56 protein-coding genes, 2 pseudogenes and 1 riboswitch (1 of these 59 cut by a window edge) are annotated in these 54,733 nt (G+C 65.5%); of the genes and pseudogenes, 23 read left to right on the top strand and 35 right to left on the bottom strand.

What is annotated here, in order from left to right; translation table 11 throughout:
- The 9 genes from ribB to F9K20_RS10590 form a co-directional block, all read right to left on the bottom strand.
- Nucleotides 1–843, bottom strand: the 5' portion of a protein-coding gene (gene ribB, locus F9K20_RS10630) for a 3,4-dihydroxy-2-butanone-4-phosphate synthase (protein ID WP_291001049.1). 309 nt of this gene lie to the left of the window's left edge; only the first 843 of its 1,152 coding nucleotides appear in the window; the start codon lies at nucleotides 841–843; its stop codon lies beyond the left edge, outside the window.
- Entirely contained in the window at nucleotides 840–1,433 is a 594-nt protein-coding gene (locus F9K20_RS10625; protein WP_291001047.1) for a riboflavin synthase, read from the bottom strand. The genes ribB and F9K20_RS10625 overlap by 4 nt, the downstream gene beginning before the upstream one ends.
- A gap of 21 nt (nucleotides 1,434–1,454) precedes the next feature.
- Nucleotides 1,455–2,603: a bifunctional diaminohydroxyphosphoribosylaminopyrimidine deaminase/5-amino-6-(5-phosphoribosylamino)uracil reductase RibD gene (ribD, locus tag F9K20_RS10620; protein WP_291001044.1), complete on the bottom strand. Its 1,149-nt coding sequence runs from the start codon at nucleotides 2,601–2,603 to the stop codon at nucleotides 1,455–1,457.
- 5 nt (nucleotides 2,604–2,608) lie between these two features.
- Nucleotides 2,609–3,136, bottom strand: a complete 528-nt coding sequence (gene nrdR, locus F9K20_RS10615) for a transcriptional regulator NrdR (RefSeq protein WP_291001042.1) — start codon at nucleotides 3,134–3,136, stop codon at nucleotides 2,609–2,611.
- Nucleotides 3,137–3,268: 132 nt separating this feature from the next.
- On the bottom strand, nucleotides 3,269–4,570 hold the full coding sequence (gene glyA, locus F9K20_RS10610; protein ID WP_291001040.1) for a serine hydroxymethyltransferase: 1,302 nt from the start codon (nucleotides 4,568–4,570) through the stop codon (nucleotides 3,269–3,271).
- A gap of 169 nt (nucleotides 4,571–4,739) precedes the next feature.
- Nucleotides 4,740–5,975 (bottom strand): 5-aminolevulinate synthase, encoded by a 1,236-nt coding sequence (gene hemA / locus F9K20_RS10605; protein WP_291001039.1) that lies wholly within the window; start codon nucleotides 5,973–5,975, stop codon nucleotides 4,740–4,742.
- Nucleotides 5,976–6,148: 173 nt separating this feature from the next.
- The gene (locus F9K20_RS10600) at nucleotides 6,149–7,399 is read right to left on the bottom strand and encodes a L,D-transpeptidase family protein (protein WP_291001191.1); all 1,251 of its coding nucleotides are present in this window, start codon (nucleotides 7,397–7,399) and stop codon (nucleotides 6,149–6,151) included.
- Nucleotides 7,400–7,640: 241 nt separating this feature from the next.
- On the bottom strand, nucleotides 7,641–8,150 hold the full coding sequence (locus tag F9K20_RS10595) for a winged helix DNA-binding protein (RefSeq protein ID WP_291001036.1): 510 nt from the start codon (nucleotides 8,148–8,150) through the stop codon (nucleotides 7,641–7,643).
- A 170-nt stretch (nucleotides 8,151–8,320) separates the two neighbouring features.
- Nucleotides 8,321–9,448: an enoyl-CoA hydratase/isomerase family protein gene (locus F9K20_RS10590; protein WP_291001032.1), complete on the bottom strand. Its 1,128-nt coding sequence runs from the start codon at nucleotides 9,446–9,448 to the stop codon at nucleotides 8,321–8,323.
- A gap of 160 nt (nucleotides 9,449–9,608) precedes the next feature.
- On the opposite strand from F9K20_RS10590, the gene F9K20_RS10585 reads away from it, so the two are divergent.
- Nucleotides 9,609–10,766 (top strand): extensin family protein, encoded by a 1,158-nt coding sequence (locus F9K20_RS10585; RefSeq protein WP_291001029.1) that lies wholly within the window; start codon nucleotides 9,609–9,611, stop codon nucleotides 10,764–10,766.
- Nucleotides 10,767–10,853: 87 nt separating this feature from the next.
- A complete protein-coding gene (gene hemB / locus F9K20_RS10580; RefSeq protein ID WP_291001027.1) occupies nucleotides 10,854–11,945 on the top strand; it encodes a porphobilinogen synthase in 1,092 nt (363 codons plus the stop codon).
- A gap of 93 nt (nucleotides 11,946–12,038) precedes the next feature.
- Here hemB and F9K20_RS10575 read toward each other — a convergent pair whose 3' ends face one another.
- From F9K20_RS10575 to F9K20_RS10560, 4 genes are all read right to left on the bottom strand, one after another.
- Entirely contained in the window at nucleotides 12,039–12,410 is a 372-nt protein-coding gene (locus tag F9K20_RS10575; protein ID WP_291001024.1) for a hypothetical protein, read from the bottom strand.
- 194 nt (nucleotides 12,411–12,604) lie between these two features.
- Nucleotides 12,605–12,916: an EF-hand domain-containing protein gene (locus F9K20_RS10570; protein WP_291001189.1), complete on the bottom strand. Its 312-nt coding sequence runs from the start codon at nucleotides 12,914–12,916 to the stop codon at nucleotides 12,605–12,607.
- Between the two features lie 274 nt (nucleotides 12,917–13,190).
- Nucleotides 13,191–13,697 (bottom strand): DUF2155 domain-containing protein, encoded by a 507-nt coding sequence (locus F9K20_RS10565; RefSeq protein WP_291001022.1) that lies wholly within the window; start codon nucleotides 13,695–13,697, stop codon nucleotides 13,191–13,193.
- 101 nt (nucleotides 13,698–13,798) lie between these two features.
- Nucleotides 13,799–14,200, bottom strand: a complete 402-nt coding sequence (locus F9K20_RS10560; RefSeq protein WP_291001020.1) for an NADH:ubiquinone oxidoreductase subunit NDUFA12 — start codon at nucleotides 14,198–14,200, stop codon at nucleotides 13,799–13,801.
- A 574-nt stretch (nucleotides 14,201–14,774) separates the two neighbouring features.
- Between F9K20_RS10560 and F9K20_RS10555 the strand changes: the two genes are divergently transcribed.
- Both F9K20_RS10555 and F9K20_RS10550 read left to right on the top strand, forming a co-directional pair.
- Nucleotides 14,775–18,509, top strand: coding sequence for a vitamin B12-dependent ribonucleotide reductase (locus F9K20_RS10555; protein ID WP_291001017.1), 3,735 nt, complete (start codon nucleotides 14,775–14,777; stop codon nucleotides 18,507–18,509).
- Between the two features lie 651 nt (nucleotides 18,510–19,160).
- Nucleotides 19,161–19,775: a hypothetical protein gene (locus F9K20_RS10550; protein ID WP_291001014.1), complete on the top strand. Its 615-nt coding sequence runs from the start codon at nucleotides 19,161–19,163 to the stop codon at nucleotides 19,773–19,775.
- Nucleotides 19,776–19,964: 189 nt separating this feature from the next.
- On the opposite strand, the gene F9K20_RS10545 is transcribed toward F9K20_RS10550, so the two are convergent.
- Complete coding sequence (locus F9K20_RS10545; protein ID WP_291001010.1) at nucleotides 19,965–21,272, bottom strand: RlpA-like double-psi beta-barrel domain-containing protein; 1,308 nt, start codon at nucleotides 21,270–21,272, stop codon at nucleotides 19,965–19,967.
- Between the two features lie 164 nt (nucleotides 21,273–21,436).
- Nucleotides 21,437–22,180 (bottom strand): molybdopterin-binding protein, encoded by a 744-nt coding sequence (locus F9K20_RS10540; RefSeq protein ID WP_291001008.1) that lies wholly within the window; start codon nucleotides 22,178–22,180, stop codon nucleotides 21,437–21,439.
- A 150-nt stretch (nucleotides 22,181–22,330) separates the two neighbouring features.
- On the opposite strand from F9K20_RS10540, the gene sfsA reads away from it, so the two are divergent.
- The 4 genes from sfsA (at nucleotide 22,331) to msrA (ending at nucleotide 24,802) form a co-directional block, all read left to right on the top strand.
- Nucleotides 22,331–23,044, top strand: a complete 714-nt coding sequence (gene sfsA, locus F9K20_RS10535; RefSeq protein WP_291001005.1) for a DNA/RNA nuclease SfsA — start codon at nucleotides 22,331–22,333, stop codon at nucleotides 23,042–23,044.
- A gap of 228 nt (nucleotides 23,045–23,272) precedes the next feature.
- Nucleotides 23,273–23,695 carry a peptide-methionine (R)-S-oxide reductase MsrB gene (msrB, locus tag F9K20_RS10530; protein WP_291001002.1) on the top strand — a complete coding sequence of 141 codons (423 nt, stop codon included), beginning with the start codon at nucleotides 23,273–23,275 and terminating at the stop codon, nucleotides 23,693–23,695.
- A gap of 31 nt (nucleotides 23,696–23,726) precedes the next feature.
- Nucleotides 23,727–24,140: a YkvA family protein gene (locus F9K20_RS10525; RefSeq protein WP_291000999.1), complete on the top strand. Its 414-nt coding sequence runs from the start codon at nucleotides 23,727–23,729 to the stop codon at nucleotides 24,138–24,140.
- A gap of 5 nt (nucleotides 24,141–24,145) precedes the next feature.
- Entirely contained in the window at nucleotides 24,146–24,802 is a 657-nt protein-coding gene (msrA, locus tag F9K20_RS10520; RefSeq protein WP_291000996.1) for a peptide-methionine (S)-S-oxide reductase MsrA, read from the top strand.
- Nucleotides 24,803–24,821: 19 nt separating this feature from the next.
- Here msrA and F9K20_RS10515 read toward each other — a convergent pair whose 3' ends face one another.
- From F9K20_RS10515 to F9K20_RS10495, 5 genes are all read right to left on the bottom strand, one after another.
- Entirely contained in the window at nucleotides 24,822–25,784 is a 963-nt protein-coding gene (locus F9K20_RS10515; RefSeq protein ID WP_291000993.1) for a catalase family peroxidase, read from the bottom strand.
- Between the two features lie 128 nt (nucleotides 25,785–25,912).
- The gene (locus F9K20_RS10510; protein ID WP_291000992.1) at nucleotides 25,913–27,337 is read right to left on the bottom strand and encodes a carotenoid oxygenase family protein; all 1,425 of its coding nucleotides are present in this window, start codon (nucleotides 27,335–27,337) and stop codon (nucleotides 25,913–25,915) included.
- Nucleotides 27,338–27,419: 82 nt separating this feature from the next.
- Nucleotides 27,420–27,767, bottom strand: coding sequence for a DUF190 domain-containing protein (locus F9K20_RS10505; RefSeq protein ID WP_291000989.1), 348 nt, complete (start codon nucleotides 27,765–27,767; stop codon nucleotides 27,420–27,422).
- A gap of 2 nt (nucleotides 27,768–27,769) precedes the next feature.
- Nucleotides 27,770–28,210: a fluoride efflux transporter CrcB gene (gene crcB / locus F9K20_RS10500; RefSeq protein ID WP_291000986.1), complete on the bottom strand. Its 441-nt coding sequence runs from the start codon at nucleotides 28,208–28,210 to the stop codon at nucleotides 27,770–27,772.
- A gap of 48 nt (nucleotides 28,211–28,258) precedes the next feature.
- Nucleotides 28,259–28,334, bottom strand: a riboswitch (Fluoride riboswitch).
- Between the two features lie 76 nt (nucleotides 28,335–28,410).
- The gene (locus F9K20_RS10495; RefSeq protein WP_291000983.1) at nucleotides 28,411–30,477 is read right to left on the bottom strand and encodes an elongation factor G; all 2,067 of its coding nucleotides are present in this window, start codon (nucleotides 30,475–30,477) and stop codon (nucleotides 28,411–28,413) included.
- A gap of 351 nt (nucleotides 30,478–30,828) precedes the next feature.
- Here F9K20_RS10495 and F9K20_RS10490 point away from each other — a divergent pair, with 351 nt between their 5' ends.
- Nucleotides 30,829–31,056 carry a hypothetical protein gene (locus F9K20_RS10490; protein WP_291000981.1) on the top strand — a complete coding sequence of 76 codons (228 nt, stop codon included), beginning with the start codon at nucleotides 30,829–30,831 and terminating at the stop codon, nucleotides 31,054–31,056.
- A gap of 171 nt (nucleotides 31,057–31,227) precedes the next feature.
- Here the strand turns inward: F9K20_RS10490 and F9K20_RS10485 are convergent, their stop codons facing one another.
- Nucleotides 31,228–32,430, bottom strand: a complete 1,203-nt coding sequence (locus F9K20_RS10485; protein WP_291000979.1) for a pyridoxal phosphate-dependent aminotransferase — start codon at nucleotides 32,428–32,430, stop codon at nucleotides 31,228–31,230.
- A gap of 333 nt (nucleotides 32,431–32,763) precedes the next feature.
- On the opposite strand from F9K20_RS10485, the gene F9K20_RS10480 reads away from it, so the two are divergent.
- From F9K20_RS10480 to F9K20_RS10470, 3 genes are all read left to right on the top strand, one after another.
- Entirely contained in the window at nucleotides 32,764–33,114 is a 351-nt protein-coding gene (locus F9K20_RS10480) for a hypothetical protein (protein WP_291000976.1), read from the top strand.
- Between the two features lie 153 nt (nucleotides 33,115–33,267).
- A complete protein-coding gene (locus F9K20_RS10475; RefSeq protein ID WP_291000973.1) occupies nucleotides 33,268–33,753 on the top strand; it encodes a hypothetical protein in 486 nt (161 codons plus the stop codon).
- Nucleotides 33,754–33,928: 175 nt separating this feature from the next.
- Nucleotides 33,929–34,108: a hypothetical protein gene (locus F9K20_RS10470; RefSeq protein ID WP_291000970.1), complete on the top strand. Its 180-nt coding sequence runs from the start codon at nucleotides 33,929–33,931 to the stop codon at nucleotides 34,106–34,108.
- A 17-nt stretch (nucleotides 34,109–34,125) separates the two neighbouring features.
- On the opposite strand, the gene F9K20_RS10465 is transcribed toward F9K20_RS10470, so the two are convergent.
- Together F9K20_RS10465 and F9K20_RS10460 are read right to left on the bottom strand one after the other, a co-directional pair.
- Nucleotides 34,126–34,842: an SDR family oxidoreductase gene (locus F9K20_RS10465; RefSeq protein ID WP_291000968.1), complete on the bottom strand. Its 717-nt coding sequence runs from the start codon at nucleotides 34,840–34,842 to the stop codon at nucleotides 34,126–34,128.
- 60 nt (nucleotides 34,843–34,902) lie between these two features.
- Complete coding sequence (locus tag F9K20_RS10460; RefSeq protein WP_291000966.1) at nucleotides 34,903–35,262, bottom strand: DMT family protein; 360 nt, start codon at nucleotides 35,260–35,262, stop codon at nucleotides 34,903–34,905.
- Nucleotides 35,263–35,552: 290 nt separating this feature from the next.
- Here F9K20_RS10460 and F9K20_RS10455 point away from each other — a divergent pair, with 290 nt between their 5' ends.
- The 4 genes from F9K20_RS10455 (at nucleotide 35,553) to F9K20_RS10440 (ending at nucleotide 38,268) form a co-directional block, all read left to right on the top strand.
- Nucleotides 35,553–35,738: a hypothetical protein gene (locus F9K20_RS10455; protein ID WP_291000964.1), complete on the top strand. Its 186-nt coding sequence runs from the start codon at nucleotides 35,553–35,555 to the stop codon at nucleotides 35,736–35,738.
- 281 nt (nucleotides 35,739–36,019) lie between these two features.
- A complete protein-coding gene (locus F9K20_RS10450; RefSeq protein WP_291000961.1) occupies nucleotides 36,020–36,646 on the top strand; it encodes a TetR/AcrR family transcriptional regulator in 627 nt (208 codons plus the stop codon).
- Nucleotides 36,643–37,182, top strand: a complete 540-nt coding sequence (locus F9K20_RS10445) for a VOC family protein (RefSeq protein ID WP_291000958.1) — start codon at nucleotides 36,643–36,645, stop codon at nucleotides 37,180–37,182. The genes F9K20_RS10450 and F9K20_RS10445 overlap by 4 nt, the downstream gene beginning before the upstream one ends.
- A gap of 198 nt (nucleotides 37,183–37,380) precedes the next feature.
- The gene (locus F9K20_RS10440; protein WP_291000955.1) at nucleotides 37,381–38,268 is read left to right on the top strand and encodes a polysaccharide deacetylase family protein; all 888 of its coding nucleotides are present in this window, start codon (nucleotides 37,381–37,383) and stop codon (nucleotides 38,266–38,268) included.
- A 928-nt stretch (nucleotides 38,269–39,196) separates the two neighbouring features.
- On the opposite strand, the gene F9K20_RS10435 is transcribed toward F9K20_RS10440, so the two are convergent.
- From F9K20_RS10435 to F9K20_RS10430, 3 genes and pseudogenes are all read right to left on the bottom strand, one after another.
- Nucleotides 39,197–40,114 (bottom strand): hypothetical protein, encoded by a 918-nt coding sequence (locus F9K20_RS10435; RefSeq protein ID WP_291000952.1) that lies wholly within the window; start codon nucleotides 40,112–40,114, stop codon nucleotides 39,197–39,199.
- 135 nt (nucleotides 40,115–40,249) lie between these two features.
- Nucleotides 40,250–40,381, bottom strand: a pseudogene (locus F9K20_RS21295) (DUF4339 domain-containing protein); the annotation flags it as partial.
- A 165-nt stretch (nucleotides 40,382–40,546) separates the two neighbouring features.
- Nucleotides 40,547–40,993 carry a nuclear transport factor 2 family protein gene (locus tag F9K20_RS10430; RefSeq protein ID WP_291000950.1) on the bottom strand — a complete coding sequence of 149 codons (447 nt, stop codon included), beginning with the start codon at nucleotides 40,991–40,993 and terminating at the stop codon, nucleotides 40,547–40,549.
- Between the two features lie 317 nt (nucleotides 40,994–41,310).
- Here F9K20_RS10430 and F9K20_RS10425 point away from each other — a divergent pair, with 317 nt between their 5' ends.
- On the top strand, nucleotides 41,311–41,514 hold the full coding sequence (locus F9K20_RS10425; RefSeq protein WP_291000947.1) for a hypothetical protein: 204 nt from the start codon (nucleotides 41,311–41,313) through the stop codon (nucleotides 41,512–41,514).
- On the opposite strand, the gene F9K20_RS10420 is transcribed toward F9K20_RS10425, so the two are convergent.
- Nucleotides 41,507–41,935: a hypothetical protein gene (locus F9K20_RS10420; protein WP_291000944.1), complete on the bottom strand. Its 429-nt coding sequence runs from the start codon at nucleotides 41,933–41,935 to the stop codon at nucleotides 41,507–41,509. The genes F9K20_RS10425 and F9K20_RS10420 overlap by 8 nt on opposite strands.
- A gap of 99 nt (nucleotides 41,936–42,034) precedes the next feature.
- On the opposite strand from F9K20_RS10420, the gene F9K20_RS10415 reads away from it, so the two are divergent.
- The 6 genes from F9K20_RS10415 to F9K20_RS10390 all read left to right on the top strand — a co-directional run bounded on the left by F9K20_RS10415 (nucleotide 42,035) and on the right by F9K20_RS10390 (nucleotide 47,136).
- Complete coding sequence (locus F9K20_RS10415; protein ID WP_291000941.1) at nucleotides 42,035–42,985, top strand: homocysteine S-methyltransferase family protein; 951 nt, start codon at nucleotides 42,035–42,037, stop codon at nucleotides 42,983–42,985.
- 326 nt (nucleotides 42,986–43,311) lie between these two features.
- A complete protein-coding gene (locus F9K20_RS10410; RefSeq protein WP_291000938.1) occupies nucleotides 43,312–44,724 on the top strand; it encodes an ammonium transporter in 1,413 nt (470 codons plus the stop codon).
- Between the two features lie 25 nt (nucleotides 44,725–44,749).
- A complete protein-coding gene (locus tag F9K20_RS10405) occupies nucleotides 44,750–44,977 on the top strand; it encodes a hypothetical protein (RefSeq protein WP_291000936.1) in 228 nt (75 codons plus the stop codon).
- A 373-nt stretch (nucleotides 44,978–45,350) separates the two neighbouring features.
- Nucleotides 45,351–45,893: a DUF6869 domain-containing protein gene (locus F9K20_RS10400; protein WP_291000934.1), complete on the top strand. Its 543-nt coding sequence runs from the start codon at nucleotides 45,351–45,353 to the stop codon at nucleotides 45,891–45,893.
- A gap of 123 nt (nucleotides 45,894–46,016) precedes the next feature.
- Nucleotides 46,017–46,583 (top strand): Spy/CpxP family protein refolding chaperone, encoded by a 567-nt coding sequence (locus F9K20_RS10395; protein WP_291000931.1) that lies wholly within the window; start codon nucleotides 46,017–46,019, stop codon nucleotides 46,581–46,583.
- Between the two features lie 88 nt (nucleotides 46,584–46,671).
- The gene (locus tag F9K20_RS10390) at nucleotides 46,672–47,136 is read left to right on the top strand and encodes a YaiI/YqxD family protein (protein WP_291000928.1); all 465 of its coding nucleotides are present in this window, start codon (nucleotides 46,672–46,674) and stop codon (nucleotides 47,134–47,136) included.
- Here the strand turns inward: F9K20_RS10390 and F9K20_RS10385 are convergent.
- From F9K20_RS10385 to F9K20_RS10350, 8 genes and pseudogenes are all read right to left on the bottom strand, one after another.
- Nucleotides 47,133–48,107, bottom strand: a complete 975-nt coding sequence (locus F9K20_RS10385; RefSeq protein WP_291000926.1) for a hypothetical protein — start codon at nucleotides 48,105–48,107, stop codon at nucleotides 47,133–47,135. The genes F9K20_RS10390 and F9K20_RS10385 overlap by 4 nt on opposite strands.
- 10 nt (nucleotides 48,108–48,117) lie before the next feature.
- On the bottom strand, nucleotides 48,118–48,789 hold the full coding sequence (locus F9K20_RS10380; RefSeq protein WP_291000925.1) for a hypothetical protein: 672 nt from the start codon (nucleotides 48,787–48,789) through the stop codon (nucleotides 48,118–48,120).
- Nucleotides 48,790–48,884: 95 nt separating this feature from the next.
- Nucleotides 48,885–50,035 (bottom strand): annotated as a pseudogene (locus tag F9K20_RS10375) (ABC transporter permease).
- Complete coding sequence (locus F9K20_RS10370; RefSeq protein WP_291000923.1) at nucleotides 50,032–50,961, bottom strand: ABC transporter ATP-binding protein; 930 nt, start codon at nucleotides 50,959–50,961, stop codon at nucleotides 50,032–50,034. Before F9K20_RS10370 ends, F9K20_RS10375 begins: the two are co-directional and overlap by 4 nt.
- The gene (locus F9K20_RS10365) at nucleotides 50,948–51,754 is read right to left on the bottom strand and encodes an HlyD family secretion protein (RefSeq protein ID WP_291000921.1); all 807 of its coding nucleotides are present in this window, start codon (nucleotides 51,752–51,754) and stop codon (nucleotides 50,948–50,950) included. The genes F9K20_RS10370 and F9K20_RS10365 overlap by 14 nt, the downstream gene beginning before the upstream one ends.
- Nucleotides 51,751–52,383 (bottom strand): TetR/AcrR family transcriptional regulator, encoded by a 633-nt coding sequence (locus tag F9K20_RS10360; RefSeq protein WP_291000918.1) that lies wholly within the window; start codon nucleotides 52,381–52,383, stop codon nucleotides 51,751–51,753. Before F9K20_RS10360 ends, F9K20_RS10365 begins: the two co-directional genes overlap by 4 nt.
- Before the next feature lie 190 nt (nucleotides 52,384–52,573).
- Nucleotides 52,574–53,299, bottom strand: a complete 726-nt coding sequence (locus F9K20_RS10355) for a thioredoxin family protein (protein WP_291000915.1) — start codon at nucleotides 53,297–53,299, stop codon at nucleotides 52,574–52,576.
- Between the two features lie 158 nt (nucleotides 53,300–53,457).
- Nucleotides 53,458–54,222: a thioredoxin family protein gene (locus tag F9K20_RS10350; protein WP_291000912.1), complete on the bottom strand. Its 765-nt coding sequence runs from the start codon at nucleotides 54,220–54,222 to the stop codon at nucleotides 53,458–53,460.
- Between the last annotated feature and the right edge of the window lie 511 nt (nucleotides 54,223–54,733).

Genomic DNA, 54,733 nt, shown 5'->3' with positions numbered 1-54,733 from the left:
GCCGACTCCCAGAAGATCACCGAGCAGACTGACCGCGTGCACACGTACCAGCACCGGTCCAGGGGCGGACAGATCGCCCTTGACGAGCGCAAGGTGCTCGCCCGGCTCGACCGTCGTCTCGTAGACGTGCAGATCGAGCTGGCCGGCGGCGGCTGTATTGACGCGCGTCTTGGCGATGGCGCGCACGAGGTGATCGTTGCGCAGCCGGTAGGCAATGAGATCCTCGATGGCGCCAATCTTCAACCCGTGCCGCTGCGCAAAGGCAACGAGATCGGGCATGCGCGCCATGGTGCCGTCGTCGTTCATGATCTCGCAGATCACTGCTGCCGGATAGAGCCCGGCGAGACGCGCCAGATCGACGGAGGCCTCCGTGTGCCCGGCGCGGATCAACACGCCACCCTCGCGCGCCACCAGCGGGAACACGTGCCCGGGCGAGACGATGTCAGAGGCGCCTTTGGTGGCGTCGATAGCCGTGGCGATGGTGCGCGCGCGATCGGCAGCGGAGATGCCGGTAGAGATTCCTTCGCGCGCCTCGATCGACTGCGTGAATGCGGTGCGGTTGCGCGAGCGGTTGCGGCCGACCATCGCCTCGAGCTGCAACTCCTTGGCGCGCGCGCAGGTAAGCGTGAGACAGATGAGCCCGCGCCCATAGCGTGCCATGAAGTTGATGGCATCCGGCGTCGCCATCTGCGCAGGGATGACGAGGTCGCCCTCGTTCTCGCGTTCCTCGGCATCGACGAGCACGACCATGCGGCCGTTGCGCATATCCTCCAAGATCTCGGGGATCGAGGATAGACAGCCGCGGCCTTCCGAGATGGCGTGTTGGCCAACGTCGTGCGTCACGGTCGAAACTCCAGGAGCCGCGCGATGTAGCGCGCAAACAGGTCAACCTCGAGGTTGACGGATTGCCCGGGGGTTTTCGCGCCCCAGGTCGTCACCGTCAAGGTGTGTGGGATGACGTTGACGCCGAAGCGGGTATCGCTCACCTCGTTCACGGTCAGCGACACGCCATCGAGCGCAACCGAGCCTTTGGGAGCGATATAGGGTGCCAGGTGCTCAGGTACCTCGAGGGAGAAGCGGCGGCTTTCCCCGTCCGGCACGATCTCGACGATGCGGGCAAGGCCGTCGACGTGGCCGGTGACAAGATGCCCACCCAACTCCTGGCCCAGGCGCAGCGAGCGCTCAAGGTTGACCTTGCGGCCAGGCTGCCACTCGCCGAGGGTCGTCTTGCCGCGAGTCTCGTTCGAGACGTCGACGGTGAAGATGCTCCCGCTCGCCTCGGCACGCACCGACGTCATCGTCAGGCAGCAGCCGTCGCAGGCCATCGATCCGCCGACCTCCAGCTCCGATGCCGGGTAGCGGGCGCGGATGCTGAAGCGACCATTGTCGTGCGCGATAACCTCGCCGATGTCTGAGACGATGCCGGTGAACATGGCTTGGCTTCCTCGCTGCCTTCACTTGCCTTCGGTTTGTCCGCGGTTGCCGCGGTGCCAGTGCCGGCGCAGTGCCAGCATATCGTCTCCGCCGACGGTTCGCCGATCGTAAATGTCGAAGCCACTCGTCGACACGTAGCGGCCGATCGCCTTGAGCGCCGCGGGCGGTGATAGCTCGGCGCCGTCGCTACCGCGTGCATGGAACAGCACAATCTCGTCGATGAGGCTAGCGCGCGAGAAGGCGGTCCAGGTTGTGGGGCCACCTTCGAGCAGCAGCCGCGTGATCCCGCGGGCAACGAGCCTTTCCATCACCGCCGGCAGCCATAGCTCGCCGCCAACCAGCGGCGCCGACACCACTTCCACGCCTTTGGCGGCGAGTGCAGCGACGTCGATGCCTTCGCCACAGACGACCCACAGCGGGTGTTGGCTCGCCGTCTGCACCAGCCGCGACAGTTCGAGTCCCTCGGGATCGCGCGCCAACACGATCCGCACCGGCGAGCGTGCTGCGAGTCCCGGCAGGCGACAGGTGAGCAGCGGATCATCGTCGAGCACCGTGCGCCTGCCCACCAATATCGCATCCGAGCGGGCACGCATCAGGTGCCCCAGTGCCCGTGACGCCTCGCTCGTGCCCCACGTCGGCTGGCCCCGACGGCCGCGCGGCACCTCGCCCGCGGCGTCGAGCGCCAGCTTGGCGGTCATCAACGGGCGGCGCTCGGTGACGCGCAGGATGTGCCCGGCGGCGACCCAGTGGGCTGGCTCGAGCAGCAGCCCGCGTTCGACTTCGATCCCCGACTGCCGCAAGCGGGCGAGCCCGCGCCCGGCGACGCGCGGGTCGGGATCCTCGATGGCGCAGACGACGCGCGCGAGGCCCGCATTCAGGATGGCGTCGGCACACGGCGGCGTCACCCCGTGATGGGAGCACGGCTCGAGCGTCACATACATGGTGGCGCCGCGCGCCCGCGCCCCGGCGCGCGCGATAGCCTCCGTCTCGGCATGCGGACGCCCACCCGGCGCCGTCCAGCCGCGCGCGATGATCTCGCCGGTCCGCTCGTCCGCGATCACCGCGCCGACGGCCGGATTGGGAGCCGTGCGGCCGAGCCCGCGCGCGGCGAGACTGAGCGCGATCTGCATCATGTGGGCGTCGAAGCCGGCGCGCTCCGCGGGACCCATCGCGCTCAATGCTTCTTGAGCGGCGCCGTCTCCACAACGGAGCTCTCGAAGGCGATATGCGGCGCTTCATGCGCGCCGACCGGCTCGGCGGCAATCTCGCCGAGCACCTCGTGGAAGTCGGCTGCCTCGCGGAAATCGCGGTAGACGGAAGCAAAGCGAACGTAGGCGACAGGATCGAGGCCGCGCAGTGCCTCCATCACGAGGCCGCCGATAGTCGAGGAGGCGACCTCGCTTTCGCCGGCGCTCTCCAGCTGGCGCACAAGCCCCGACACCATGCGCTCGACGCGCTCGGGGTCGATGGGGCGCTTGCGGAGGGCGACGTTTACGGACCGCATAAGCTTGTCGCGATCGAAGGGCACCTTGCGGCCCGAACGCTTGACGACCAGCAACTCGCGCAATTGCACCCGCTCGAAGGTGGTGAAGCGCCCCCCGCAATCGGGGCAGATGCGCCGCCGGCGGATGGCCGCGTTCTCCTCGGTGGGGCGGCTGTCCTTCACTTGCGTGTTTTCGCCGGCGCAGTAGGGGCAGCGCATTTAGGCTTTCCTCCGCCGGCTGGCTCGAGCAGCCGAGCGCGGTGGATGATTATTAGCTGCTAGGAGACCGCAGAGGCAACGCGGCGCGCACAGGATATCCCAAGCGCGCCGCGCCATGTTGGTAACTGTCGATCAGGAGTAGATCGGGAAGCGCTTGCACAGGTCGATGGCCTGCGCCTTCACCTTCTCCTCCACGGCGCCGTTGCCGGCTTCGCCGTTCTTGGCGAGGCCGTCGAGCACCTCGGCGATCATGCGGCCGATCTCCTGGAACTCGGCGACGCCGAAGCCGCGCGTGGTGCCGGCGGGAGCACCGAGGCGCACGCCGGAGGTGACCATCGGCTTCTCCGGATCGAACGGCACGCCGTTCTTGTTGCAGGTAATGTGCGCACGCCCCATCGCCTTCTCGGAGATGTTGCCGGTCAGCTTCTTCGGGCGCAGGTCGAGCAGGATCAGGTGCGTGTCGGTGCCGCCAGAAACCAGCGCGAAGCCTGAGTTGACCAGCACCTCGCCCATCGCCTTGGCATTCTCGATGACGTTCTTGGCGTAGACCTTGAAGTCGGGGCGCAGCGCCTCGCCGAAGGCCACCGCCTTGGCGGCGATGATGTGCATCAGCGGGCCGCCCTGGATACCCGGGAAGATCGCCGAGTTGATCTTCTTGGCGATCTCCTCGTCGTTGGTGAGAATCATGCCGCCGCGCGGGCCGCGCAACGTCTTGTGCGTCGTCGTGGTGACGACGTGGGCATGCGGGAAGGGGCTCGGGTGCTGGCCGCCGGCGACGAGACCGGCGAAGTGGGCCATGTCGACCATGAGGAATGCGCCCACCTCGTTGGCGATGGCGCGGAAGTCGGCGAACTCGATGTGGCGCGGATAGGCCGAGCCGCCGGCGATGATGATGCGCGGGCGATGCTCGAGCGCGAGCTTATAAACCTCGTCCATGTCGATGCGGTGGGTGTCGGGGCGCACCATGTACGACACCGGCTTGAACCACTTGCCCGACTGGTTGACCGGCGAGCCGTGCGTCAAGTGACCGCCGGCGGCGAGGCTGAGGCCGAGGATGGTGTCGCCCGGCGTGGCGAGCGCGTTGAACACGCCCTGGTTCGCCTGGCTGCCCGAGTTCGGCTGCACGTTGGCGAAACCGCAGCCGAACAGCTTCTTGGCGCGGTCTATGGCCAGCTGCTCGACGATGTCGACGTACTGACATCCGCCGTAGTAGCGGCGCCCAGGGTAGCCCTCGGCATACTTGTTGGTGAGCACGCTGCCGGCCGCTTCCAGCACCGCCTTGGAGACGATGTTCTCGGAGGCGATCAGCTCGATTTCGTACTGCTGCCGGCCCAGTTCCTTCTTGATCGCATCCGCGACCTCTGGATCGCCGTCGGCAATGCTGGCGGTGAAAAATCCGCTCTTCGAGACGGGCTCGGCCTTCGCGTTAAACATAGGTCTTTGTCCTTGGTTCGCGGGTAGGTGAATGGGGTTCCTCGAGCGCGCGGGGTGGTCGGCAGGAGTTCGACCATAGTAGGAGCGCGCCGCGCCGGGCTCAACCCGTACAGCTTATTGGGGTTTCCAACTAGCGATTTTTGCGGGGTGCGCGGAAGCGCAGCGGGCCCTATTCCGCCGCTAGCCGCACGTACTCGCCCTTGGACACCGGGCAAGCCTCCCACAGCTCGGTCAGCGCCGCCACGAGGTGATCGATCTGCGCCGGCGTGTGCACTGGCGAAGGCGTCAGCCGGATCCGTTCGGTGCCGCGCGGCACCGTCGGATAGTTGATCGGCTGAACGTAGATCGCGTAGTGCTCGAGCAGGGCATCGGTCACCGCCTTGCAGTGCACCGGGTCGCCGATGGTCACCGGCACGATATGGCTCAGCGAGGTCATCACGGGCAGCCCGGCGGCACTGAGGCGCCCCTTCACATCGGCCGCCCGCTCTTGAAGCTGCGCCCGCTCGATGCCGCTCGACTTCAAATGGCGGATGCTGGCGACGGCGCCGGCGGCCAGCGTCGGCGCCAGCGAGGTGGTGAAGATGAAGCCGGCCGCGTACGAGCGAATGGCGTCGCAGCAGTCGCGGGAGGCCGCGATGTAGCCGCCCATGACGCCGAAGCCCTTGGCCAGCGTCCCGTTGATGATGTCGATGCGGCCCATGACGCCGTCACGCTCGGCAATGCCGCCGCCGCGCGGGCCGTAGAGGCCGACCGCGTGCACCTCATCGAGGTAGGTCAGCGCGCCGTATTTCTCGGCGAGGTCGCAGATGGCGCCGATGGGGGCAATGTGCCCGTCCATGGAGTAGACGCTCTCGAAGGCGATGAGCTTCGGCGTGGTGCGGTCGTACTCCTTGAGTAGCGCCTCGAGGTGCTCGATGTCGTTGTGGCGCCAGATGCGCTTCGGGCCGCCGCCGTGGCGAATGCCCTCGATCATCGAGGCGTGGTTCTTCTCGTCCGAGAAGATGACGAGGCCCGGCAGCAGTTTCGTCAGCGTCGAGAGGGTCGAATCGTTGGCGACGTAGGCGGAGGTGAACAGCAGCGCCGCTTCCTTGCCATGCAGGTCGGCAAGCTCCGCCTCGAGCTCGACGTGATAGTGCGTGGTGCCGGAGATGTTGCGCGTGCCGCCGGAACCGGCACCGACCGTGTCGATCGCCTCGTGCATGGCGGCAATGACGGCAGGGTGCTGCCCCATGCCCAGGTAGTCGTTCGAGCACCAGACGGTGATGGGGCGCGCCGGCTCGGAATTGTTGAAGTGCTCGGCCGAGGGATACGCACCGCGCCGACGCTTCAGATCGGCGAAGACCCGATACCGCCCTTCACGATGCACGGCATCGAGCGCATCCCTGAACTTCGTTGCATAATCCATCAGCCGACTTTCACTCCCCTAGGCCCTTTTTGCTTGTCATTTTCCTTATCATTGCCCGGCAGGCCTTGACGAGCAACGTGTCTATTGTCGCGCCGATCATCAAGGCTCGCGCGAGAATTTCCGCGATGTTCGTGCTGGTGGCCTTGATGCGGGTCAACCGTGCGGCGCGACAACTAGTACGCTGCGGCTATCTCGCCGACCCCATCCTTTAAGTAAACGTCGGGCCGGAATTGAATGACACCATCCGGCGTCGCCCACGCCGTAACGTACGCGAAATAAAGCGTCACGGGCTTGCGCAAGCGCACCGTCTTCGTTTGCCCGCTCTCCTTTAAGTGCTCGACCTGCTCGGCGGTTCCTTGTCCAGTCAGCAGCCACGCCGCCAGCTGCTCGATATTTTGCACGCGCACACATCCCGAGCTGGCCGCTCGGAAATTACGCCCGAACAGGGACTCCTTCGGGCTGTCGTGCATATAGACGGAGCTCGAGTTGGCGAAGTTGATCTTTAGGAAGCCGAGTGGGTTGTCCTTTCCCGGGGCCTGCCGGTAGGAGAGTTGCGTCGGGCGCCCGCTTGCCCAGTCGATCGACTCGGGGGCGACTTTCTTGCCGCCCTCGTAGGCGTCGATCCCGAACTTCACGAGCACGCTCTCGCCCTTCTGCTGCATATCCCGGCCCTTGGGGATGAGATCCTCCTTGATCACCGTCGGCGGCAGCGTCCACATCGGATTGAAAGCCAGGTCGGTGATGGTCGAGCGCAGCAGCGGCGTCGGACGATCGGGCTTGCCGACGACGCCAGAGTGGCGCGAGACGACCGCGTTGGTCTCAACCGCCTCCACCTGCGCGGCAGGGATGTTCACCAGCACGTAGCGCTTGCCGACGATCTTCGCGAGGTCGGTCAGGCGGGTGAGGTTCGTCTTGAGCTGCGTCAGCCGCACCTCGGATGGCACGTTGAGCGCCGCGATGGTGCGCTTGTCGACGATGCCTGTCGGCGCCAGACCATTCGACGCCTGAAAGCGCTTCACCGCTGTATCGAGATCGCTGCCAAAGTGATCGGGGTAGCTCGAATCTCCGGTGAGATCGCCGGATCGCATCAGTCGACGACGCAGCACAGCAACCGCGGGGTCTGTCGCTCCCGGCTCGAGTTCCACCTCGGGAACCAACGGAAAGCCGCCGGTGGCGACGATCTCCTCGTAACGGGCTATGGCGGCTTTGGTCGGCGCAAGGTTCGCCTTCGATAGCGTCGGATATCCCTTGGGTGGGTTCGCCTGCCATTCCCGGATGAAGCTGCGGTCGTAGCCGGCGTTGTATTGGGCGGGCCCCTCGCCGACCGGCCCGAACCTCAGGAAATCTTGCGCCCCCGCCGGTGCCGCGGCCCCGATCAGCAAGACCGTGCCGGCGACGAGCGCGGCAACCAATTCCCCCCGCATAGAGCTCACGACAGCCCCTCCCGTTTTTGAAACGGAGTTGAATTCCTTGGCCGGTATCCGCGTATTCCGCAGCAAGCCGCAGGAATATCGGGATATTCGCAGCAGCTTGCAAAGCCAAAAATAAGCTGTGGCTAACCGTCAAGGCAAGCGGGCGTTGGGGATGACAAGTGCAGAAGAAATGGAGCCGCGGGGGCAACCCGCGGCTCCTCGGCGACCGGCGCGTGGGAGTCGATCTCCGGACTTATAGGCGATAGCGGATCTGGTCCGACCAGAAGCGCTCCAGGCGGACGAGCGCCTTGTTGAGGCCGCGGAAATCCTCCTCCGAGACCTCACCGACGGTCGCTACCGAGCCGAGCTGGCGCTGATAGAGCTTCTGCACCACCTCACAGGCTTCCTTGCCCTTGTCGGTGAGGCTCACGCGCACGCTGCGGCGGTCGGTTTCTGACCGCTTGTAATGAAGGTAGCCCATGTCGACGAGCTTCTTGAGATTGTAGGAGACGTTGGAGCCGAGATAGTAGCCCCGCGTCTTGAGCTCGCCGGCGGTCAACTCGCTGTCGCCGATGTTATAGAGCAGCAGCGCCTGCACGCTGTTGAGGTCGGCGCCACCCAGGCGATCAAACTCGTCCTTGATCACGTCGAGCAGCAACCGATGCAGCCTTTCGACGAGGCGCAACGCTTGCAGATATTCGGAGCGGAAACTGTCGGTCTGCCCTGGCGCGCGATGGCGCGCCACGTCGAGCGCAACACTCATAACTGCCTCACACTGTTTGACGCCGGTCCCGGGTATTTTCTTTTTGTCCGGGTTACACCAAGAGGTAAGGCATAAAACTAAAAGTCACCTAAATACCTATAGTAAAAGAATAGTAATAGGGTATCGGCGGAACCCTTCATTCACGTTGCGATACGCGCGCGGCGAGCATTTTACACGCGCGCCGCCTGCATTTCTTGCCGCGTCGGCAGCGCCAGCTCCGCCGGACCCATAGGCGTGAAATAGTCCTCCACCATTGCCGGCGTGACCTCTTCCAGCGTGTCCGGCCTCCACCTCGGGTTACCGTCCTTGTCGATCAGCGCGGCGCGCACGCCCTCGTAGAAGTCGTGCCCGTCGAGGCAACGGCAGGCGAGGCGGTAATCGATGCTGAGCGTCTGGCGCAGGTCGAGCGCGCGAGCGGCGCGAATGTGCCGGTGCGTGACCTTGAGCGAAAGCGGCGAGCGCGCGCGCAGATCTGCGACGACAACGTGCGCCCAGTCGCGCTGCGCTCCCTCGACAGCCTCCAGCCTGGCGATGATCTCCTCCACCGCGGGCGCCGAAAAGCAGCGTGCGATGAGTGGCGCGTAGGGGGCTAGCTCGCCCGGCCCCGGGTCGACCTGGCGCTCATCCAGGATGGTATCGACCGGCCAGGTATCGGCCAGGGCAGCCTTGATTTCCTCGTAGCGTACCGCCGGGATGCAATGCGTCAGCAGGCCCAAGGCGTAGGCGTCGGCGGCGCCGATCGAGCGCCCCGTGAGCCCCAGGTACATGCCGATTGAGTTCGGCAGGCGCGATAGCGACCACGCCGTGCCAACGTCCGGAAACAGCCCGATGGCCGTCTCCGGCATAGCGAAGCGGTACCGCTCGCCGGCGACGCGATGGGTGCCAAACAGGGTGATGCCGACGCCCGAGCCCATGACCGGTCCGTCGATGAGCGAGATGGTCGGCTTGGAGAAGCATTCGTGCAGCCAGTTGAGCGCGTATTCCTCGGCGAAGGCGCGCCGGGCACGCTCGAGGTCCTCGCGCCCCCAGCGCACGATCTCGCGCACGTCGCCGCCGGCCGAGAACGCCTTCTCGCTCGCCGACTGAATGACGACGCAGTACGTCTGCGCTTCGCGCGCAAAGCGTGGAAAGGCCTCCGCCAGCCTGGCGCGCATGGCGGTGTTCAGCGCATTGAGCGCTCGCGGCCGATTGAGGGTGATGACCGCGCACGAGCCGCGCGCCTCGATGAGCAGCTCATTCGCCGATTGCTCCGCGGAACCTTCCGCCGTCATCTGCGCCGTTGCCGTTTCGTGTTGCACAAGTTTGTTCCTGCTGGCTGCTGGTCGATCGCAAGCGACCATCAATCGGACGGATTTCCCTATACACTGGGCCCGATTACGAAGAAACTTGCGCGGTCGATTCGCCCAGTCCTGGCCGAACTCCCGTGCCCCGCACCATGAATAGGTGGAGACGCGAACGATGCTGCGATTGGGTTTAGGCTTAGGGCTTGCGGCTGTCGCGCTGTCGGGCTCAGCGGGCGCCGCCGCGGCGCAAACGCGCGAAACCCTTATCGCCGCCCGCGACTACAAGACCCAGAACGTGCGGACCGACGCCAAGGCGAAGGTTACCCAGACGGCGCAACCGCTGATGGTGCCGCCGCTCCCCGAGCGCAAGACCGCCAAGGCAGCGCCCATCGAGCCGCCGCTGCCCGACGTGTGGACCGCAGCCGAGATCGACGCGGCCAAGGCGCGCTGCACGCAAGCGCTGAAAGGCCTCGACGCGGTCATCACGCCCGAGCCGCCCATCAAGCAAGGTGCCTGCGGAACCCCGGCTCCCATTCGTCTCAGCCGCCTGGCCAAGGTGACGTTCACGCCGGCCGCGCTCATCAATTGCGGCATGCTCGCCCCGCTCCAGACCTGGATCACCAAGGATCTGCAGCCGCTCGCCGCGCGCCAGCTCGGCGCCAAGATCACCACGATCGAAGTGATGAGCGACTACTCCTGCCGCACCGCCTTTGGCCGCGTCGGCAACAAGCTCAGTCAGCATGCCTACGTCGACGCGCTCGATATCCGCGGCTTCGTCACCGACAAGGGTCAGAAGGTGCATGTCCTCGACGGCTGGGGCGCAACCAATCGCGACATTGCCGCCGCCGTGGCGGCTGCCAAGGCCGGGGAGGAGAAGCTCGCGCAAGCGCAGGCGGAAGCCGCCAAGCCCCAGCAGGACAACCCGCGCAATGCCAAGTCCGGCGCCAGTGGGAAGCCGGCAACGCCCGGCGCCGGCCTCGTCAAAGCCACGCGTGTTGACAGCGTCGATGTGGTGACTGCCATCCTGCCTGGGCCAAGCAAGAAGCCACCGCTGGCTGCCCGGCTTGGCGGCCCTGCTGCCGAGGCAGCTCCTGCCGATGCGCGCAAGCAAGAAAGGAAGGCGACCGACAAGGGGCGCGAAAAGACTGCCGCGCTCAGTCCCGGTGCATTGGCAACGCCGCCCGCCGGGCCGCACGCTCGCTTCCTGCGCCAAGCGCACGCGGCCGCCTGCCGCATCTTCGGCACCACACTCGGCCCGGAGGCGAACGAAGCGCACCGCAACCACTTCCACGTCGACATGGCCGAGCGCAAGATTAAGAAAATCTGCGACTAACCAGTCGGCGGGGAAGCCACGCAACGGGCTTGCCAAAGGACGCGCGTTGCGGTGAGTGTGGCTGATCCACGCCCCCCGGACGACGCGATGAAGCCACGCCAGCCCGTCTCACACGCAAAGCCCTCCGCGCGCCGCACCGACGCGGCTGAGCGCGGCGATGCGCCAGGCGCGCTCGGCGCCTTCCCCAGCGTGCGCCTGCGCCGTGCGCGCTCGACGCCCTGGTCGCGGCGCCTCGTTGCCGAGCATCGCCTCGGCGTCGACGACCTGATCTGGCCGCTGTTCGTCATCGAAGGCAGCGACAAGCGCGTCCCCATCGCTTCCATGCCCGGCGTGGAGCGGCTGTCGATCGACAACATCGTCGCCAGCGCCGAGCAGGCGATGCAGTTGGGCATCCCCGCCATCGCGCTGTTCCCCAACACCGAGCCGAGGCTGCGCACTGAAGATGCACGCGAAGCGTTCAACCCGGAAAACCTCGTCTGCCGGGCCACGCGTGCCGTAAAGGCGGCCGGCCTCGACATCGGCATCGTGCTCGACGTCGCCCTCGATCCCTACACCAGCCACGGCCACGACGGCCTCATTCGCGGCTCGGAGATCGCCAACGACGAGACGCTCGAGGCGCTGGTGCGTCAGTCGCTGGTGCAGGCTGAGGCGGGAGCCGACATCCTGGCGCCTTCCGACATGATGGACGGCCGTGTCGGCGCCATCCGTTCAGCTCTCGAGGACAATGGTTACGCCAACACGCTGATCATGGCATACGCGGCCAAGTACGCATCGGCATTCTATGGTCCGTTCCGCGACGCGGTCGGTTCCTCGGTCACTCTCGCGTCGGCGCAAGGGCAACGCGACAAGCGCACCTATCAGATGGATCCGGCGAATTCCGACGAGGCCTTGCGCGAGGTAGCGCTCGATCTGGCCGAGGGCGCCGACCTCATCATGGTCAAGCCGGGGATGGCGTATCTCGACATCGTGCGCCGCGTCGCCGAGACGTTCCGCGTCCCCACCTTCGGCTATCAGGTGTCCGGCGAATACGCGATGCTACAGGCTGCCGCCAACGCCGGCTGGCTCGACGGCGACGCAGTGATGATGGAGAGTCTGCTGGCCTTCAAGCGTGCCGGTGCCGCCGGCATTCTCACCTATTATGCCCCGCGGGCTGCAGCGTTGCTGAGGGAGAAGCGCTGAGGGCGGGCACCTCGCTGACACGCGAGCAGGCGCCGAGCAGTTGATCTCGACGCCCGCTGCTGGCAACCGCCCGTCCCTTCATGGACTTGCGACCTACTGGTTGCCGGGCTGCATCTTGGAGCCTTCCTCGGCCGGCGGGTTGGCGCTGCCCGCCTCACCTGTGCCGGCACCGGTCGAAGCCGCGCTCTTCACCAGGCCGCTGTCGCACGCCTTGGTGAACTCGTCTTTCTCGAGGGTGTTGTCACCGTCCGGATTGGCGGCCTTGAAATCCGTCACATATGCGGCGGCCTGGGACTCGGAGATCGGCCCGCCGTCCGGACTAGCTTGATTCCACAGGGACGCGCATTCAGCCGCTGACAGCTTCATCGCACCCGCCTCTTGGCCGCTCGCTGCCGGGTCGGTTTGAGCATAAGCAGCCATCGCCGAACCTGCGGCCAGGACGCCGGCCAGCAAAATACGTTTCATTGGACGTTCTCCTTTTGATTTTTTGTTGACCGGCGGTCCGCCGATCTGCGGAGTTCAACGTCCTCATCGCGCGCGATGTTCCTTGTGTGCTTAGCCCGAGTGTGAGCGGAACGATGCGGCGAGCGCGAGGCCTCCCACCTTGAGAGCCGTACAAGCTCGCCGCATGCAAAATCGCCTCTGGCGGGGCGCCAGCGTCAGTGGATCAGCAACAGCAGCGACTGCCCGGCGGGCGACTTCAGCTCGGCTTCGTCGAGCGTTCCGTCGTTGTCCGGGTTGGCGGCGTTGAAGCGCTTCTCGATCAGCGCATTGTACTCGTTGAGATCGAGCGTGCCGTCGTTGTCAGGGTCCGCCGCCTTGAGCTCGGCTTCGTCGACGCGGCCAGCGAGCTCCTTGGCGTCGAGCGTGCCGTCATTATCGGGATCGAGCTTCTTGAACTCGACAGCTCCAGCCGCCTTGGCCTCGGCCAGATCGACGGTGCCGTCGGCATCTGGGTCGAGCACCTTCATCAGTGCTGCATCAACGGTCGTTTCGGCCACAGCCGGTAGAGGGAGAGCGGCGCCCGCAGCGAAAGCGAGGCTAAGCGAGAGGAAAAGTCTTGAAAGCATCTGGCAATCTCCGGTTCGCTTTCTTCTGTACGTCACCGGTAGGGGAATACGCCCCGGTTGTGGCGGCTTCCATGACGTGGGAGGAGCGCGGGTGAGCGCAATATGATGCGTGCGCAACGATGCGCCGCAAACTTAAGAGAAAAACGCGAAAGCCGGGTCGTGTCTGGCCTGTGGATTACCGACGCACGCGGCGGCGCGGCGCGAACGGATCCTCATCCTGTGGCGGCGCCTCGCCTGCAGCGGCGTCGGGATTGTCGCCACTGTGCTGCGCGACGGAGCCCCTAGGCTTCTGGCAATCAGTGAGCCACACGTCGAACACCGGGTGCTCGACGGCATTGAGGCCGGGGCTTTCAGCGAACATCCAGCCGGTGAAGATGCGCTTCTCTTGCCCGTCGAGTTGGATCTCGTCGACCTCGACAAACGAGGTCGTCTTCGGCTGCTCTTCCGGCGGGCGGGAATAGCAGACGCGGGGGGTCACCTTCAGCGCCCCGAACTGCACCGTGGAATTGAGCGGCACCTCGAATTTCGAGGTGCGCGCCGTCACCTTGTCGAGCGCCGAGAACACGGCGACGGCGTTGTCGATGCGATCGGCACGGGCGCTTCCCACGGCCAGGACGACCGTTGCGCAGACAATCGCGGCCGATCCCGGCAACTTGCGCCACTTCATCGACGTTTCGGTCATTCGCACTACACCGCCCGTTGCGGCTCTACGCGCCGCGTGCCTCCCTGAGCCGCGAGTTGGGCCGAAATTTGGAGGTATTGCCGCAGTGCCGACGTTCTGCTTCACGCTTCGGGGCGCCAGGGCTTGTAGTCGCCCGTGGCCTTGGCACGCACGCCCTGGCCGAGAATCGATCCTGGCGGCCGGTAGGCGTCCGGCGTGCCGGTCTGGTTCATGAGGTGCGGACGCTGCCAGGGTCGCGGCTGGTAGTTCTGCTGCGACGGCGGCGTATCCGCCGTGTAGTGCAGCCAGCCGTGCCAGCCGGCCGGCACCTTCGAGGCCTCGGCAAAGTCCGTATAGGTGACCCAGCGGCGCGGGCGCCCGAGCGGCCCGACACCCTTCTTCTGCTCATAATAGCGGTTGCCAAACTCGTCTTTGCCGACGAGGCGCCCCTGACGCCAAATCGTCAGGCGCGTGCCCCAGGTGTTGCCGCCCCACCAGCAGAAAATCTCGCTGAAAAGTCCCATCGCCCTGCCCGCTGTTTCGCGCCCGCACCATCGCCCAGATTGGGCGGCACGGCAATGCACTCAGCTAGGCATCTGGGCGCGGCAGATGCGCAACAGTCGGCCGCCGGGGAATCGCCATAGGCTAGTCACGGTCGAACTTGCGGGCGCGAATTTCTGCACATCCCGCCGCGGCTCGGTTCTTACGGGCGCCGACACTCAGCCGGCACTGAACGCCCCACAGGAAATCCACGGTTTTTCCGGCTGTTATCGGGAATCTATCTACATCTAGTATGGGTGCGACCCGCAACATACAAACTCTTTGGCGTTGCGGCTCGAATCGGACACTTTGGATCGGCGCGATCCAAGTCATGGCGAGTGTCCGCTAAGGGACATCGCTGTGGCTCCCAGGCCCGCGCGGCAGTATCGGGTCCGTCGACCCCATCCCACATCGTGCAGGCAGCAGGCGAAGGCACCGCTTTCGCCGAGGGTGAGTTTGTGCCCGCTGCATCCAGTCGAGCGTTCAACAAATCAGCATTGCGTGCGCCCCCTCTTCTCGCGTTGGCGCCGGCCACGACTAAATCCTCGGGGGATACTTATGAAGATCACGCGGCGCTTCACCACTGCCGGCACCTCGCCCTACGACCTCATCGAATTCCGCCGCGCCACCAGCGAGATCAAGAATCCGGACGGCTCGATCGTCTTCCGCCTCGACGGCTTCATGGTGCCGGCGCAGTGGAGCCAGGTCGCCGCCGACATTCTGGCTCAGAAGTATTTCCGCAAGGCCGGCGTGGCCCGCGCCCTGAAGAAGGTGGAAGAGACGCAGATCCCCTCGTGGGCCTGGCGTTCCATCCCCGACGAGAAGGCGCTCGCCGAGCTGCCGAAGGAAGAGCGCTACGGCGGTGAGACCGACGCGCGCCAGGTGTTCGACCGCCTCGCCGGCACGTGGACCTACTGGGGCCTCAAGGGCGGCTACTTCACCACCGAGGAGGATGCGCGCGCCTTCTATGACGAGCACCGCTACATGCTCGCCATGCAGATGGCGGCGCCCAACAGCCCGCAGTGGTTCAACACCGGCCTGCACTGGGCCTATGGCATCGACGGCCCCGGCCAGGGCCACATGTACGTCGACCACGAGACTGGCAAGCTGACCGTCTCCGACAGCGCCTACGAGCACCCGCAGCCGCACGCCTGCTTCATCCAGTCGATCGAAGACGACCTCGTCAACGAGAACGGCATCATGGATCTGTGGGTGCGCGAGGCGCGCCTGTTCAAGTACGGCTCCGGCACCGGCTCCAACTTCTCCAAGCTGCGCGGCGCCAACGAGAAGCTGTCAGGCGGTGGCAAGTCGTCCGGACTGATGAGCTTTCTAAAGATCGGCGACCGCGCGGCCGGCGCTATCAAGTCGGGCGGCACGACGCGGCGCGCCGCGAAGATGGTGGTCGTTGACGTCGACCACCCCGACATCGAGGAGTACATCAACTGGAAAGTTAAGGAAGAACAGAAGGTTGCGGCTCTCGTTACCGGTTCAAAGATCTGTCAAAAGCGACTGCATGCCGTCATGAAGGCGTGCGTGAACTGCGACGCCGACGGGGACGCCTGCTTCGACCCGGCAAAGAACCCGGCCCTGAAGCGGGCCATCAAGGAAGCGCGTCGCGACGAGGTGCCCAACAACTACATCCTGCGCGTCATCCAGTTCGCGCGCCAGGGCTACAAGGATATCGAGTTCGCCACCTACGACACGGACTGGGATTCGGAAGCCTACCTCACCGTGTCGGGGCAGAACTCCAACAACTCGGTGCGCGTCACCGACGAGTTCCTCAACCGCGTCGAGGAGGACGGCGACTGGGAGCTGACGCGGCGCCTCACCGGCAAGCCGCACAAGACGCTGAAGGCGCGCGAGCTGTGGGACCAGATCGGCTATGCCGCCTGGGCCTCGGCCGACCCCGGCATCCAGTTCCACACCACCATCAACGACTGGCACACGTGTCCGAAGTCGGGGCCGATCCGCGCCTCGAACCCGTGCTCGGAGTACATGTTCCTCGACGATACGGCGTGCAACCTCGCCTCCGTCAACTTGATGATGTTCCGCAATCCGGAGACGGGCGCGTTCGACGTCGCCGCTTTCGAGCACGCCTGCCGGCTGTGGACCATCGTGCTGGAGATCTCGGTGCTGATGGCGCAATTTCCCTCGCGCCAGATCGCCGAGCTGTCTTATCGCTACCGCACGCTGGGGCTCGGCTTCGCCAACATCGGCGGCCTCCTGATGGCGAGCGGCATCGGCTATGACTCGGCGCCGGGGCGCGCCATCTGCGGCGCCATCTCGGCGGTGATGACCGGCATCGCTTATGCGACCTCGGCGGAAATGGCGCGCGAGCTGGGGCCGTTCCCCGGCTATCACGCCAACGCGGCCGACATGCTGCGCGTCATCCGCAATCACCGCCGTGCCGCCTACGGGCAAAAGGACGGCTACGAGAAGCTGGCGACGTTCCCGGTGCCGCTCGACCACGCCGCGTGCCAGGACGGGGCGCTCATCGAGGCGGCCAAGCGCGCCTGGGACCGCGCCATCGCCCTCGGCCAGAGCCACGGCTTCCGCAACGCGCAGGCGACCGTCATTGCGCCCACGGGAACCATCGGCCTCGTCATGGACTGCGACACCACCGGCATCGAGCCCGACTTCGCGCTCGTCAAGTTCAAGAAGCTGGCCGGTGGCGGCTATTTCAAGATCATCAACCGCGCCGTGCCGGAAGCCTTGCGCACGCTCGGCTACCGCGAGAGCGAGATCGCCGAGATCGAGGCCTACGCCGTCGGCCACGGCTCGCTGGCGCAGGCGCCGGCGATCAACCCAACAACGCTGAAAGCCAAAGGCTTCGACGCCGAGGCGCTGGCCAAGATCGACGCCGGGCTCGAGAGCGCCTTTGACATCAAGTTCGTGTTCAACAAGTGGACGCTGGGCGAGAGCTTCATCGTCGACAAGCTCAAGGTCCCCGCCGACAAGGTGAAGGATCCGGCGTTCGATCTCCTCACCGCGCTCGGCTTCTCCAGGAAGGACATCGACTCCGCCAACGAGCACGTCTGCGGGGCGATGACGCTGGAAGGCGCGCCGCACCTGAAGCCCGAGCACCTGCCGATCTTCGACTGCGCCAACCCGTGCGGGCGCAAGGGCAAGCGCTATCTGTCGGTCGACAGCCACATCTACATGATGGCCGCCGCCCAGCCGTTCGTCTCCGGCGCCATCTCCAAGACCATCAACATGCCGAACGAGGCGACCGTCGAGGACTGCAAGGCTTCCTACATGCTGTCGTGGAAGCTCGCCCTCAAGGCCAACGCGCTCTACCGCGACGGCTCCAAGCTCTCCCAGCCGCTCAATTCCCAGGTGCTCGGCGATGATGCCGACGAGCAGGAGGAGGTCGCCGAGCAGATGCTCGCCGACAAGCCGATGGCAGCGCGCGCCAACGTGGCGGCCGAGCGCATCGTCGAGCGGGTCATCGAGCGCGTGCGCACGCAGGAGCGCGAGAAGCTCCCCAACCGGCGCAAGAGCTACACGCAGAAGGCCACCGTCGGCGGCCACAAGGTGTACCTCCACACCGGCGAGTACGAGGACGGGCGGCTGGGCGAGATTTTCATCGACATGCACAAGGAAGGCGCCGCCTTCCGCTCGCTGATGAACAACTTCGCCATCGCCATCTCACTCGGCCTGCAGTACGGCGTGCCGCTCGAGGAGTTCGTCGAAGCTTTCACCTTCACGCGCTTCGAGCCGGCCGGCCTCGTCACCGGCAACGAGACGATCAAGAACGCCACCTCGGTGCTCGACTACATCTTCCGCGAGCTTGCCGTGTCCTACCTCGGGCGGCACGACCTCGCCCACGTCGACCCGCGCGAGATCGTCGGCGAGACGGGGCTCGGCTCATCGGATCAGGAGACCGACGAGACGCTCGGCCTCGAGCTGCCCGACAGTGTCTCCAAGGTGGTGTCGAAGGGCTTCATGCGCGGCAACCTGCGCCTGGCCTCGGGCGGTCGCGCGCACAGCGACAACGCCGTCCCGGCGCTTGCCGATCTCGGCAGTGCGTTCCCGGCCGTCGAGGGCGATACCGCGCTCTACCCGATCGAAGGCGCCACGGCGCTGAAGGCCGACAGCTCGGTGATGTACTCGCGCCTGACGGTGACGCGCGCCGAGGTGTCGGTGAAGGCGCGCGATGCCGACTTGCGCGCCGAGGCCCGCATCCGCGGCTATGAGGGCGAAGCCTGCCGCGAGTGCGGAAACTTCACGCTGGTGCGCAACGGCACCTGCCTCAAGTGCGATACCTGCGGCGGCACCTCCGGCTGCAGCTGATCCAAACCTCAGAATAGGAGAAGTCGATGCTGTGGATTGTATGCGTAGTGCTCCTTGGAGCGCTGATTACCGTTCTTTGGGTTCACAGCATCGACGCACGATTGATCCATCAAGGACAGCAATTGCTCGGGCGGCAGCAGGAACTCACGAGAATCGCTATGCAGGAGCAATCTGTGCAGACGCCCATAATCCCTGCTCCATTGCCGGCACCACTTCTGCCGGCGCCTTCATCTCGATCGAAGTCCTTACGGCAGACAAAGCCTAAGGCAGCTGGCAAACCCAAAATGATGATGCGCGCAATTGCGAAGAGAAGCGATGACTGAGGCGACGGCCCGCTCTCCCTCACCGTCATGCCCGCGGAGGCGGGCACCCACGACACGCTTCAGCGCAGGTGCGCTCTCGACCGTGTCGAATGCGTTGCCACTTGCGTGGATGGCCGCCTGCGCGGCCATGACGAAACGGAAGGTGCGCCCGTCGCTTTCACAACGTCATCCCGGCGGAGGCCGGGATCCACGACACGCTTCAGCGTAGGTGCGTTCTCCAAAGCGTCGTGTTCTTGGATGCTTGCATGGATGGCCGCCTACGCGGCCATGACGGAATTGGGGGGTGTAACCGGCATGACGAACTTCTGGCAAAGGAGCCGGGGATGACATGACTGACGACGCGACGATGAAGCGGCTCGATGCGCCGGCCAGCGTCTACCTCTTGGCCGAGCACCTCGACGCGGCGCTCGCCGCCGGCGAGGACTTGACCAGCGTGCTCTACATCTGGCCCGGCCCGCCGCCGCGCGAGCCCGACCAGATCATCGAGCTGCGCGCCGGCCAGCGGGCCGCCATCGAGCGTATCCGCACCTTCGAGCTGACGCTCATTTCTCGCGTGCTCAAAGGGCGCGAGTGGGCAACCGAGGTGGCGCTCAACGAAGAGCGGTTCGCCATGATGGCGCGCCTCTACCTCGCCGGCACGGTGATACTGCTGGATGCCGTGGCGGAGTGCGCCGACGTCAGCGCCGCCGACTTCGATGCCGGCGACGGGCTCCTGGCCTACGTCAGAAGCCGCGCGATGATCGCCGAGGATGCGCCGGCGATCTCCGACACGGCGCCGCTGGTGGCGGGCGAGAATTTCCTCGTCGCCCGGCGCATTCCGCTCGGGGCCCTGATGGATCTCGTCGCCACGTTCCTCGACACGCTCGAGGCCGAGTACGACCTGTTCGTCGCATACAAAGACGGCGGGTCGGCCTTCAGCCTTCCCGCCGCCCTGTTGCGTTAGAGTTTTTCTCACCGACACGAGGGGAGAGAAACGTGTATGCGGCCCTGCTCGCGCGAGCTGATGGCCGCGCCTAAGGCGCGGGGCCCCTTGGGCCCTTGCCGCTTCGCGGCGAGAGACGCCAACTCGCAGATCAAAAGGCCGGAAGCGATCCAATCGATCGCTTCCGGCTGATGGTCTTAGTCCGCGAGCTTACAGCGGTCTGAGGTTGTCCGACATGGTCTGGCCGGCACTGCGGCTGCCCTCGCTGCCGTAGCTGCGCTCGGCCGAGTAAGCGACGCGCGAGGCCTCCTCGCGCTCGCCGCGCGAGCTGCGGCTGCCACGCTCCTCGTAGCTCGCCACCTGCTTGCGCGAGCGGCGCCGCTCGGACTTGGCCGACTTGCTCGACTTAGCGGACTTGCTGGACTTGTCCGAGTTGTCGGCATCGCGATTGCGCGCCGACTTCTTCTTGCGCGGCTTCTCGTCCTGGTAGACCGCGGCGGCGAGCTTTGCCTTGGCGCTCACTTTCGCCTCCGGGGCCTGCCTCGGCTCCGGTGCCTGCCTCGGCTCCGGTGCCACGACTTCCGTGATGGAGGAGGTCTCGGTGATGGCCGAGATCTCTACCGACTCTTCGATGACGCGATCCTCGTCCCACGTCGACTGGTTGAGCGCAAGCTCGTCCCCGCGCGACTGCGCGGTGTTGCCGTCGGCACGGCTCTGCGCGCGGAAGCCGCCAAAAGCCAGCGGCGTCATTGGCGGCGTATAGGCGACGGTCACCGCGCGACCCATCGCCTGCGGCGCCTCGGCCACCAGCATGTCGTCCGAACCGATGCTCTGGCCCGAGAAGGCGTTGGCCGTCGTCACCGGAGCGAACGGCGAGCCGGTCGTGGCCTTGAATGCCAGCACCACGGCCATGCCGCGCTGCGCGTCATCGAGGCTCGCGTACTGGCCGATGTCACCCGGAACAGGATCGTACTCGCGCTCCTTGACGTAGCGGGTCTCTTCCGGCTCGGGCGCCTTGATCACGCGCACTTTCAAATCGGCGACACCCTCGCCTTCGAAGCCGAGCTTCTCGGCGGCAGCACGCGACAGATCGAGCGTGCGGTTACCCCAGTAGGGTCCGGCGTTGTTCACGCGCACGACGAGCGCGCGCTTGTTCTTCGGACTCCACACGAGCAGCTGCGTGCCGTCGGGATAGATCGGGCTCGCGGTATTGTCGGGACGATCGGGATGGAAGCGCTCGCCCGACGAAGTGAGACCGCAGGGATTGTAGCGGTCCTTGCTGCAGTCATCGTAATGCGAGGCGGTGATCGACTGCTCGACGCCTACCAGCGCCTGCGTCTCCTCAATGGTCTTCACGCGATGGCACTTGCCAACAAAGCAATACGTCTTCCCCGGCGTCTTCGCCTCTGCGGGCGTTGTCGTCGTCGCCGGAATGGCCACCGCAGCGATCGCGGAAGCGACCGAGGCGATGCACACCAGGCGAACGCGCTTCGCCCAGGTGGATTGGTTCCACGCCATTACCAAACTCCGTGTCTGTTATTGTGCGACCGCGAGAACGACGGCGCGGAACACTCGGTTCCGCGACCGACACCCCCCGGCGCGGCTTGCAACAAACAGCAGGAAGAGGAGATAACGCGGCAAATCACTGCGTGATGCCGCCGCTGCGACGCATGGCCGCTAATTCACAATAAACCGCGCGCCAAAAGCGCCAGCAGCAGAGCTTCTCGTGCGCGCTCGAGCAGCGCTGAATCTGTCGAGCGCAGAACAAGTTGAGTGGAGACACGCCCCTCGGCGAACGATGGATAGCTGCCCATTGCAACATCCGGAAACTCTTGTTGATGAGCAGCGAACAAATCGGCGACATCTCCCTCGGCGCGGGAAAGTTGGATCGTCGCCGTGAGCATTTTTGCCCCCGTGCGCAGCCGCGCCGTCACATCATCGAGCATCACTTGCATGACGTCGGGCACGCCGGCGAGCACGACGACGTTGCCGATCATGAAGCCGGGCGCGACCGAAATGGCGTTGGTGATGAGCTCCGCGCCGCAAGGAATGCGCGCCATGCGCATGCGGGCCGGGGTCGGCTCGACGCCGCGCTTGGCGAAGTACGTGCTGAGCAACTCCACAGCACGCGGATCGTGATCGATTGAAACGCCGAGCGCCTTGGCGATCGCGTCCGCCGTGATGTCGTCGTGCGTCGGACCGATGCCGCCGGTGGTGATGAGGTAGGTATAGCGTGCACGCAGCGCGTTGACCGCCTCGATGATGGCGTCCTCGTCGTCGGCGACGACGCGCACCTCCTGCAGACGGATGCCGACACGCGTGCAGTGCGCCGCGATGTAGTTGATGTTCTGATCACGCGTGCGGCCGGAAAGGATCTCGTCGCCGATCACCAGCACCGCCGCCGTGACGATGTCATCGCCGCTCACCGCTTCTCTCCGTATCGTCTGGCGAGGGCGTCTCTTAGCACCTAGTGTCCAGATTCCGAAGTTCGCCTGTGCTCGCTGCTGGGCCCGGGAGCGAACTTCGGGATCATTAGGGACACTAGAATCATGGGCTGGCTACACTAGGCTCCCAGCATGCGATTCCCCTCCCCCCTCGTCCGCGGGCGTCTCCTGCAGCGCTATAAGCGCTTCCTCGCCGATGTCGTCCTCGATAGCGGCGAGCGCATTACCGCTGCCTGCCCCAATACCGGCGCCATGCTGGGGCTTACGGCGCCGGGGTCGGTCGTGTGGCTGTCGAGGAGCGAGGCGGCGACCCGCAAGTACCCGCACACCTGGGAGATGGTCGAAGCCGACCTCGGTAATGGTCGGGCTCTGGTCGGCATCAACCCCATGCATCCCAACCGCCTCGTCGCCGAGTCCATCGCCGCCGGCAGCATCAAGAAGCTTGCGGGCTATGAATTGCTGCGGCGCGAAGTGAAGTACGGCGCCGCCAGCCGTATCGATCTGTTGCTCGAGGACGCGCGCAAAGGGCGATGCTACGTTGAGGTCAAGAACGTGCACCTCATGCGCCGGCAGGGGCGCGCCGAGTTCCCCGATTGCGTGACGACGCGCGGCACCAGGCACCTGCACGAGCTCACCGAGATGGTGGCCCAAGGTCACCGCGCGGTGATGGTGTACCTTATTCAGCGCGCCGACGCCGAAAGCTTCTCCATCTCCGGCGACCTCGACGTTGGCTATGCGGAAGCCTTCCGGCGCGCGCTGGATGCAGGCGTCGAGGCAATCGCCTATCGCTGCCGCATGAGCTCCGAGGAGATCGCCGTCGATAAGGCAGTGCGCGTCGTCCGCTAGCCTTGCCGCCCCATGACCCGATGGCCCACAGCATTGTGAAACTCCGGTCATGTAACGAAAGCCGGCCAGGCGCGTATCTTCGAGCGACGGCCCGATGCGCACCCGTTTACGATCTGCACCGTGGAGGTGCCTTTGCTTACCCGCCGGGATTTTGCTCTTGCCAGTATCGGTCTAGCCGTTGCCGCAACCGGCTGGCGACCCACGCATTCGCACGCCAACGAGGAAACAGTGACAACAACAAAGACAAAATCCGCCTTCGAGATCGCCAAGACCCCCGAGGAGTGGCGCCGCATCCTGACGCCCGAGCAGTACCATGTGCTCCGCGAGCACGGCACCGAGCGCGCCGGAACGAGCCCGCTCGACAAGAACTACAAACCGGGCACTTACGTGTGCGCCGGCTGCGAGCTGCCGCTGTTTTCGTCGGAGACGAAGTTCAACAGCGGAACCGGCTGGCCGAGCTTCTATCAGCCGCTCGACAATGCCGTCGGCAATACCATCGATAAGAGCTTCTTCATGACACGTACGGAAGTTCATTGCCGTCGCTGTGGCGGGCATCTGGGGCACGTGTTCGAGGACGGCCCACCGCCGACGGGGCTGCGCTACTGCATGAATGGTGTCGCACTGAAGTTCATTCCCAAGGCGGCCGGCTGAGATCGCACACGAGAACGGAGCCGCGCCCGAAATGACGCAATCATCGAGCGACGCTTCCGCAGTGGCACGCCTGCGAGGGTGGGCACGCGGCATCAAGCGTGACGTGCACGCGCTCTATCTGTCGGCGCGCGATCCGCGCGTGCCCTGGTACGCGAAAGCCGTGGCGCTCGCCGTCGCCGCCTACGCGCTCTCGCCCATCGACCTCATCCCCGACTTCGTGCCGGTGCTCGGCTACGTCGACGACATCATCCTCGTGCCGCTCGGCATTCTCCTCGCCGTGCGCCTCATCCCGCCGGCGATCCTCGCCGAGCACCGCGCCAGCGCCATCGACGCGCCGCTGCAGTCGAGCCGCGGTGCCGCTCTCGTCATCGTCGGCATCTGGATCGGGCTGGCGCTCGTCGCAATTGGCGCCGCCGTCCGCTATTTCGCTTCAACGCAAGGATGATCGCCATGCTACGTATTGCCGTTCCCGTCGGAGCCGCACTGGCCTTGGCCGCGGTGCTCGTCATCGCCAATCCCTCCAACGGCGCGGCCCCGGCGCCGCAAGCGTCGGCCGTTCCAACCGGCCTGGAGGTCGCGACCTTTGCCAGTGGATGCTTCTGGTGCACCGAATCCGATTTCGACAAGGTGCCCGGCGTGAAGGAAACGATCTCCGGCTTCATGGGCGGGCAGACGAAGAACCCGACCTATGCGCAGGTGTCGATGGGCGACACCGGACACGCCGAGGCCGTGCAGCTCAAGTACGACCCCAAGCAGGTCAGCTACCAGCAGCTCCTCGACTACTATTGGCGGCACGTCGACCTGCTCGACGGTGGCGGCCAGTTCTGCGATCGCGGCAGCCAATACCGGCCGGTGATCTTCGCCCACACGGGAGAGCAAAAGAAGCTCGCCGAGGACAGCAAGGCGGCATTGGAAAGCAGCAAGCGCTTCGATGCACCTATCGCAGTGCAAATCGTCGACGCGGGCCCGTTCACACCCGCCGAGGACTACCACCAGAACTACTACGAGACGAACCCGCTGAAGTACCGCTACTATCGCTATGCGTGCGGGCGCGATGCGCGGCTGAAAGAGATCTGGGGCGCGGAGGCCGACACGGCGATGCACTGAGCGCGACGGCCGCGCCGCGTCAGTTCGTGCGCCGGCCGAACGACACCGCATAGTCGAGCGAGCGCATCGGCAGGATCTTGTCGTTCTTGGAGGCCTCGATACCGCCGGCAAGCGCGTTCGGATCAAAAATGGCGACGTCGCACGCCGCGTCGTTCTCGAGCCCGGTGATGGAAATAGTACCCATCTTCACGCTTTTACGGTCCGCCGGCCACTCCGATGTCGGATCATCGTCCTGGTCGCCCGGCTGGCCGAGCACGGCATATAAGTTGAACTCCGCCGGCCCCTTGGCGAAGCGCTCATTCAACTCGGCGGCATAGAAGTCCATGCCTTTGCCCTCGGCCTCCTGATCGCTCAAGCCGACGAATCCGCCGACCGGCTCCGCCTTCCACTTGATGGGTTGGCGATCACCCTTGGCGTTGATCAGCGCGAACGTATGCACGCCGTAATAGTCGGCGGTCGCGTAGCTGGCCGGCGTCGGGCGCGCCTTCAGCCAGGCACCCTGTCGCGTCGTCTCTGGGTTGGCCTTGAAGAAGGCGTCGAGCTTATCCTTGTCCTTCCCCGCGACGATCGTCAGCAGCTCGAGGAATTGCTCCGGCGTCTTGGCGACGAAGATGGGTGCCGAGACCATCACCAGATCGCTGACGCCTCCGTCCGGTAGCTGAAAGTGCAGGGCGATGCCGCGCACGTTGTCCTTTTGGTTATCGGGCGCCGCGGGATTGCCGCCGCCGAGCGAGAAGCGTCCGACCAGCGGCACGGGCGCGGCGAACAGCGGTGCCTTGCTGAGCGCGGCGGCCTCGGCCGTGGGCGTGAAGTTGCCTTTGACGCAAATGCCTTTGGTGTGCGCTGCGCGCATTTTTGCGTGGGCGCCGAACACGGCGTTGAGCGCGTCGATCAGCTGCTCGGGCTGCGCCTCTTGCGCCATCGCCGGCGATGCGAGCAGCGCCAGTGACAGCGCCCCGATACCAAAACATAAAGATCGCATTCCAAGTCCCTCCACTACGGCCACGCCTCGTGCACGGCCTCTCCTGACCCGAGGCTATTCGCGGCCGCTGACGCCTTCGTGTCAGTGTTGGGGAGCGCCGCGACGCCGCAGGAGCCGGCATGTTGGAACTAATGCTTCGGGAAGTAGTTCCCGTGGAAGCTGAAGGGGATGTGATGCGGGCAGTCGGCGCGGGCAATTTCGGCCAGCGACTGCGCGTCGAGCACAAGCAGAAACGATTGGGAGCGCCGCGCATCGAGCACCACGGAGAGCAACACGCCCTCGCCTTCCCCTTGCGCGTCCGGCTTAGCAACGAACACCGGCTCGCCGGGAAAACAGCCGTCCGCGAACCAGGTGCGCGTGGCGCCGCTCTCGACGTCGACGCCGACGATACTGTCGAGGAAATCGCCGCCCGGCCGGCGCCCCGCTCCCCACACGTAGCGATAGGGCTTGCCGGCACAGTGCTCATAGTCGATGCGCGGCAGTTCGAGCATCTCGTCGGCGATGGCGACGGGGTGCATGGGGTCCCCGCCGTTGAGCGGCAGCCTGTAGCGCATGAGCCGCCCGGTGGCATTGACCGGCTCGCCGGCGCGCAGGCGCTCTAGGTACAGCTGATCGATGATGCCCGCGTCCTCATAGGTGATCACGTCGATGACGACGTCCGCGCCTTCCTCGTAGGCGTTGACGTGATGGAACGCGAAGGCCGCATCGGCGGTGCGCGAGGCGATAAGCGCGCCGCTGTCCTTGTCGAATACGTGAAAGCGCAAGCCCCGCTGCGGCGTCCAGCGGTAGTTGCGGATGAACGGGGCGAGGCCGAGCATCAACCGCAGCGGATCGACGACGAGCGGAAACTCGGTGAGCACCAGGTAGCGCTCGGTCATCGCGAAGGAATGCATGTAGGCCGGCTTGTCGATCGGCATTTCGGCGACGACCCGCTCTGGCGAGCCGTCGTCGGGAATGGCGAACAGCCGGTAGTGTGAGCGGCGCCCGAAGTCGACGACGTAGCTGAAGCGGCAGCCGCGCTCGGCATCGTGATGCGGATGCGCGATCGACACCATGCCGCCGACCTCGGCGCTCGCCGCGTAGTGCCCGAGCGTCTCCAGCGTCTCGGCGTCGAAGCGCACCGGCAGCGTCGTCTCCGTGAGCGCGACCGTCTTGCCGCCGAACGCATCGACGTTGACGTTGCAGTTGTCAGTAAGGTGCGGCGCGAAGACCGCGGCGACTCGCTGGAAGAGCGTGCGGCACGGGTCGGTGGCGAACTCGCCCCGCGCCAGCGAGCCCTTCACCGCCGCCTCACAATAAGAATCGGAGCTCAGGAAGCGATTGGAGTAGGTCACCTCGCCGCCCGCAAAGCTGAAGCGGTGCAGCATGGCGAGGCCGTCGAACCAATGGTTCACGGTGGTGCTGCCGACGTCGAACTTCGCGGGCCCGGTGCGCAGCAAAGTCCCTGTCAGCCAAGCGGGGAAGGCCCCGCGCAGCGGCAGCTGCATCGGCTCGACCTCGGTATCGAGATCAGCGAAACCCCTTGCGTAGGAAATGCGGTCGGATCCTGCCATGGCGGCAGTGTGCGCCCTACTGAGGTAAGAAAGCGTCAAATGGCATGCCGCAAGCCAATCAAGCTCGCCTGAGCCCTAATCGCTAGTTGCCTTCCCCGGTTCCATCGCCGTAGCGCAGCACCTTCACCTTCTCCAGGGTGACGAGGCCACTACCCATGAGCTTCTGCAGCGTCGGCACGAAAGCGTTGATCTTGTCTTCCGCATCGACGATCTCGATGACGATCGGCAGGTCCTGCGACAGGCGGAGAATTTTCGTGGTGTGCAAATGGCTCGAGCGGCCGAAGCCGATCGGCCCGCGCAACACCGTCGCGCCGGCGAGGTGCTGCTCGCGCGCGGCGAGCACGATCGCCTCGTAGAGCGGCAGCTTCCCCGCCCTGTCGTCCTCGCCGATGAAAATGCGCAGCAGCATGGCATCCGCTGGGATCTGCATGACTACACCCATTTCATGGCGTTGAGGTGCCCCGCCAGAAGATGGCCGAACCACACTGCCACAAGACAAAGAATCACGGAGGCGCCGATATTGAGGCCGGCATAAAACCACTCCCCGTCGTTCATGAGCGCTAGCGTCTGCAAGCTGAAGGAGGAGAAGGTAGTGTAGCCGCCCAAGAGCCCGAGCATGACGAACTGGCGCGTCGTCGTGTCAACGAACAGGCGCCCGTCGGGCGCCGTCAGGGTGGCGAAGAAGCCGATGATCAGCGAGCCAACCACATTTACCAGCAGGGTCCCCCACGGGAAGGTTTCGCCAATGAGGCGTGCGGCGATGCCCGAGCACCAGAAGCGCGCCACACCGCCCAGCGCGCTGCCGACGGCGATCCACAAATAGGCTTGCACACGTCCTCCTGCATCAGGCTCGGCAATCGACGGGAGGGGCATCAAAAAGGCCACCTCGCGGTGGCCCGAGCAGGCTCCCACCGCAAAACTTCCGCGGTAGGAGTCATTAGCCTGTTGCGGTCGCCAGCAACCGGCGGTTAAGGGGAACTCCATCCCCCTCTGTCCAACGATGGCGAAGCTAGATTTCCACTCTAGGAAGGTCAAGTCCGCGGCGCCGACATTGTTGCCGCGGACTTAAGACCTCATTCGGCCGCCTGCCGGTGCGCGGCCAGCACCTGGTCGGCGAGGCGCCCCGTGAGCTCGGCAAGATGATCGAAGTGCGCGGTGTACGTCCCGACGCCGGAGGTTGCCGAGCGCAAATCGACGATGAGGTTCTCCATCTCGGAGGCTGGCATCTGCGCTTGCACCACGTCCCAGCCGCTCCAGCCCTCGCGCGCATCGAAGCCGAGGATCTGTCCGCGCCGCTGGGCGATGATGGCGTTGATGCGCGCCGTGGCCTCGCTCGGCACCGCGATCTCAACCGCCATCACCGGCTCCAAGAGCACCGGCGAACACTTGGGCAAGCCATCGCTCATGCCGATGCGCGCTGCCTGGCGGAACGCCATGTCGGAAGAGTCGACGGTGTGATAGGAGCCATCGAGCAGCGTCACCGCCACGTCGACGACCGGAAAGCCGAGCGGCCCGTGCTGCAGGTAGTCTTTGACACCAATCTCCACCGACGGGATGAACTGGCGCGGAACGACGCCGCCGGTGATCTTCTCGTTGAACTCGAAGCCGGCGCCACGTGGCCGCGGCTGGATATCCAAGACCACGTCGCCGAACTGCCCATGACCGCCGGACTGCTTCTTGTGCCGCCCGCGCACCTGCGTTCCGGCCCGGATCGTCTCCTTGTAGGGCACGTGGCGCGGTTGACGCTCGACGGCGACACCGAACTTGCGCTGCAGACGCTCGAGCGAGACGCGCAGATGCATTTCGCCCTGCCCCAGCAGCAGCATCTGGTGCGTGTCGTTGTTCATCTCGACACTTAGCGAGGGATCGTCCTCCAACAGCTTGCCGAGCGCCGCCGTCAGCTTCACCTCGTCCTTGCGGTCCTTGAGCCCGAGGCCGATGCCGAACACCGGGGGCAGAGCGGGCGAGCCTTTGGCCTGCACCGCGCCGCCTTTCTCGGCGCTGATCGTATCGCCCGACTTGATGCTCTCCAGCCGGCCCAGTGCCACCGTCTCACCGGCCTTGGCGGTGCCGCGCTTGATCGGCTCCTCGCCGCGCAGCGCGAATACACCGGCGGCGCGCTCATCGCGGCCCTCCGGGCCGGTGACAACCGTGCCATCGCCGAACTCGCCGGTTAAGACGCGCGCGAGCGAGAGCTTGCCGCCATGCGCCGTATGCAGCGTCTTCATGACGTAGGCGGCAGACTTGGCGTTCTCCAGCTTCAAACGGCGCGCCGTCACCTCGACCGTGGGCGCCTCATGGCGCAGCGCCTTCAGCAGCCGGAAGACGCCGTGATTGTCGCGCGCCGAGCCGAGCAGCACCGGGCAGATTAGACCGTCGCGGAACTCCTGCGTCAGGTCTTGGAAGACCTTGTCGCGCGAGGTTGGGATGTCGGAGAGAAGCTGCTCCATCAGCTCGTCGTCGTGATCGGCGAGCTGCTCCAGCATGTGGAAGCGCGCCTCTTTCTCGCGCTCCGATACAGCGGCGGGGAGCTCGACGATCTCCGAGGGGGCGTTGGCGCGATAGACGAAGGCGCGCTCCGACGCCAGGTCGACGAAGCCGGTGGCGACGCCGTTCTCCCAGATGGGAATCTGCCGCAGCACGAGCGGGCGCGCACTTGCTGGCTGCAGCAAGGGGATGAGCTCGCGCAAGGGCACGGCGGACTCGTCGACCTTGTTGATGAACAGGAAGTGCGGAATGCCGCGATCCTCGAGCTGCTTGAGGATGATCTGCAGCGCCGGCACGCGGCGCGCATCGGCCTCGCATACCACCACGGCCGCATCGCAAGCCGTGAGAGCAAGCGCGCCTTCGTACTGGAATTCGATCGAGCCTGGGCAGTCGACGAAGGTGAAATTGTCGCCGAGGAAGGAGATGTCGGCGACGTTGAGCGAAACGCTCATCCCATGATCGCGCGCCTCGGGGCTGGCGTCGCCGACCGATGTCTTCTCCGAGACGCTGCCCGGGCGCAGGATCGCCCCGGTGCGTGCCAGGATGGCCTCGAGAAGCGTGGTCTTGCCGCTGAGATAGGGTCCAACGAGTGCGATGCAGCGGGAGCGGGCGCTCCCATTGGCTCCCGCTTTATGTCCATCCGACTGCGCCATTGCTTCCTCCTGGTGTTTGGAGGCGCGCGCCCGCGACGACCGCGCGCCTCGCGCCTCTGGGAGGAGCGCGACTGTCTGCATGTTGGCGCCGCCCCGTAAGCCGCGCAAGCCCCGGCGAATTAGAAATGTGTTTCACTTGTGTGAAGAGTTGCCGAGCGAAGTCGTTCGCTGACGAATATTGCGACGCACAACACAGGTGCAGAATTCGCTGCTCCAATTCGCAGTGGCACAACCGAAAATACTTGCCACGGAACCTTTTTGACGCATGATGAATTAACGGTTCGCTCAAGGCCATTCGGGGCAAACCGTGCGGGTCACGGAGGCGTTGACCCACAAAAACAGAGGCGTGCGATGAGTATGAAGACGCTCATTTCGGCTGCCCATGCGGCGGGCTATGCCATGGCGGCCGAAGAGACTTGCGAGCCGCGGGCAGAGGTCGTGCGCATGCCGCAATCGACCGCTGTCGTCGTCCATCGCGCCCCGCAGCGGAGCATGCTCGCCAACGCGCAGCGGTCCTTGCGCCGCATGTGGTTGCGGGCTTGGCTCGCCGACCACTGGGGGCACCGCGCGGCGGCGTGAGATTAGACCTTCAATGCCGCTCGTAATGGGCGCGCCTTGGTGCGACTTCAGGCTTTTGTCGCCAGCCAACTAACGAGCACAGCAATAGCCGTTGCGGCAAGCCCAACGCGCCACATCAGGCAAGTGGCGCAAGGGCGTTTCGACGCCTGTCGCATGGGCACCGGGGCCCCACTAACGAAGGTTGCCGCAGAAGCGCTGAATGCGCCGGCAGGCGTCCTCCAGGATCTCCTTGGACGTCGCGTACGAGACCCGGAAAGCCGGCGAGGAGGCGAAGGCGGCGCCGTGCACAACTGCGACGCCTTCTTCTTCCAGCAGCGCGGTGGCGAAATCCTCGTCGTTGGCGATCTTCTTGCCCGAGGTGCTGGTCTTGCCGATGGCCCCCGCGCAGCTCGGATAGACGTAGAACGCGCCTTCCGGCTTCGGACACTTGAGACCGCTCGCCTGGTTCAGCATCGACACGACGAGGTCGCGCCGCTCGACGAACTTGGTGTTGTTCTTGGCAATGAAGTCTTGCGGACCGTCGAGCGCCTCGACCGCCGCCGCCTGCGTGATCGAGGACGGATTAGAGGTCGACTGCGACTGCAGCTTGCGCATGGCGTCGATGAGCTGAACCGGACCGCCGGCATAGCCGAGCCGCCAGCCGGTCATACAGTAGGCTTTCGACAAACCGTTGACGGTCAGCGTGCGATCAAAGAGTGCGGGCTCGACCTCGGCGACGGTATGGAACTTCAGCCCGTCGTAGAGCAGGTGCTCGTAGATGTCGTCGGTCATGATCCACACGTGCGGGTGTTTCAGGAGCACGTCCGTCAGCGCCTTGATCTCGTCCTTCGAGTAGGCGGCACCGGTCGGGTTCGACGGCGAGTTGAAGATCAGCCACTTGGTCTTCGGCGTGATCGCGGCCTCGAGGGCCGCCGGCTTCAGCCGGTAGCCGTCCTCGAGCTTGGTATCGACGAACACCGGCTTGGCGTCGGCCAGCATGACGATGTCGGCGTACGACACCCAGCATGGAGCCGGGATGATCACTTCATCGCCCGAGTTCAGCGTGGCGAGCAGTGCGTTGTAGATCACCTGCTTGCCGCCCGTGCCAACCGAGATCTGGTTCGGCTTGTAGTCGAGGTTGTTCTCGCGCTTGAACTTGCGCACGATCGCCGCCTTGAGCTCGGGCGTCCCGTCGACGTCGGTGTATTTGGTCTTGCCCTCGGCCAGTGCTTTGACCGCCGCCTGCTTGATGTTGTCGGGCGTGTCGAAATCCGGCTCGCCTGCCGACAGCGAGATGACGTCCCGCCCCGCCGCTTTCAGCTGACGCGCCTTCGTCGACACCGCGATCGTCGCGGATGGCTGAATGCGGTTCAAGCTGTCGGCGATGAAGCCCATGGACGGAAGCCTTTCGGATGATCGTTTGCTGCAAGCGGCGCGGACACTATCCGCAGCCTGCGGTGACTTCAATACATCGCGCCGTTGCTTCGGCGCGCGCATTTTGAGCGCGAGAATCACGGCCTGGAGCCTCTGCTTGTGACCGATGCGCAACAAACATCATGCAGACTGCATTAATCAAAACAATACGCCGCAATCGCCACAATGTGTCCCCACACCCGCCACGAACGGGGAAGACCATCGTCACATCACGGAGCAGCGCCGGCTCGTGCGCCGGCGTGAAACCAACAAGGATCTCATGCGATGTCCGAAGCGGGGCACTTGAGGTTGGTCTTGCGAACCACAGCCGATGTATGCATCGGGCTCATCCTCTTCGTCACCTTCGCTCTGGCGGTCGGCGCCTACGAGCGCAACTCGGCCGCCACGCATCGGCTCGGCGGGCTCCTTTCCATCAGCTCCAGTGCTGGTGAATTGCTGAAATTCTCGCTCGATGACAGCCCGTTGATTGCCGCCGCCGTGGTTGCCACCGCGGTTCCGGTGCCGCAGGCCTCCGGCTTCACCACCCCGCGCCAGTTGCCGAAAGGAACGGCGATGCTGCTGCTGGCGGGCGTCTTTTCCGGGATTGTCGCCCTTAACCTCGCCTTTTTCCGACACCTTCGCCGCGAGTACGCCTCCCCGCGGTGAGGTGCTGTGGAGGAGGGGCCCGGCTCTGCTGGGAGCCCTTGACGGTCTCTCCTCCACTCCTAACATTTCGGTAATGCGGCTATTGTACTCGGCCCTCAGCCGTTTAACTTGGGTCCCGGACTGGCCGGGTAAAGGAAAGAAGCGGAGCTGATCATGGGCACGGGCGCCATCCGGAAGAACCTGCCAATCGCCGTCTTGGGCTTGGCGGCCGCCGGCCTCGGTGCTGCCGCGATGACCCTCGGCAACGGCGAAGCGGTGGTCGAGCGCGGCTTCCAGCGTGCCATTGCCGATATGGACGGCAAGGCCGCTCCCGGCAAACCGCTCCCCGTCATTGCCGGCAGCGAAGAGTTCTGGCTGACCCATCTGGTGCACGATGCCAGCCCCGCCGTCTCCAAGCCGGTCGCCGTCGGTGATCGCATCACCATCACGTCCAACGGGCGCGAACGGGTGCTCAATGTCGTCACCGTCGACAAGCTTGACAGCCAAGTGCTGCCGATCTCCTCCGAGCGTCCCACGCCGCTGCTCCTGGTGACCTGCCGCGACGAGGGCAATCCACACAGCCGTCCCGTGCGCTTCCTGATCGAGGCCGGAGACGAGCTTCCCGCGCTTTCGTCCGTCAAGGCTGCACGCACTCTCTGACCTTCGCGACACGGCTCGCTGCCGGCGACTGACGCCACCCTCGCGTCAGCCAGGCTGACGTATTGCCTTCACGCCCATCCCCCATGGTATGCTCGCTCTCGTCGCGAGGGGATTAGCGCGCCGTGGTGGGCGCCTGACCGGCCAATACGGTTGCTAACTGGGGGAAGTCTTTGTCATGCGTCTCAACCCGCCGACCATTGCCATCTTCCTCATCTCGCTGACGCTCGCCATTCTCGCGCTCGTCACCAAGCTCGGCTTCGTCGGCGTCCCGCGCTACCTGCCGCACCAGGAATTCTGGCTGGCCATCACCGCCTACATCACACTGATGGTCGGCAATCTGGTGCGCGGCGTCTAAGCGGCGCGCGTCGCCGCTCACCAAGGGATCGGCGCCTTGTCGCGGAAGAAGCCGCCCGTTGGCCCGGTTTCGGGCAGCGTCGCCAGCCATACTGCCGTCTCGGCTCCCTTCTCGACGGGGCGCGTGGCATTGGGACCGCCCATGTCGGTGCGTACCCACCCCGGGCACATGGCGTTGACCTTGATCGGCGCCGGTCCGAGCTCGGCCGCGGTCACGCGCGTCAGCGCATTGAGGGCCGCCTTCGACATGCGATAGGCGGGGAAGCCGGCACCCATGTCCGACAGCTGACCGGCACCCGACGACAGATTGACAATGCGCCCATAGCCGCCCTTCTGCATGATTGGCACCACCGCCTGGATCATGCGCAGCGGCCCCACCGTGTTCGTTTGGTAGGTCTCGAGAACGAGGTCGGGCGACACCTCGAGCACGCTCGTCTCCTCGGCCGTGAACCCCTCGCGCAAAATGCCGGCGTTGTTGATGAGGACGTCGATGCGCCCGAACAGGCTCATGACCTCGTCGACGGCGGCGCGAATGCTGGCCGCATCCGTCACGTCGAGCGCCACCGCCGGCGGCTCCAGGCCCTCGGAGGCGAGCTTGGCGGCTGCCTCCCTCCCCTTGGCAAGGTCGCGCGAGCACAGCACCGCCATCAGGCCGGCGCGTGACAGCTGTTTGACGATCTCCAGCCCGATGCCGCGGTTGGCCCCCGTGACCAGGGCGGTGCGTGTTTCAGCCATGGGGTCTCCTCGAGCATTGCCGCGGCGCGATTGTCGTTTTGCGCGCCGACCTTACCTGCTTCAGGCACGCCCCGAGAAGACAAAGAATGCTCCCAGCGCGATGAAGGCGAAGCCGATGAGCTGGTTCGGGCCGACCGGCTCCTTCAGGTAGAGCACTGAGAAGATCGCAAATACCGACAGCGTAATGACCTCCTGCATGGTCTTCAGCTCGGCCGCCGAGTAGACCGCGCTACCGTACCGGTTGGCCGGCACGGCGAGACAATACTCGAAGAAGGCGATGAGCCACGAAACCACGATCACCACCGCCAGCGGCTGCTGCTTGAAGCGCAGGTGCCCGTACCAGGCAAAGGTCATGAAGACGTTGGAGAGCGAGAGAAAGGCGATCGGCAGCATCCTTGCCGAGATCGTCGGAAGTGGCATGTGAGGTCTTGCTCCGGTGGCTGTGCCGGCGGAGTAAGCCGCAGCCGCAGCGCGCTGTCGAGACGCTGCCCTGTCGCCGAGCGATAGCCTTCGGCTCGTGACCATTGAGCGAGGGTGCCGCCTTCGTCGATGGGGGCAGATGGTGCTTCTATCTGTGAAATTGCGAGGGGTATTCTCGCCGCCAATCGGACGCGGCCTTGCAGATTTGCCGGGTGCAATCGCTTCTCGGACGCGACCAATGGGCGGCGAGCCCTGCCGCGCCCGCGTCAGGAAACCCAACGAAGCGACCCATGCCAAGCTTGAAAGCATTGGCCGCCGCCGCCGCGATCGTATCGGCGGTGTCCGTCCCCGCACTCGCCCACACGACTCAATTCATGGTGTCCGGCGCGCCGGTCGCCGTCGGCGCGCAGCCGGCCAGCGAGGGCAAGGGCTACTCGGTCTACCACACCGCCAACGCGGCAGCGCCAACGCCGTGAGCATCACCTGCGCCTGCGAGGGCGCGCAGCCGACACAGATGAGCTGCGACGACGTCAACTATCAGTGCAGCTGTCCCAGCGCCAAGATCGCCTGCGACGGCGCTGGCGGCTAGTTTTTCAGCGCCCGCAACGCTCCGGCACAGTTCGCGCGTCTCAAACTGCCGCTTCATGCGGCACAGTTCGCTTATCCGATCCCGCCGCGCTTGCCCTGCCCCGATCACCCCCGCGATTGACAAACATACCGACTGGTCGGTATTGTGATGCCGAGCCGTGAGGAGCCCATGGGTCCGACCGCCAAACCGTCCGCTCGTAACAAGATCCTCGGCTCGGCTTTGGCCGTGATCCGCACCAAGGGCTACGCGGCGACCAGCGTCGACGACCTGTGCGCCGCGGCCGGCGTCACCAAGGGCGCCTTCTTCCATCACTTCAGGAGCAAGGAGGACCTCGCCGTCGCCGCCGCCGACTTCTGGTCGGAGACGACGGGGGCGCTGTTTGCCAGCGCCCCATATCACGCCCACCGCGACCCGCTCGACCGTGTGCTCGGCTACATCGACTTTCGCAAAGCCATCCTCGTCGGCGATATCCCCGAGTTCACCTGCCTCGCCGGTACGATGGTGCAGGAGACGTACGCGTCGAACCCCGCCATTCGCGATGCCTGCGCCCGCGCCATCCTCACGCATGCCGAAAAGGTGGAGCCCGATATCGCCGCCGCCATCGCGCAGCGCCGGCTCGCCCCGTCGTGGACGGCCAAGAGCCTCGCCCTCCACATGCAGGCGGTGCTGCAGGGCGCTTTCATCCTCGCCAAAGCTCGCGGCAGCGCGCAAGTGGCCGCCGAAAGCATCGATCACCTGCGCCGCTACGTGGAACTGCTGTTTCAAACACCCAAACATCAGGAGGACGCCCGATGAGCAAGACAGCGACGAAGGCGCAAGCCAAGCCGGCTGCGAAAGCCAAGGCGAGCGCCACGCCGACGGCCTCCGGCGCCAAGCACAACGGGCCGGCATTGTCCCCGCACCTCGTCGTGCGCGGCGCAGCGAAGGCGATCGACTTCTACAAAAAAGCGTTCGGCGCCGTGGAGCTGATCCGTCTGCCGGGCCCCGACGGCAGGTTGATGCACGCCGCCGTGCAGATCAACGGCGCCAGGGTGATGCTGGTCGACGAGATGCCCGAACACGGCGCCCTGTCGCCGCTGGCGCTGAAGGGCTCGCCCGTCACTGTGCACCTCAATGTTCCCGACGTCGACAAGGCCTTCGCACGCGCAGTCAAGGCCGGCGCCATCACCGTCATGCCGGTCGCCGACATGTTCTGGGGCGACCGCTACGGTGTGCTCAAGGATCCCTTCGGGCATTCCTGGTCGATCGCCACGCATCAGCGCGACATGACCGCGAAGGAAATCCAGAAAGCGATGCAGAGCATGGGCGGCAATCCCTGCCCCGACGCCTGAGGATCGAGATCCCTTTTCGATGGGGGCACGCGGCCGATGCTCGTGCCCCCTTGTGCGATACACTCCCTCCGAACCCTTGCGTCGCCCGCCGGCCACACACGCGCTTCATCCGCGGTTAAGCCGGCCGAGCGATGCTTTGCGGCTTGCCTCGCGGCAGCGGCTCGGTGACAAGTCGATGATGCGGGAGGGACGTTCGACATGAAGAAGCTGCTGCTCGCTGCCGCTCTCATGCTCGCCGCCGCCACGGCGCGCGCCGAGGACAACGTCGTCAAGGTCAACGCCCCTCCGGAGAGCGCCGTGGCGGGAGAGACCGCGCCGGCCAAGGCCAGCACCATCGACTGCGCCGATACGCTCGGCGTTTCCCGCGTCGCCGAGGTCGACACCGCGGGCGGCGGCGAGTACGGCGAGCAGTATCCGCCCAAGCCCCTGCTCGAAAAGGGCGAGGTCGTCCTCACCTTCGATGACGGCCCGCACCCCGAGTTCACCCGCCAGATTCTCGACGCGCTCGCCGCCCAGTGCACCAAAGCGACGTTCTTCCATGTCGGCCGCATGCTCAAGGAGTTCCCCGACGTGGCGCGCCAAGTGCAGGCCGAGGGACACACCGTCGGCACCCACACCCACACGCACCGCAATCTCGGCGGCGCATCCATGGGGCAAGCCGAGCAGCAGATCGAGAGCGCCATCAACATCGCCGAGGCGACGCTGCCGAACGGCGTTGCGCCCTTCTTCCGCTTCCCGTACCTGAGCGACCCCCAGCGCGTGCGCGACTACCTCGCCAAGCGCAACATCGCCGTGTTCGGCATCGACGTCGACAGCTTCGATTGGCGCTGGCGCAAGCCCGAGAAGGTCATGCACAACGTGCTCAGCGGGCTCGACAAGACCGGCCGCGGCATCATCCTGTTCCACGACATCCACGGATCGACGGCCAAGGCGATCCCGGCGCTGCTCGCCGAGCTGAAAGCGCGCGGCTACAAGGTGGTGCACCTGGTGCCGAAGTCGCGCATCGAGACGGTGGCCGTGGCCGAGCCGACGGCGGCTCCGGCGCCGCGCCGGCGCGCGCGTCGCCACCGCCGCTCCAAGCGCTGAGATCGGCGCCCTCCAAACCTCCGTCTGTCATTCCGGACATCCGAGCCTTAGCGAGGTGATCCGGGACCCAGGGGAGGAGTGGTCACTGCGTGTCTCCTTACGCTGGGCCCGAGTCTCGTTCGGGCTGACAAACGTGGGCGCGGCTCGCTCCCCACACTGTCATCCTCGGGCTTGTCCCGAGGACCCAGTCCTCGACTTGCTCCCTAGGTCGCGGTTCGTGTTGCGGGGAGCGCTTTCTCCTTCCAAGGTCGGAGTTCGTTGACAGGTGGGTCCTCGGCCTAAAGCCGAGGATGACACCTGAGCCAGCAGCACGCGTTCTAGGTCTCGCGGGTGCATCACCCCGAGGTTTTCAAAGAGCGAGGGAGCGCGGGCGCCAAACGACCGCCATCCTAGTAACAATCCGGCGACCTTTCGGCGCCCGCGTCGGCTACTGCCGTGCCGAGGGTGCAACGTCATCGTCAGCGGGCCTTCGATCCTACCCGGCGGGTATTAGCGGCCGGGCTATCATTCGCTCAGGACCTCTAGCCGGCTGCGCTCCTTCTAGGTGATGCCTAGGGGATGCAAGAGCGCCGCTGACGAAGGGCGTCCGTGCGTGCCGTTGCCGGCGGCGCACAGCCTCGGTCGTCGCCCCGGCCTGTGAGAGAGCTAGTCTCGCGTCGACGCTGCGAACGGAAAGCAACGCCGCCTCAACCGGGCACCGTCTCTGCCCCGCGTCGGCCGCTCAGCTGATGCGTCCCTCGTGACGGGCAGGGATGGGTGGAGTGTGCACGAGGTTTGGAGCGCGGGGATAACCCTGAACCGACATGAACCGCCACCGCTCCCCAGGTCGGCTGAGGGCCAGAAGCCGACATTCGACATACTCGCAGGGGCCGTCCTAATGAGCGAATTATAACTTCGCTCGTGGTCAGGGTCGCGAAGGCCTTGGGAGCTACCGCTGGACCGCGGTCGCAAGAATCTCCCTATGCCACCGCGCTCGTGGCTCAACAGGCAAGTGGGATAGCGCCTCAAGCCACTCCAGTTGAACTTTACATGCCTGTTCGGGTGGCAGTGCTTGGAGACGCCGCGGTTCCGCAAGAGCAAGTCGCATGTCATCCGTCCAGCCTTTGAGAATTAGTTGCTGCGACGCTAGCTCAACATCAGCTTCGCCGAGCGCAGAGTAGCTGGCGGGTGACTTCTTGCCTGCTGCAATCGCTGCAAACAACACCTTGGCATTATCCATGAGTAGCGTGGAGAATTGGGGATCAGTAGATAGGGTGCGCATCTGCGAAGATGCGAAGCCTTCCACCACGAATGCTCGGCAAAGCGCCACGTTTCGCCTCTGAAGATAGGCTGTGATCGCGTACGTGGATTGCACCACATCTTCGAGGTATTCAGGTGGCGCTATAATGACGTGATGTGCGTTCAGTCGCCGGAAATTTGCGACATAAGCTTCCGAATACGCACTGATTTCAGATCCGGACGCGCCCGCTGCTGCCCGCTTTGCAATTTCGTTGCGGAGTTCCTGATATGCGGCGGCATCTGCCTCCCCGAGAAGTCGAAAGACCGGATGCTTATCGAGTTCTTGCGCTATGATATGCTTTGTGACGCGAGGCTTGACAGCCTGCTCATAGATCCCGCTACCCACAGAATTGATCGAGTATTCAGCCGCTTGCGCGAAGACGAATCCCGCGAAAGCTGCGACCGCTATTGGTAGGGGACTCAGTGCCTTGCGAACCAAAAATAAGACGAGCGCGGCCAACCCGCCTGCCAGCCCGCCGAAGACCGCACCATTTAGCGCACCGGCAAGACGATATGGGATTGAAGCCGGCTCGAGTACGGCAAGCGCGCCCATAGCCATCAGGAACAAGATGGCTAGGAACGCGTAGGCGTTTAGGAATCGCCTTCGAGGCGAAGACGGTACGCACGAGCTAGTCGGATCAGGCGTCAATGAATCCGGCGGTGTGGAGGGTGTAGGACTGAGGAAGGATGCGCCGGGCATCCAGTTTTGTGCGCCCTCGAACCAGACCAAGTCGTCAGGCTGCAGATGGCCATCGCGAGCGAAACAACGAAAGGCCTGCTCGGAGTAAGGGCCATATTGAGATCCTGCTCGATGAATATACCAAGTGTCGGACATGTTCAGGCACGACCCGAGACGGTTATCTTCTGGGAAGGAGGATATCAGCTGGTTGTCCCTGTGGAATGCGCAATCCAAGTAAGCCGCGATGGATTTGTGTAGTTGTTGCCGGAGGTCCGTTTTGGGATCAAAAGCTGACGGCGGCCGTTGCCGGCGTCGGTCGCGTCACGGCGGGCAGGCGAAGAGGCGCAGGAAGGCCTCCACCTTGGCGCGGTCGTGATACTCGTCGGCACGCACGATCAACCCGTTCTCGACACGCATGATGAGGCGGAAGCGGCCGTTCAAGACCTCGCCGCTGCGCCGGTGGCGGTACATGAACTCGACCTGATAGCGCACCTCGTCGCCCTTCACCTTGAGGTCCAGCGGCCGAAACAGAAGATACTCGAAATCGCTGCGCACCTGGCGCAGCCCCGCCTCGATGTTGACGCGCCCGACCGTCTCGCCGCCGATCGGCAACAGGTCGCCGGATATGTAGAGCGCATAGACGGCGTGATCGGCGACGAGGCGCATGCCGCCATCGATGTCACCCGCCGCCCAGGCCTCGTTGAATTGCCGGACGACCTCGATCGGTGCCGCGGCTTTGAGGCGCGCTACCGGAGCATCTGCGATCATTGAACCGAGCATCCTCTATGGGCGCACGCCCCCTATGCGTCGCTCGCCGGCCGAGCCTAGCGCCACGGCGCCCCGCGGGGAAGGCGCTGGCCGCCACACCGTGTGCGGATAATCAGCCGCCCAGTTCTTTGATTGGGCAGCGAAGCGCGAGCCGAGCCGGCGCCCAAGTTGACGAGCAATCAACCGGGCCGGCGATCGCGGCCGGGGGACCGTACGCCAGGGGGACGGGGCAGCTGACGGGAACCAAAGCCGCCGCAAGTTGTTGCGCAACGGGTGCCCCTCAAGCACCGCCTCCGAATGCAAAGTGGAGAATGCCGATGACGCCGATCCCCTATTCTGCCGCTGCGGCGGCAGCCTTGCTTGTTGCCGCCATTGCGATCAGCTCTCCCGCCGCCGCATGCAAATGGAAGAAGGCCGGACATCACGGCTACCGGACCGCCGACGCCGGCGCGGTGGTGGGCTATAAGCACGGCAAATACTGGAAGCACCGCAAGCACTGGAAGCACCGCATGATTAAGTGAAGGGCATCCCTTCGCTCACGCAGCGAGGAAGATGGCGCGCACGAAGTCGCGGTAGAGCATGATCTGCCGCGGCAGCGCCGCCTTTGTCCTTCAGCACCTTCGACAAGATGATGCCGCCGCCCGCGACCGCCGATAGCCTGTCGTCGAGGTCGTCGAGGTCGACGGCGATGCGCGGCCGATAGCGCGCGGCGATCTGATCGATGCGAGTGCGGAAGCGCTGGCGCCAGGCGAGCACCGCCTGCGCGCTGAGATCGCGCACCTGCTGGTCGAACAATCTGTCCTGGTAGCAGTAGGCGGCGAAGAGGCAGCCGGGATGCCCGGCTAGCAATTCTCTGACGAGTGCGGCGAGCAGCTCCCGCCCGACGAGGAAGCCGTGCAGCGGATCGTCGTTGAGCGCGTCGGCACGCGCGAAGCTTCCCAAACCGCATCCCCTCTACTACACCACGAGTTTGCTAGCCCCGTAATGTCAGGGCCAATAGGTTCGCGCGCGTCGGAGCGAAGCGAACGATCGGAGACCAAAATGGCCAAATACCGCCACCGCCTGCCGCAACTCGACAGCGGCCTGTTCCTCACCGATGGCGGGCTCGAGACGACGCTGATCTTCCACAGGGGCATCGAGCTGCCGCACTTCGCCGCGTTCGATCTTTGGCGCACCCTCGAGGGTCACGAGATGCTGCGCGACTACTATTGCCCGCACATCGAGGTGGCGCGCGCCAACGGCTACGGCTTCATCCTCGATACGGCGACGTGGCGGGCGAGCGCCGACTGGGGCCAGAAGCTCGGTTATTCAAAGGAAGCCTTAGCCGCCGTCAATCGCGACGCCGTCTCGCTGACACTGGAGCTGCGCGAGGAATACGAAACGGCGGACATGCCGATGGTGGTAAACGCCACGCTGGGTCCGCGCGGGGACGGCTACGTGCCGGGCGCGTTGATGAGCGCCGCGGAGGCGCAGACCTATCACGCCGAGCAGATCGGGGTGTTCGCCGACACCGACGCCGACATGCTGACCGCCTTCACGCTCACCAATAGCAACGAAGCGATCGGCATCCCGCGCGCCGCCGAGGCGGCGCGCATGCCGGTAGCGCTGTCGTTCACGTTGGAGACCGACGGCAAGCTGCCGACCGGCGATCGTCTCGGCGATGCGATCGCGGCGGTGGATGCTGCCACCGATGGCTATCCCGCCTACTACATGATCAACTGCGCGCACCCGACGCACTTCGAGGCGACGCTGGCCGCGGGGGGCGCCTGGCTCGAGCGTCTGCGCGGCGTACGGGCGAATGCCTCCAAGCGCAGCCATGCTGAGCTGAACGAGGCGTCCGATCTCGACGCCGGCGATCCCGGCGAGCTCGGTGCCCAGTACCGCGCGCTGCTGCGGCGCTTCCCGCACATCCGCATCGTCGGTGGCTGCTGCGGTACCGATGGTCGCCACATCGCGTGCATCGGCGAGGCCTGCCGCCACGCTGTGGCGTGACGGCGTGGGCCCATGTCACGCCTCCAGGAGCGCTAGTCACACCCGCAAGCACTTTGCCTGTCTGAAGGGCGATTGAACGCTTTTTTCGCCATCTGCCCCCGCCTTGACCGCTTTGCGGTCGCCCGCCCACGACGCCACCGCCAGCGTCGCCGCTTTAAGAAATCCTCGCATTTTCAAACCGCTGTGCGGCGTCGACAGCGCTGGCCGGGAGCGCCTCGCAGAAGCGGTATGGGATTTGCACTGTGGTGAAATTATTTGCAGCTCACGCAACCGAGCGGGAGCTGCGCGGGACCATGTGTGAGGCGACTCAAAGGTGGGAGAGGCGTATGGCCAATGAAACGACAGCGCTGACGACGCTGTTCACGGAGTTCTACTTCTTCATGACCGTCGTGCTGATGTTCTTCATCCACGTCGGCTTCTGCATGTACGAGGTCGGCGTATCGCGCACCAAGAACGTGCAGCACACGCTGCTCAAGAACACCATGGCGATCCCGGTCGTCGGGCTCGCCTTCCTCTTGTTCGGCATGTGGCTGTACATCGCCTTGCAGGCGTGGCCCGTCGCCTCGCCATCGGTCAGCCTGGAAACCGGTTTCGAGCCGTGGTCGCAGAAGCTGGCGCCAAATCTCTCGGATCACATCTCGGGTGTGTTCTGGGCTGCCTTTGCGCTGTTCGGCATGACGGCGGCATCGATCGTGTCGGGCTCCATCATCGAGCGCGCCAAGACCACCGGCTTCCTGATCATCGCCGTCTATGTCGGCGCCGTCGCCTGGGTCATCCCCGCCGCCTGGGGTTGGGCCGGTAACGGCTGGATGGCGCAGTACCTCGGCTTCCACGACCAATACTGCTCGGCGGTGCTGCATGCCCCGGCTGGATTCGCCGCCCTCGGCGTTCTCATGGCGCTCGGTCCGCGCATCGGCAAGTTCGGCCCCAAAGGCGAGCCACGCGAGATCCCGGCCCACAATCCGTGGATGGTGACGCTCGGCATTTTCATGATCTACATCGGCTTCTTCGGCTTCTATGCCGCCTGCCACATCCCGATCGTGAATGTCGCCGCAGAAGGCCAGGCCGCTTACTGGACGACGACGAACATCTACGGCGTGCCCATCACCCTGTCGGGCGTCACGCTCAACTTCCTGTTCGCGCTGTTCGGCGGCATGATCACCGCCTACCTGATCTCCGGCGGCAACGCGTTCTGGACCTACTCCGGGGGACTGGCCGGCATCATCAGCGCCAGTGCCGGCAACGACTTCTACCATCCGATCCTGGCGCTGGCCGTCGCCTCGGCGGGAACCGCGCTCGCCTACATGCTGCACAACTTCGTCGAGCGTCGGTTCAAGATCGACGACGCGGTCGGCGCGGTTGCGGTGCACGGCTACTGCGGCTTGTTCGGCGGCATCGCCGCCGGCTTTCTGCTGTGGGGCTACCCGGCAGTGATGCCCAGCGCCGGCGCGCTGATCACGCTGTCGGAAGGCGCCGGCTGGTTCGGCACCAACGCCGAGGGCCTGCCCATCGTCACGCCGATGGGCAACACCATCGTGTCGCTCGTCTTCGCCCTCGGGTTCGGTCTGATCCCCGGCTACATCCTCGGCATGCTGCTCAAGGGCTTCCGCCTGCTGCGCGTGCCGGCGCCCGTCGAGATCAAGGGCCTCGACGGCGAGGTCGTCACCATGACCTACCCGGCGCTGTCAGGTACCGAGGCGGCGTTCGAGGCACTGCAGCAGAAAGAAGCCAAGATCTGATCCAACCCAGCGAAAGGAGAAATCCATGTCGACCGGATTGTCGTCACTAGCAAAGTTGCCGGAACTCGGCGCCGCCTACCCGTTCGCCGGTATGGAATACGTCTTCGCCATCGGCCTGCTCGGCTTCTTCGCCCTCTTCTTCTTGTGGCAGATCGCCATGGAGCAGAGGCACATCAAGAAGATCATGGGCGAGACGAAGACCGAGGCGGCTGCGCCGATGGAGATGGAGCCCGCATTGGCGGCCGCCGAATAGCCGGCGCAGAGAGCCCATCGCGATGGCCCGGACTTGCATCCGGGCCATCGCCATTTGGCTGGATCAGGCGCGGGTTCACGCCTCCCGCCCCGCGAATCGGCTACGAGGCGTATCGAGCTGACTAAGGGTGTTCAGTGCGTCGCCTCGGCGCCAGGCAACCGAGAAAATTGTGCACCTCCTTCTGCTTTTGCGAACCCCAATTAGCCAGCGTATTGCCCTTTGAACGCTATTGTCTGATCCTGCCCGGATATTAGGCGGGACGTGAGCGCCACAGGCTTTCCACTGGCGCGGCGCCGCAATTCCCATTGCGACCGCAAAGCTGCGCAAAGAACAATGCTACAAGCGTTCCGTACGCCGAGCGGGGATCGAGCCAATGAACCGCACGTGGAGCTGCTTCGATTGCCGGTTCGACGGCGCCGAGCCCGTCTGCGTCACGGCCGACGGCACGTTCGATCCGCAGCGGCTCGCCCGCATGCTGCTGAAAATCCCGCCCGCTGACGGCACGCGCGAGGAGAAGTCCGATCGCATGCGCGCTTACGACTGCGTCGACGAGATGATGCAGACGGCCCCCGAGGCCGCCGTTACCTTCATCCTCGCCGCCCTCGACGAGTGCCGGACGGGCGCGCACGTTGCGCTGCTGGGCGCGGGTGCGCTCGAGACCCTCCTGAAGATGCACGGACCGCAGGTCATCGGCGTGCTCGAGAACGCGGCCAGGAAGCATGCCAAGGTGCGCTACCTGCTGTCCGCCACGTGGGGGCAGAGCTCGATCTCTCCCGCGGTATGGGAGCGCCTCGTCGCTGCCGTAAAGCCGGGCCCGGTGATGGACGCCGATTGTCGCACGCCGGCTGCGGGCATGACCGACAAGGTCCTCGACGCCGCCGGGCTCGCCAAACTGCTCTCCGAGCCTATGCACTGAGCGCGCGGGAGTGCTTGCGAATCGGCGCCGCATCAGCGGCGATGCCCGTTGATGCGGATCAACGTATTCGATCTCGCAAGGCTTAACATTCAACGTCGATCATCAGAGTCTGGAGCACGAGCCATGAGACGAATTGCAGTCGTCGCGCTAGCCACTCTCGCGGTCGCGCTATTTGCAACGGCGACAACCAGCTTGGCGCAGCAGCCTGATGCCGAGCAGGGCGACTCGCCGGCCGGCATGGGAATGATGGACGGCGAGAGGATGGGCCCGGGAATGATGGGCCACCAGGGGATGGGCCGCGGCGGCATGATGGGAATGATGGGCGGCGGCTGCCCAATGATGGGGATGATGGCGCGCGAGGCTGGCGCACCATCGTTTGTCGAGGGCCGCATCGCCTTCATCAAGGCCGAGCTCGGCGTCACCGATGCCCAGAAGGAGGCCTGGGATGCTTACGCCGCAGCGTTGCGCGAGAACCTAGAGAGCATGCAGAAGATGCGAACGTCCATGATGGGCGGCATGCGGTCCGGCAATCCCGTCGAACGCCTCGATCTGCACATCTCGACGATGGAGTCGCGGCTTCAATCGCTGAAGGAGATCAAGCCCGCGTTGGCAGCCCTCTATGCCGCGCTGAGTGAAGATCAGAAGAAGAAAGCCGACAGCTTGCTTACGGGCATGGGCTGCATGATGTGACGCTGCGAGCGCCCAAATATGCAGTGTTTCGCAGCAGCCCCACGCGGCCGAGCTTGCATGCGCAGTGGATATCGCTAAACAGCGGCGCGTGAGCAGCGCGACCACAACACCTACCATCTACGTCGATGCCGACGCCTGTCCGGTCAAGGACGAGGCGCTGCGCGTCGCCGAGCGGCACGGCCTGCCTCTGCATTTCGTGTCGAACTCGTGGATGCGGCTGCCTGACGGCCCGCTGGTCAAGCGCATCATCGTTGCCGACGGGCCGGACGCGGCCGACGACTGGATCGTCGAGCACATCGGTGCTCCGGACATTGCGGTCACTGCCGATATCCCGCTCGCAGCGCGCTGCCTGAAGAAGGGCGCGCAGGTGATCGGCCCGACGGGCAAGCCGTTCACCGAAGCCAGCATCGGCATGGCGCTGGCCATGCGCGAGCTCTCCGCCCACCTGCGCGAAACGGGCGAGAGCAAAGGCTATAACGCCAGCTTCGCGCGCCAGGACCGCTCGCGCTTTCTCGAAGCGCTGGAGCTCGCAGTGCGCCGTGCACGCGGCTAGTCGCGGGCGTAGACCGGAATGAGGAACTGCGCGTTATAGCCAGGTGCGGGCTGGGTCGGTGTCGCTCTGGCACGCTCGTAGTCGGTGCGCACGTAGAGCGTCCACTGGATGCCGGCGCCATCCTCGTCGAGCGCGCAAGGCGGCTGGCTATCGGGAAGCGGCAGGTCGATGGGAATGGTCGTCGTTCCGTCCTTTAGGCGCATCAAGCGGCCGGTCTCGATGGGATAGGTTTCCGACCAGACCATCTCGGTGCTCCATTTCTTGGTGCGGCGGCCTTTCGAATCCCGCGACCAGTGCCAGGTGCGGCGCTCGCAGGCGATCTCGACTTCGAGTGGCACGGGCGAGGGCATGCGGACGACGACGACGCCGCGAAAGCTATCGCCGAGATAGCCGGGTAGCGTGTCGATGCGTAGCGTCGAGGCGCCGTAGCGCCACCATGTGCGGGTGGCCCCGATGGCGCACAGCACGCCGATGAGGCCGCAAAGCGGCAGGATGACCGCGAAGGCGGCATCGACCCACGAGGAGCGCACGGCGGCGACGATCTTGTCGTGGTTGACACTCCAGATGAAGGCGCAGGCGCCGCACCAGCCGGCCGACCAGATCCACAGGAAGATGGTGACGGCGAGGCTCGAGCGGTCGACGACCTTGCGCGCGGCCCAGTCCGCATTGAGCATCCACGGCGCGCCTGGATGCAGTGCCGCGCGGCGCTCCTCGCGCGCAGCGCGAGCCGGAGCGTCGATGTAGTGAAGATAGTAGAGGCCGAGTCCGAAGGCGGTGAACACGCCGCCGACGACGGTGCAGATCACGGCCGTCGCGAGGTCGGCATCGCCACGCCGGAAAGCGCCGATGGCGCCCACCGAAGCGAGAATGCCAAGGAGCGTCACGCTGCCGAGGATCAGATGCATGACGACGGCGCCGAGGATGCGCCCGGCGCGCGATGATGCGGCCGATGTAGTGCTGCTGTCAGACATTTGAATGGACCTATATCCCCAGCGCGTCGTCGCGAAAGATCGGTTCGCCGGCGCGGATCCGCGCCTTGAGCGTCTCGCTCAAGTCGTCGTTCGCCTCGAGCGTTCCGTCATCGTTCTCGTAGAAGAATTCAGGCAGCAGGTACTGCGTCGCATCGTCCTGCCAGAGCACGACCTTGATGCCGCTGACCGGGCCGGAGATGTCGTAGCTCTGATCGTCGATGACGATCCCCTGCGCGGTGATGCCACCCCAGGCGCGGAAGCTGCCGTGGTTGTATTCGCAGTAGATCGTGCCGGCGGAGATAATTGGGCCGGCGGCGATGAGCGGCGCACCGCCTTTGATGATGTGGCGCACGGTGAGCGGGCCGAGCACGGCGAGGAACGGGCCGCCGTCGACGTTCGCATTGAGGATGTCGCCGTGGACTGCCAGCGAGCCGAGCGCTAGTACGCCGCGAAAGCTCTTTCCATCGTACTCGGCACATTCGTAGTCGAGGGCGAGGTCGCCATCAATCGCCGCGCCGTCAGGCAGCAGCAGCACACCGCTGCGGTCGTACTCGTCGGCGAAATTGAGCTCGTCGTCGAGCGCGATCTGCAGGTCGCGCGGCGCCATGTGGCGTGCGAGCACCGGCGCGAGCAGCGCCTTCGCTTCCTGGCTGGAGATCAACTTGCCGCCGGTGATGAGCACTGCGTGGATCCGTCCTTGGGGGAGCGGATCTATAGGATGCACGATACGCACACGGTGTTACGCGGGGAACAACAGCGTTTGCATCGTCAGGCGGCTCAGTCGAGCGTGCGGCGGAAGCGGCGCACGGCGAAGGTCATGGCCAGCGTCATGAGCGCCAGCAGCGCCAAGGCCTCGCGATGCAGGTCGTAGAGATCGGCACCCTTCAGCATGATGCCCCGCGCACGATGCGGATATAGTGCGTGAGTGGCAGTGCTTCGCCGATCATCTGCGCCCAGCCCGGCATGCCGGCGAAGGGAAACATGAAGCCGGAAAGCAGGATGTTGGGCAGGAAGAACATGAACGACATCTGAATCGCCTGCAGCTGGTTCTCGGCGATGGTCGAGAAGGTGTAGCCGATCGACAGGTTGGTGGCGATGAACAGTGTGCTGAGCAGCGCCAGCAGCCCGATGCTGCCGGTGATCGGCACCTCGAACACGAGGGTACCGAAGGAGAGGATCAGTGCCGCCTGCAAAAAGCCGATGGCGATATACGGCGTAATCTTGCCGATCATGATCTCGAGCGGCTGGATGGGCATGGCGAGCAGGCTTTCCATCGTGCCGCGCTCGATCTCGCGCGTGACCGACAGCGCGGTGAAAATGAGCATAGTCATGGTGAGGATCACGCCCAGCAGACCGGGAACGATGTTGAGGCTCGTCACCGCCGCCGGGTTGTAGCGCCGGTGCTGGCGTATCTCGAACGGGGTCACGGATTGCCGAGTTTCCGGCACGCTGCGATCGCGCGCCAGGGCGGTCGACACGACGCCCTCGAGCGCACCGAGAGCGGTTCCGGCGGCAACCGGATCGGTGGCATCGGCGGCGACCAGCAACGCCGGCCTGTCGCCGCGGCGCACGGCGCGCTCGAAGCCCGCCGGTATCTCGACCCCGAACAGAACATTCCCGGAGCGCATCAGGCCATCCATCTCGCTTTCCGAGTGCACGACCTCGACCAGGTCGAAGTAGGTCGTGTTGCGCAGCGCGGCGAGAATCGAGCGGCCCACGTCGCTGTCCTCGTAGGCGAGCACGGCCGTCGGCAGATGGCGCGGCGTCGTGTTGATGGCAAAGCCGAACAGCGTGAGCTGCAGCAGCGGGATGAAGATCATGGTGCCGAAGGTTAGCCGGTCGCGCCGCAGCTGCACGAACTCCTTGGAGAACATCGCCGCCGTGCGCACCAGCGCGCCCGGCCAGTGGCTGACAGCAAGGGCGCTCATCGGAAATTGTCCTGCGACCGCGACATAAGATCGATGAAGACATCCTCCAGAGACGGCTCCGACAGACGCGAGGTAAGATTACCCTCAAGCTTCGCCACCGTGTCGTCCAAGGCCGCGGCGTCGCGGCCGGCGACGTGCAGGCTGGTGCCGAACGGCGCCACCATGTCGACGCCGGGCATGCCGACCAGCTTTTCCGCAAGATCGTTGATCTCTGGGCCGCTCACGGTATAGGTGCGCAGGCGCGAGTCCTCGATGACCTGCGGGATGGTGCCCTGCGCCAACAGCTCGCCGTAGGCGATGTAAGCGATCTCGTGGCAGCGCTCGGCCTCGTCCATGTAATGGGTGGAGACGAGCACGGTCATGCCGTCGGCGGCGAGCTTGTGGATCTCGCCCCAGAACTCGCGCCGCGCCTTCGGATCGACGCCGGCGGTCGGCTCGTCGAGCAGCAGCAGGTCGGGCTTGGGAAGGATGCAGGCGCCGAGCGCCAGGCGCTGCTTCCAGCCGCCGGAGAGCGTGCCGGCCAGCTGACGCTCGCGCCCCTGCAGCCCCAGGCGCTCGATGGCCTGTACTACCGCGGCGCCGGGGTTCGGCAGCCCGTAGACGCGCGCCACGAACTCCAGGTTTTCCTTGATCGACAGGTCCTGGTAGAGGCTGAAGCGTTGCGTCATGTAGCCGACGCGCCGCTTGATCTTCTCGCGCTCGGTTATGATGTCGTAGCCGAGGCAGGTGCCGTGCCCACCATCGGGCGTCAGCAGCCCGCAGATCATGCGCAGCGTCGTCGTCTTGCCGGAGCCGTTGGGGCCGAGAAAGCCGTAAATCTCGCCGCGCCGCACGCGCAGGGAGAGATTGCGCACTACCTCTTTGCCGTCGAAGGATTTCGTAAGCCCCTCGACATCGATAGCGATGTCATCCTCATTTCTCGACATGAGCGGTCTCCCGTGGCGGCGCATTGAGCAGCGCGACGGATGCCGGTTGCCCGATGCGCATGTCCTCCGGGCGCTCGGGCAGCGCCTCGATGCGGAACACCAGCCGCGCGCGCTCCTCGAGGCTGTAGATCACCGGGGGCGAGAACTCGGCCTGCGCGGAGATGAAGCTGACGCGCGCGTAAAGATCGTCGCGGCAGCCATCGCAATTGATGCGCACGCGGTCCCCGATCGCGACGCTCGGCAAGATCGATTGCGGCACGAAGAAGCGGACCTTGACGTTCTGCGGCGGCAGAATGGAAACGATCGGCCGGCCGGGCTCGACCATCTCGCCGCCGCGGAAATAGACTTCCTGGATCGTGCCGGCCACCGGGCTCGCTCGCGCCCGGCGCTCCAGGCGCGTGCGCGCCGAGTTGAGCTTGGCTTGCGCCGAGCGCAGCGCCGCGTCGGCATCGTCGAAAGCCTTCTGCGAGCCGACGGCGCGCTTCAGCAGCACTTGCGCGCGGTCATAGGCCTGCTTGGCATTGGTGACGGCCGCCTCGTTGTCGGCGACCGCGGCGCGCTGCAGATCATCATCGAGCGTGAACAGCGGCGAGCCCACCTGCACCGTCGAGCCTTCGCGAACGGCCAGCGTCTCGATGCGCCCGATCTCGTCGGGGCTGACGAAGACGAAATCCGCCTCCACCCACCCCTGGTACTGGCGCGGCGCGTCGTGGGGAACAAGGTAGTAGTACGAGGCGACGCCGCCGCCGACCGCCAGCAGCACGAGGACAAGGGCGGCGAGCTGGCGTTTCATTGCGGCGTGCTCCTTGCGCGCGCGGTGAGCACGTCGCGGTGCGCGCGCAGAAAGTCGGCGACATCGAGCGGCTTGATGCGCGCGAACAGTGCGTCCCAGATGACGGCGAGCAGCAACGGCGCGGCAACGAGCTGCGGGTAGCGGGCGATGGCATCGTTCGGCAGCTCGCCGCGCTCGGCCGCGCGCTGCGCGATCTTCGCCACCATCGGCAAGATGCGTCCCACGACATCGCGATAGTAGAACTCGGCGATGCGCGGAAAGCGCGGGCCTTCGGCGAGGATCAGGCGGATGATGAGCTTGCGGCGGGTGCCGAGAACTTCCTTCTCGAACAGCTCGAACATCGCGTCGAGCATGGCCGCCATGGGCAGGTCGGGAGCGGCGGCGAGCGCGCCGAGGCGCTCGACGATCGGCGAAGCCGCCCCGCGCACGACCTCCTCGAACAACGCCTCCTTGTCCTTGAAGTAGAGGTAGAGGGTGCCCTTGGCGACCCCGGCTTTGGCGGCGACGTCATCGAGGCGCGCGGCCTCGAACCCGCTCTCCGCGAACACCGTCAGCGCGGCATCCAATATGGCCTCGCGGCGGGCTGCAGGCTCCGCCTTGCGATTGCGTGCTGGCACGGCCTCCGGCATCCGGCAACTCCTATGACTGACGCGTCAGTCATTGACTAGGGCCAATTACCCGGGCTTGCAAGGGCCAAAAGATGGGTTGCGGGACATTTGTGGTCCCCAGCCCTGAGGCGGATGAGCGCTTTGGCGCGCGCCCCAGACTGTCCGAGCCGCGCGCATCGGCTGCCGGCGGATCGGTCGAACGCGCGCTCCGCTAGCGCAGGGCGATACGGTCGGCGCCGAGGATCGCCCCCGGATTGCGCAGCGATCCCTCCTGCAGCAGGACGACGACGCCGTCGTAGTCCTCGCCGCGTGACAGCGCGATCTTCTGCGTCACCGGCGCACCCGACCATTCGCCGAGCAGAATGATGTCGCGCGCGATGTTGGTGTAGGTGACCTTGTGGCGGGCATTCTCGCCGCGCCCGATGGCCACCTCGCGCGAAGCGAAGTACGGCAGCACGACGATTGTTGCTCTCTGCGCGGCAACGCCGGTGGCGGCACCTACGGTGACGACGATTTCGCCTTCGCGGTGCTGCGCCATGAGCGGCACGCCGGCCGGCGCCGTCGTGGCCGCGGCGGCGTCGATGGCGCGGCGGTTGCCGCCGTTGGCATGCTCGCTGCCGTTGACGACGGCCTGCGGCGTGTAGACCTGCCCGTCGCCGCGCATGCGCGAATACGCCACCTGGCGCTCGGTGAAGGCGTGCTTGGCGAACGTATCCTTCCAGCCGAGCCGGTCCCAGTAGTCGACGGGCAGCGACAGAACGATGAACTGCGGATCGCCGGCGAGCGTGGCGAACAGCCGGTCGGCCGGCGGGCAGGATGAGCAACCCTGGCTGGTGAACAGCTCCAGCACCGTGGGCGGCGCTGCTGCAGCTCCGGATCCGATGCTGGCGGCCAGCAGAAGCGCGGCCATCATACGTGTGTGCAGGCGGACGCGCATGCGCGTTGCTCCTCGATGCGTACGGACTGTCCTGCTATTCGTCGATGCGTACGGACTGTCCTGCTATTCGGCCACCGCCGCTATTCGTTACGCGCTCTTCACGCCGGCCGAGACGAGGTCGGTGTCAGTCGACAACGACGCGCGCTGCCGCATGCCACTCATTGTTGCCGCGGCCTCAGCGCGCTGAGCTTAGGGCGGATCGGGAGGCGCGTGGCGCCGAGAATGGCGCCGGGCCGCTCCGGCGTGCCCGCCTGCAAGAGCACGACGATGCCGTCGTATTGCGCGTAGTCGTTGAGCGGCAGCTTTTGTTTGACCGGCTTGCCGTCCCATCGTCCGACCGGCACGATGTCGCGCACGAGGTTCGCATACCTGAGCGTCTCGCCACCGCGCATGGGTATCTCGCGCGAGGCGACGAACGGCAGCACGGTGATCATGGCGCCGGAGGATGCCGCACCCTTCGCCGCGCCGACGGACACGACGATCTCCTCCCCGACCGGCATCGCCTTCACAGGTACCGACAGCACGCCGGCCGTTTGCGCGACGGCGTCGCCGATCTCGGCGATATCGGAGCCTTCCGCCTGCGCCGCGCCGTTGATCACCGCCTGCGGCGTGTAGAGGAAGTCCTCGTTGCGCACATCGGCGTAGGCCGACTGGCGCTCGGTGAACGCCGGCTTGGCGAGCGCGTCCTTGCGTCCTGGCCGGTCCCAGGAGTCGACCGGCATGACTAGCGTGATGAGGTCGGGATGGCGCGCGAGCTCGACGAACAGCGCGTCGGCGGGCGGGCAGGAGGAGCAGAACGGGCTGGTGAACAGCTCGACGACGGCGCGCGGCTTCGCCACGACGACGGCGCGCGGCTTCGCTTGCGTAGCCCCCGTCAGAACCGTCAGCACGGCGAGCGCGAGCACGAACGTATTTCGACGCATTACCTGGAACCCTCGATTGCACGCCGCCCGAAAGGCAGTGTTCCTCCCAATCGCGGCCTCGATGCGGCAGCTTCAGCGATGTGCGGTTAAGGCTCCCCTTCCCCCCTTGAGGGGAGGGCGAAGATGTATGCTACCCTGCGCTTGAGCACTCGCTCGGCGCGCGCCATATTCGGCCCATGCCCCCTCCCCCCAAGGACAACGACAGGATCCCGAAGCCGCGCCCCTCGCGCGCGGGCAAATCCGGCAAGCCCGTGCCGCCGCCGCCCGAGACGGCGGCCGGTACGCCGGAGGTGCGCGCGCGCGGCAAGGCCAGGAGCAGACGCGCCGAGCCTACGACAGGCCCTGGATTGAGCGAGGCGCCGCAGACCGCCTTCACGTCAACTCCCTCTCCCCGCGCCCCTTCGGCGGGGAGAGAGGGCGGGGGTGAGGGGCAGCTACGAGCAGCGCCAGATTTTGCCCCTCACCCCGACCTTCTTCCCGTAAACACGGGGAGAGGGGATAGCGCCGCGCA

This window comes from Hyphomicrobium sp. (assembly GCF_009026145.1).
GTDB lineage: Bacteria > Pseudomonadota > Alphaproteobacteria > Rhizobiales > Hyphomicrobiaceae > Hyphomicrobium_A.
This window is presented reverse-complemented; position numbering and strand designations above follow the sequence as displayed.

Excerpts from the sequence above, each read along its gene's own strand:
- F9K20_RS10625 (WP_291001047.1), bottom strand. The coding sequence starts at position 1,433 with ATGTTCACCGGCATCGTCTCAGACATCGGCGAGGTTATCGCGCACGAC.
- ribD (WP_291001044.1), bottom strand. The coding sequence starts at position 2,603 with ATGGGTCCCGCGGAGCGCGCCGGCTTCGACGCCCACATGATGCAGATC.
- nrdR (WP_291001042.1), bottom strand. The coding sequence starts at position 3,136 with ATGCGCTGCCCCTACTGCGCCGGCGAAAACACGCAAGTGAAGGACAGC.
- glyA (WP_291001040.1), bottom strand. The coding sequence starts at position 4,570 with ATGTTTAACGCGAAGGCCGAGCCCGTCTCGAAGAGCGGATTTTTCACC.
- hemA (WP_291001039.1), bottom strand. The coding sequence starts at position 5,975 with ATGGATTATGCAACGAAGTTCAGGGATGCGCTCGATGCCGTGCATCGT.
- F9K20_RS10600 (WP_291001191.1), bottom strand. The coding sequence starts at position 7,399 with ATGCGGGGGGAATTGGTTGCCGCGCTCGTCGCCGGCACGGTCTTGCTG.
- F9K20_RS10595 (WP_291001036.1), bottom strand. The coding sequence starts at position 8,150 with ATGAGTGTTGCGCTCGACGTGGCGCGCCATCGCGCGCCAGGGCAGACC.
- F9K20_RS10585 (WP_291001029.1), top strand. The coding sequence starts at position 9,609 with ATGCTGCGATTGGGTTTAGGCTTAGGGCTTGCGGCTGTCGCGCTGTCG.
- hemB (WP_291001027.1), top strand. The coding sequence starts at position 10,854 with ATGAAGCCACGCCAGCCCGTCTCACACGCAAAGCCCTCCGCGCGCCGC.
- F9K20_RS10575 (WP_291001024.1), bottom strand. The coding sequence starts at position 12,410 with ATGAAACGTATTTTGCTGGCCGGCGTCCTGGCCGCAGGTTCGGCGATG.
- F9K20_RS10570 (WP_291001189.1), bottom strand. The coding sequence starts at position 12,916 with ATGAAGGTGCTCGACCCAGATGCCGACGGCACCGTCGATCTGGCCGAG.
- F9K20_RS10565 (WP_291001022.1), bottom strand. The coding sequence starts at position 13,697 with ATGACCGAAACGTCGATGAAGTGGCGCAAGTTGCCGGGATCGGCCGCG.
- F9K20_RS10560 (WP_291001020.1), bottom strand. The coding sequence starts at position 14,200 with ATGGGACTTTTCAGCGAGATTTTCTGCTGGTGGGGCGGCAACACCTGG.
- F9K20_RS10555 (WP_291001017.1), top strand. The coding sequence starts at position 14,775 with ATGAAGATCACGCGGCGCTTCACCACTGCCGGCACCTCGCCCTACGAC.
- F9K20_RS10550 (WP_291001014.1), top strand. The coding sequence starts at position 19,161 with ATGACTGACGACGCGACGATGAAGCGGCTCGATGCGCCGGCCAGCGTC.
- F9K20_RS10545 (WP_291001010.1), bottom strand. The coding sequence starts at position 21,272 with ATGGCGTGGAACCAATCCACCTGGGCGAAGCGCGTTCGCCTGGTGTGC.
- sfsA (WP_291001005.1), top strand. The coding sequence starts at position 22,331 with ATGCGATTCCCCTCCCCCCTCGTCCGCGGGCGTCTCCTGCAGCGCTAT.
- F9K20_RS10525 (WP_291000999.1), top strand. The coding sequence starts at position 23,727 with ATGACGCAATCATCGAGCGACGCTTCCGCAGTGGCACGCCTGCGAGGG.
- msrA (WP_291000996.1), top strand. The coding sequence starts at position 24,146 with ATGCTACGTATTGCCGTTCCCGTCGGAGCCGCACTGGCCTTGGCCGCG.
- F9K20_RS10515 (WP_291000993.1), bottom strand. The coding sequence starts at position 25,784 with ATGCGATCTTTATGTTTTGGTATCGGGGCGCTGTCACTGGCGCTGCTC.
- F9K20_RS10510 (WP_291000992.1), bottom strand. The coding sequence starts at position 27,337 with ATGGCAGGATCCGACCGCATTTCCTACGCAAGGGGTTTCGCTGATCTC.
- F9K20_RS10505 (WP_291000989.1), bottom strand. The coding sequence starts at position 27,767 with ATGCAGATCCCAGCGGATGCCATGCTGCTGCGCATTTTCATCGGCGAG.
- crcB (WP_291000986.1), bottom strand. The coding sequence starts at position 28,210 with ATGCCCCTCCCGTCGATTGCCGAGCCTGATGCAGGAGGACGTGTGCAA.
- F9K20_RS10495 (WP_291000983.1), bottom strand. The coding sequence starts at position 30,477 with ATGGCGCAGTCGGATGGACATAAAGCGGGAGCCAATGGGAGCGCCCGC.
- F9K20_RS10490 (WP_291000981.1), top strand. The coding sequence starts at position 30,829 with ATGAGTATGAAGACGCTCATTTCGGCTGCCCATGCGGCGGGCTATGCC.
- F9K20_RS10485 (WP_291000979.1), bottom strand. The coding sequence starts at position 32,430 with ATGGGCTTCATCGCCGACAGCTTGAACCGCATTCAGCCATCCGCGACG.
- F9K20_RS10475 (WP_291000973.1), top strand. The coding sequence starts at position 33,268 with ATGGGCACGGGCGCCATCCGGAAGAACCTGCCAATCGCCGTCTTGGGC.
- F9K20_RS10470 (WP_291000970.1), top strand. The coding sequence starts at position 33,929 with ATGCGTCTCAACCCGCCGACCATTGCCATCTTCCTCATCTCGCTGACG.
- F9K20_RS10465 (WP_291000968.1), bottom strand. The coding sequence starts at position 34,842 with ATGGCTGAAACACGCACCGCCCTGGTCACGGGGGCCAACCGCGGCATC.
- F9K20_RS10460 (WP_291000966.1), bottom strand. The coding sequence starts at position 35,262 with ATGCCACTTCCGACGATCTCGGCAAGGATGCTGCCGATCGCCTTTCTC.
- F9K20_RS10455 (WP_291000964.1), top strand. The coding sequence starts at position 35,553 with ATGCCAAGCTTGAAAGCATTGGCCGCCGCCGCCGCGATCGTATCGGCG.
- F9K20_RS10450 (WP_291000961.1), top strand. The coding sequence starts at position 36,020 with ATGGGTCCGACCGCCAAACCGTCCGCTCGTAACAAGATCCTCGGCTCG.
- F9K20_RS10445 (WP_291000958.1), top strand. The coding sequence starts at position 36,643 with ATGAGCAAGACAGCGACGAAGGCGCAAGCCAAGCCGGCTGCGAAAGCC.
- F9K20_RS10440 (WP_291000955.1), top strand. The coding sequence starts at position 37,381 with ATGAAGAAGCTGCTGCTCGCTGCCGCTCTCATGCTCGCCGCCGCCACG.
- F9K20_RS10430 (WP_291000950.1), bottom strand. The coding sequence starts at position 40,993 with ATGATCGCAGATGCTCCGGTAGCGCGCCTCAAAGCCGCGGCACCGATC.
- F9K20_RS10425 (WP_291000947.1), top strand. The coding sequence starts at position 41,311 with ATGACGCCGATCCCCTATTCTGCCGCTGCGGCGGCAGCCTTGCTTGTT.
- F9K20_RS10415 (WP_291000941.1), top strand. The coding sequence starts at position 42,035 with ATGGCCAAATACCGCCACCGCCTGCCGCAACTCGACAGCGGCCTGTTC.
- F9K20_RS10410 (WP_291000938.1), top strand. The coding sequence starts at position 43,312 with ATGGCCAATGAAACGACAGCGCTGACGACGCTGTTCACGGAGTTCTAC.
- F9K20_RS10405 (WP_291000936.1), top strand. The coding sequence starts at position 44,750 with ATGTCGACCGGATTGTCGTCACTAGCAAAGTTGCCGGAACTCGGCGCC.
- F9K20_RS10400 (WP_291000934.1), top strand. The coding sequence starts at position 45,351 with ATGAACCGCACGTGGAGCTGCTTCGATTGCCGGTTCGACGGCGCCGAG.
- F9K20_RS10395 (WP_291000931.1), top strand. The coding sequence starts at position 46,017 with ATGAGACGAATTGCAGTCGTCGCGCTAGCCACTCTCGCGGTCGCGCTA.
- F9K20_RS10385 (WP_291000926.1), bottom strand. The coding sequence starts at position 48,107 with ATGTCTGACAGCAGCACTACATCGGCCGCATCATCGCGCGCCGGGCGC.
- F9K20_RS10370 (WP_291000923.1), bottom strand. The coding sequence starts at position 50,961 with ATGTCGAGAAATGAGGATGACATCGCTATCGATGTCGAGGGGCTTACG.
- F9K20_RS10365 (WP_291000921.1), bottom strand. The coding sequence starts at position 51,754 with ATGAAACGCCAGCTCGCCGCCCTTGTCCTCGTGCTGCTGGCGGTCGGC.
- F9K20_RS10360 (WP_291000918.1), bottom strand. The coding sequence starts at position 52,383 with ATGCCGGAGGCCGTGCCAGCACGCAATCGCAAGGCGGAGCCTGCAGCC.
- F9K20_RS10355 (WP_291000915.1), bottom strand. The coding sequence starts at position 53,299 with ATGCGCGTCCGCCTGCACACACGTATGATGGCCGCGCTTCTGCTGGCC.
- F9K20_RS10350 (WP_291000912.1), bottom strand. The coding sequence starts at position 54,222 with ATGCGTCGAAATACGTTCGTGCTCGCGCTCGCCGTGCTGACGGTTCTG.